Genomic DNA, 57671 nt, shown 5'->3' on the forward strand with positions numbered 1-57671 from the left:
ATGAAAATCGTAACGCTTGATGGCGGCACGCTGCCCGTCCCTCCTCCTCAACCTGACTGGTGCAGCGACTGGTGTTTTCGTGAGGAAACGCACGACAATGAGATTATTGAGGCGTTAAAGGGCGCAACGATTGCCATCACCAATAAAGTCCCGCTGCGTGCGGCGACTCTGGCACAGCTTCCTGACCTGCGCTATATCTGCGTCACCGCCACGGGCTTTGATTGCATTGATATTCCGGCGTGTCGGGAACGTGGAATCGTCGTGAGTAATATCCCCGGCTATTCAACGCAAAGCGTTTCAGAATGCGTGATTGCCTTTATTTTTGCGTTGCGTCGCCAGATAGTGGAATACGCGACGCTCACGCGTGAAGTATGGCCTGCGTCTTCTCATTTTTGTTTTCACCGTTCACCGATTCAGGATATTGCGGGGGCAACATTAGGCATTGTGGGAAAAGGAGACATTGGTATCGCCTTGGGCAGGCTGGCACAGGCGCTCGGCATGAAGGTGTGCTTTGCCGAACGCAGGGGCAGCACCAGGGTGCGTGAGGGCTATGTAAGTTTTGACGAGATGCTGGCCGCAAGCGATGTGATTTCGCTGCATTGTCCCCTGAGCGAACAAACCCGGCATCTGATTAACAGTGAAACCCTGAATAAGATGCAAACCCATGCGCTGTTGATCAACACAGCGCGTGGCGGTCTGATTCATGAAGCTGATTTGGCGGAGGCATTGCAACAGGGCACGATAGCCGGAGCGGCACTGGATGTGCTGAGCAGTGAGCCGCCGCCAGCCGATCATCCTCTGCTTCAGGCCGATGTGCCGAATCTGCTTGTCACGCCGCATATTGCCTGGGCAAGCAAAAGTGGTATGCAAAATTTGTTGCAAGGCATCATGGTCAATCTGGCTGGCTTTGAGCAAAACCGGCCTGTAAATGTTGTCAGCTGAGTCAGAATATTGAGCGGCCCAGCCTGTCAGTCAGGCACTCCAGCGCGGCAGTGCCTGCCAGCGAGTTGCCTGCACTGTCCAGCCCGGGTGACCATACCGCTATACTCATTTCGCCCGGGACCAGGGCAATAATACCGCCACCAACGCCCGATTTTGCGGGCATGCCGACGCGCCAGGCAAATTCACCCGCCCCATCGTACATGCCACTGGTGATCATCAAGGCATTGATTTGCCGGGCCTGACGGGAGGTGATGAGCACCGAGCCGTCAAGCGTTTTTCCCTGGTTTGCCAGGTAAATAAAACTGCGGGCCAGTTCAATACAGTTCATGGACAATGAGCAGTAGTGAAAGTAGGTCTGCATCACGTTGGTCACGTCGTTGTCAAAATTGCCAAATGACTTCATTAACCAGGCGATAGCCGCGTTGCGGGCTGAGTGTTCAAACTCTGAACGCGCGACATGACGATCGTACTGAATATCAGGTTGCTGGCTCAGTTGACGGATAATCTCAAGCATACGCTGGCGCGGTGCTGTAAGACGCGTTTCAAGCAAATCACAGATCACCAGCGCGCCGGCGTTAATAAAAGGATTACGCGGTTTTCCCTGCTCAAGTTCAAGCTGAACCAGTGAATTGAACGGCTGACCTGAGGGCTCTTTACCCACGCGTTGCCAGATCTCCGCATCCTCATAGCGCGTCAGTGCAACAGTTAAGGAGAGGACTTTAGAAATCGACTGGATGGAAAAGCGCGTTTCAGCATCACCCGCCTGAAAGACTGTGCCGTCACGCAGACAGACGGCAATACCTAAATGATCGGCAGCGACGTCGGCCAGTGCCGGAATATAATCGGCTACCTTACCGCGATGAATTAAGGGACGAACCTGTTCAAGAACCTTTTCCAGCAAGGCATTACTCAGCGTGGTCACACGTTTCACTCCAGAATAAGTGATGATGGCGCAGGATGATGAGCGCCCTTCAGGCGCAAATCAATGGTTTATGGATAAAATTGCCGTGCACATCCTGAAATCATGTTCTTCGCGGGTGGCGAGTGGCAGAACAGCAGACGTAGTAAAATCCAGAGATAAATAAAAGCGAGGAATAATGCTGCAAATACGCTAACCTCTCGATTTAATTTGGGTGGTCAGTTTTCAGCAGGATATTTGAGGTCAGGCATGCGCGCTTCTGTTTCAAACCGACACGGGATTTTTCGGCCTCGTCGGCTCCGTCTGTTGCAATATATTATACGTCGAGACAAAACACCGGCCGCGTTGCTGCTGATGGCCGCGCTGGTGGGTGTGCTGACTGGCCTGACCGCGGTGGCGTTTGATAAAGCCGTTGGCTGGGTGATTCATTCGCGGATCAACTGGCTGAGCCAGCATGAAAATAATGTCTTTCTTCTTGGCTGCTACGCTTTTATTTTTTCCGCCGTGCTGGCCGCGACAGGCTATTTTCTTGTCAGGCGCTTTGCGCCGGAAGCAGGCGGTTCGGGCATTCCTGAAATCGAAGGTGCGCTGGAAGAACTGAGGCCGGTGCGCTGGTGGCGCGTGTTGCCGGTTAAATTCTTTGGCGGACTTGGCGCAATTGGTTCTGGCATGGTGCTGGGTCGTGAAGGCCCGACGGTTCAGATTGGTGGTAACATCGGGCGTATGTGCCTCGATATCTTTCGCATGCGCTCCTCTGAATCCCGCCACACTATTTTGGCTACCGGGGCCGCATCAGGTCTGGCCGCAGCCTTTAATGCACCGCTGGCGGGCATTCTGTTTATCATTGAAGAAATGCGTCTGCAGTTCCGCTTTAGCCTTATCTCCATTAAAGCGGTGTTTGTAGGCGTCAGTACCTCAAGCATCGTTTTTCTTGCGCTGAACGGTAATCAGCCCATTATCAATATCGGTCAGTTAAAAGATGCTCCGATCCAGACGCTCTGGTTATATTTACTGCTGGGGATTTTATTTGGCGGTTGTGGCGTCGCTTTTAATCGCCTGATATTTACCCTTCAGGATCTGTTTCAAAGGCTGCATCAGGGACGGACATCACGCTGGGTCCTGGGTGGGGCGTTATTGGGCGGCTTATGTGGCTTACTGGGGCTGATATTGCCCCAGGGCGTAACCGGCGGGATTACGCTCATCCCCGACTTTACCGCAGGAAACTATACGTCGATTGCCTTACTGTCCTTATTTTTATTGCGGGCGGTCGTCACGCTACTGTGTTTTGCCTCTGGCGCCCCAGGGGGCATTTTCGCCCCCATGCTGACGCTGGGCACCTTACTGGGTACCTGCGTGGGGCAACTGTGCGTTAACCTCTTCCCAGCCTATCATCTTGAAGCCGCGACGTTTGCCGTAGCAGGCATGGGCGCCTTGTTTGCCGCTTCTGTTCGGGCACCGCTCACCGGAATTATTCTGGTACTGGAGATGACCAACAATTATCAGTTGATCCTGCCGATGATTATTACCTGTCTCGGTGCGACACTCTCTGCACAGTATTTCGGCGGTACACCGCTGTATTCAACGATACTGGCACGTACGCTGGCAAAACAACAACCTCAGGAGGAGGGGGCAACGGCGCGGTAAAAGCATCCCGATTACGGCAGGCAGGGCGCGCGCCATCTGTAAAATGATGGCGTCCGTATGTAAAGCAGACTGCGCGGAACAGGTGCGATATCACGCAGGCTTGTGCAGGGAAACGTCTGGCAGAGAGAAAAGCGATCAGGAAAAGCCAGCCGGCACGGGCAGGAGAAAGGCCTTAAAACAACGCGAACATAAGGGCGACGGGGAAACTCATCGGCCAGGTTGCACCCACCAGAAAGGCACTCAGTAATTTAATGCTGAGTTTGTCGCGGGCGATAAAAAACGTAATGAGCGCGGCAACAAAAGCAACCACGCCGTAGAAAACCAACATGTGTTGATAAAGTGTCATTTGAGCCCTTATCCCTGATTCATGATTTGTTACGATCATGCGGTTTTTTGTGACTTAGATCAAGTATCAGACCTTTTGTGTAAATAAAAAAACAATGCCTTTCTAAGAAGGTAAACCGTAGAGCAGCCAAGGTGAGCTGGCGATTTCATGCTGAAATCGTCGAAAGTTCAGGCGATTATGTAACAGCATGCTCGCGCTTACCGTAAGCCTTCAGGCTGACGACAGCCCTCGCTTTCATAGCCCCTCATGCGTCTGCACAGCCAGGCTTTGCGACATATACTGTTTACGGCAACGTGCCTCACGCTTACCCCCTCTTAATACGGTTTCGCACAGGAGTACCCGGTGAATAAACTGATTTCTCTGCTATTAATTTGTTTGAGTCCTGCGGCATTGGCTTTGACGCTGCAGTCAAAAGATTTTAGTGATAATGGCGTGCTGGATAAGAAGTTCGCGGGCGCAGATAAAAGTAAACCAGCCTGTACCGGGCAGAATGTTTCTCCTGAACTCAACTGGTCCGAAACACCGGCGGGCACAAAAAGCTTTGCCTTGCTGATGACCGATCCTGTTGGCGCAAAAGGGCTCGGGGTTACGCATATGGTGGCGTACAACATTGCCGCTGAACGCAGCGCATTTGCTCAGGGCGAACTGACGCAGGGGAAAGGCTATACCGGCGGTAAGAATTCACCGGGTACGGCGCACTATTATGGTCCTTGTCCCCCTGTGGGATCTGGGCTTCATCACTACAACTTTGTGCTTATTGCCACAGACCTGCCGCCGTCTGCGCTCAAAGCCGGTTTAACGCATGATCAACTGCTGAGTAAACTTAAAGGGCATGCGCTGGCTGCTGCAAGCACCGTCGCCCGTTTCGGCAATGACTAACGTGCTATGCGATCAAAAAAACACCCTGCATGTGCAGGGTGTTTTTCGTGAGTTTGCTTTATTTCGCGTCGGCTGGTGAGGGTGGCACTGGTTCTGCGCTTTTATCCAGTTTTCTAATCAGGCTATGCGCTTCAGCTTCAGTTGCCACAGCGGGGGATGAACCGCTTAACGGCTTACGGGCGGTTTCCCTGACCGTCAGAATCGTCAGTAATCCAATCACACCCGCCACCATCATATAGTACGCTGGCATCATGGTATTCTGCGTGGTATCGACCAGCCATGCTGTCAGTAACGGGGTTGTCCCGCCAAACAACGATACAGACAGATTAAAGCCGATGGCGAGCGCACTGTAACGAATATCCGTGGTAAACAGTGCCGGTAATGTCGAGGGCATTGTGCCGCTGAAGCAGGTATGGAGCACGCCCAGAATCAACAGTCCCGCAAAGACGGCCCACATATTATGTGTCCCGATCAACATAAAGCAGGGGATTGAGAGCAAAATCAGCCCTACCGCACCGAAACCAATCACCGGGCGGCGCCCAATGCGATCGGTCCAGCGGCCCCACATCAGCGTGAGCGGCATCATCACAAACATGACAACCATGACCAGTAACAGACCGCTCAGTTCAGGTAAACCCAGCACGCCGGTCAGATAGCTGGGCATATACGACGTCAGCATATAGTTCGACACGTTAAATAACAGGACCAGGCCGATACATTTCATCATCGGGACACGATGCTTACTTAGCATCTTAAACAGGCTCAGGCGCGGTTTGCTTTGCTCCAGTTCCTCCTGTTTTTGCATATGCTGTTTGAAGGCCGGCGTTTCTTCCAGTTTCAGACGCACATACAGGCCGAACAAGCCCAACGGTGCGGCGATAAAAAAGGGCACGCGCCAGCCCCACGACATCATCGCCTCGGACGAGATTACCGAAGTCATGACCGTCACCAGACACGCGCCCAGCAGGTAACCGCCAAGCGTTCCAAACTCCAGGAAGCTGCCCATGAAACCGCGACGTTTGTCTGTTGAATATTCTGCGATGAAGGTGGCTGCACCGCCATATTCACCGCCCGTTGAGAACCCCTGCACCAGGCGGGCGACCAACAAGAGGATAGGGGCCATGATCCCGATAGAGGCATAAGAAGGGATAATGCCGATACAAAATGTGCCAATCGACATCATGATCATCGTTATCGCCAACACCTTCTGGCGTCCAATCCGATCGCCAAGTGGACCAAATACCATCCCACCCAGTGGACGCACTAAAAAGGCGGCCGCAAAAGTACCAAAGGTGGCGATAAGCTGAATCGCGTTATTGGCATCGGGAAAGAAAACCTTACCGATGATCACCGCCAGATAGCTGTAAACCCCGAAGTCGAACCACTCCATGGCATTGCCTAATGCCGCGGCCCCTACTGCCCGCTTCAGCATGTCATTATCAATAACGGTAATATCATCAACAGTGAGTTTTTTTGGCCTTTTATTCCAGAAATGCTTTTTTGGCCTGGTTGACGATGAATGGTTAGTATCCATATTTTCCTCATACGACTTAAATGGGACGACCTATAGCTTTCGCAGCCAGTCAGCGAGGTTAACGGAAGAGAAGGAAGTGAAAGCTATAAGAGGCCAGTAACTTTAATGATAGAGCGTTCTTAACCGCAGCGTAGAAACATAGTCGATGAATGTCATTTTTTGCAAGTCTCTGGGAAAAAAGACTGTCTTATAAGTGAGATAGCAGAAAATGAGTTTTTACTTTTATTTACATTTTGCCATGTTTTCGAAAAGGCACTGAGAGTGACCCGGGAGCCCGTTAAAAGTGGTGCGCGAAGACTCTCTGCCAGCCAGGGCTGGCAGAGAAGGGCACATCAGGCAGGCTTCGCCTCGGGCGTCCGGCCCGAGAACCACCACAACATCAAGGCTACCAGGGCAATGCAGCCTAATGCGCTGAAGGCAATACTGTAAGAGTAACGGGCCACAATCAGGCCTGTCATGGCCGGGCTCATGGACGCCCCAACGCCTTGCATCAGCATTACCACACTCTGGCCAGCGTTCACGTGCCCACTGCCGCGCAACAGCGACACGATATAGCCCGGCACGGCGACGCCCAGTATCCCGGCCGCAATACCGTCCAGGATTTGTACGGGAACCACGAAAAAGGTCTCCGGAAATTCTGCTGCAATAACCGCGCGCAGCGGCATCATTAACAGTGCGGTCATGATTAAACGGCGATAGCCAATCTGATCGACACGTTTAGAGACAAAGATCGCGACAGGGATCATCACTAACTGGGAAATTACGACCGTTGCGGCAGCATACAGGCCGGGATCCACCGTATCAGGTCCGGTTGAGGAGGCCACACGCATGCTCAGCATGGGCAACAGCGCAGCGTTAGCCAGATGGAACAGCAGCAGCGTCAATCCGGCCACCAGCAACGCCGGTTTGCGCGCCAGTATCCACAGGCTGAGCGTAGGTTTATCCGACGATTTATCGTCCAGGCCGCGCGCCACATCATGGTCAATATCGTCTGCACGAATAGCCAGGGTGGCGATAGCCGCAAATACCGCCATGACCATCATCAGGATGAACACCGCACCCAGCCCCCATTTCCAGGCGGCAAAACCTGCAAGGACAGCCGCCAGCGTATTACCCGCATGGTTATAGGCTTCGTTGCGTCCCATCTGACGGTTGAACCCTTTTTGCCCGGTCAGGCCCAGCGTTATACCTGCCACCGTCGGACCGATGAAGGCGGCAGCGATGCCCGCGACGATTTGCGAAATAATCGCCGTCCATGACTGATTGCTGTACCAGAGCAGTAAGGTAGCGACCGTGATCACGACACAACCCGCCAGGATAATAAAGCGTTTGTAACGTGTGGCGTCGGCAACCACACCCGCCGGTAACGTTGAGAGCAGTCCGGCGATACCGCCTGAGGTCATCACCAGGCCTATTTCATCTGGGCTCCAGTGGCGTTCTGTCAAAAAAATGCCTAAAAAGGGCCCAAGGCCGTCTCTGACGTCGGCCAGAAAAAAACTCATCAGGCACAGCGCCTGAAGTGACCGTTGTGACATGTGCTTTTCCCTGTAGCTGATAAGAAGGTGTGGGTAACGACCACATTTCAATGCGTAACGCAATGCATCATGGCAGTAAAAATACTCAGTAACATAACGTTAAAGTTACAAAATGAAAAAATTCACGTTTTGTGTAATTTAGTCTAATGACTAGCTGACTGTGTGAGGGGCACTGAGGCTGCCAGCGGTCAGGCTTTATGCCATAGCGTGCCATCCCCTTATTGATGCGGCACTGTCTTCATCGTTGCCACTGGGGAGGCCTGCGTAGGGAGCAGTGTTGGGTCGTGCAGAATTTCACAATTTTTATCCAGAAGCGATTCGACGGATGCCCGGTTCCCTTTATCCCAGCCTCGTCGCGTCACCAGCAGGATAAAGCCGTTTTTTCCTGAAAACGTGGCAGGAACAACGGCAATCCCGTATTCCGCCAACTGAGGCGGAGACAGATGAAAATCGCGGGCAACGGATGCAACAGGATAAATGCCCATCACACTGGGCTGCAGGACGCGTCGCGCATAATAAGTGTGCGTTAACAATTTGTCTGGCAGGGGATGCCAGTCATCCTGAATATAAGGGCGTTCAGCCTGTAACTGGCGATAGACATCTTCCCGCAGGCAGGTGAGATGAATATGCAGTTGATTCTGGCTGCGCCCCCAGGCGGAATTGACAGCCATGCCCAGCCTGTCTTCCGGCACCGTTCCGCCATACGCCGCCATTACGCGATAACGCATCAGCCACGCATAACCGAAATAGTCTGTGCGGGTCGTATACGACAATAAGGGGCTTTCGATACCAGATAACAAAAGTGTGGGCACCAGAATAAAATGATACGGATAACGTGGATTTTGAATAACGCTGAAGCCCTGCTGTTCCCCTTTTGCAAGATAGACTTGCTGGCAGGGGGCAGCATAGCCAGTGTACGCGTAGTTCACCCTGCAAACGTCGTTCGTCACCATCCACAACGCATCCTGGCGCGCACAGCCTGACAGCGCAAAAGCTATCCCTGCCAGAATACTCAGGCGGCACAGAAGGGGCAGGAGAGGCATCAGACTGCCGCCGGTGTTAACGTGCCGCGTGGCGCCGTACTATGTGCATAATCCGAAGTGTTCGCGCTCTGAAATGCCATACCTTATTTGTCCTTACAGGCTTATCCGTTCCACCGGCTACACAATAAATTAGCGACACGCCACAATAAAGGCCACAGCGTGTGTGACAGAAGATCATCCCGCGCGTGTTTCTGCGCTGGCCGTGCCGAACGCCCGTCGGCCGCAGAGGTGAGATCTTTAATCACTTAGCGAATCACCAGCTGTGTCAGTGCGGATAACAAGGCATCTACCTTCGGCAGCAGTTGCTTACGGCGTGGCCAGATGACGCTCAGGGCCAGACCATCAGGCTGTAATTGTGGCAGGATAATCTCCAGTTCGCCTTTAGCTACGGCACTGTTTACCAGCCAGGAGGGCATTTGCGCTATGCCAAGTCCAGCTATGACCGCCTGGAGTTGCGCATCTACATCACCCAATGCCATCCGAAACGGCATATCTCGCCACTGGACATGTCCTTCTTCACGGGGGAATAACCAGGGTTTGGGCGTGTTATCCGCGCGTTCGTAAAGAATGGCCCGATGTTGCATCAGCGCCTGTTCGTCCTGTGGCCGGCCTTCGCGATCCAGCCAGGCTGGCGATGCACAAAACACCATTCTCTCTCGTCCCAGGTAGCGACTGCCCATTGAGGCTGGTAAATCGGCGGATCCGCCAATCCTGACCGCGACATCAATACCTTCGTCGAAGAGATCAATAAAACGATCTGAAAAGCTCACTCTGAGCTCAAGCTCGGGATGCTGCTGGCAAAACGGAATCAGCAACGGCATCACATTCAGGCGACCATACGTATGCGGCACAGCGAGTCGCAGGCGTCCTGACGGAATAATACGTTGTGCTGCCAGAACTGACTCAGCTTCAGCAAGCTCCTCCATGATGCGTATGCAGGTTTGGTAATAGGCGTTACCGGCATCGGTGAGCTGCAGCCTGCGTGTTGTGCGCTCCAGCAGGCGCGAGCCCAGCCGCGCTTCCAGCCGACTGACGCTTTTACTCACGGCGGAGCCGGTGACATGCAGACGTGCTGCCGCAGCAGTAAAACTGCCGCTTTCAACACTGGCAACAAAGGGAACAATATCCTTAAGACGTTGATCGTGCATGATTGATGAACTCAGGTTGAGAATGCTGTGAATAATTACCAATAATAGGAATTAAATTCTCTATTACGCTTAGCATTACGCAAAACGAGGAGAATTAACATGCAAAAACAGGCTTTGATTGTCGGAATCAGCGGGGTTATCGGGCGAGCGCTGGCTGAAAGGTTAATGAAAGACGGATGGCAGGTCAGCGGATTATCCCGCGGTCGCGGCGCTGTTCCGCAAGGCTGCCACAGTCTGACGGCCGATTTGACCGATCCCGATGCGGTGCGCGCTACCCTGAAAGATACGAAACCCGATGCGGTATTCTTCAGCGTGTGGGCGCGTCAGGACAGCGAAAAAGAGAATATCCGCGTCAATGGCGGGATGATCCGTAATGTTATTGAGGCACTCGGCGAGCGCTTACAGGGGGCGCATGTTGCCCTTGTCACCGGGCTGAAGCACTATCTGGGGCCGTTCGAGGCTTACGGTAAAGGTGAGGTGCCGGTTACGCCTTTCCGTGAAGAACAAGGTCGTCAGCCCGTTGATAACTTTTATTACGCGCAGGAAGATGAGGTTTTTGCAGGCGCTGACAAGTACGGTTACCGCTGGAGTGTCCATCGTCCCCATACCATCATTGGCTATGCGCTCGGCAATGCCATGAACATGGGGCAGACGCTGGCCGTTTACGCGACCTTGTGTAAAGAAAAAGGCTGGCCGTTTATCTTCCCGGGCTCACCTGAACAGTGGAACGGCGTTGTGGATATGACCGATGCGGATCTCCTGGCCGAACAACTTGAGTGGGCGGCAACCAGTCCAGACGCGGCCAATCAGGATTTTAACGCTGTCAATGGTGATGTGTTCCGCTGGAACTGGATGTGGCCGAAACTGGCTGAATATTTTGGTATTGAAGCCGCTGCTTATCCGGCAAAAATGATGCCGCTCGATGGCCGTATGCAGGACGCTGCCAGCGTATGGCAGGCCATTGCCGGGCGCGAAAACCTGCGTGAGAGCGACGTCACCCGACTGGCGTCATGGTGGCACACTGACGCCGATCTGGGCCGTCCAATGGAAGCCTTTACCGATATGAGTAAAAGCCGTAAAGCGGGGTTTACCGGCTACCGCAGCACGCTGGATTCATTCATCCAGCTGTTCGATAAGCTGAAGCAGGAAAAAATCATCCCGCAGTAACGGGATTCGGCCCTGTCAGCGCAAGGCCATCGCCGCTGCGCTAAGGGTTATACTTGTAGTCTGACTGACGTGAAATAAGGATCAGGACGATGGCAACGTGTTTTATCATTGGCGCGGCGGGAAAAGTGGGCACTCACCTGACGAAACAGCTCTGCGCCAGACAGCATGCGGTCTCGGCGCTGCACCGTAAACCGGAGCAGGCCGAAGCCATCACCGCTGTGGGCGCGACACCGATCATGGGCGATCTTCAAAAACTCAGTGTTGAGACGCTGGCGCAGAAAATGACCGGTCATGAGGTGGTGATTTTCAGCGCAGGGGCGGGTGGTGCTGGCATTGAACTCACCAATGCTATTGATGGTCAGGGTCTGGCGCTGGCGGTTGCTGCAGCAGAGAAGGCGGGGGTTAACCGTTTTTTGCTGGTGTCGGTTTTTCCGGATGCGGCGCGGGGCGAAAAAACGTCTGAAGGCTTCGAGAACTACATGCATGTGAAGCGGCTGGCGGATGTTCGCCTGGTGGAAAGTCAGCTTGACTGGGTAATCCTGCGTCCCGGGACGTTAACGGATACGGCGGGCAGTGGCACCGTACGAGCCGGTTACGCCATCCCATACGGAGCGGTTCCACGTGAAGACGTTGCCGCCACGCTGGTGGCGCTCGTTGAAACACCGCAACTGAATCACAAAATCATTGAACTGACCGCAGGTGATGAAAGCATCAGTCACGCTCTGCAACGTTTGCAGCGCTAAATAAACGGCCCCTGTCAGGGGGCCGTTTTCTGTTACTGCCAGCTTATTTTACACAGCGCGAGCAGTGTTCACGTTCGATATGCTGGAAAAAGTCATTTCCTTTGTCATCGACCAGAATGAAGGCCGGGAAATTTTCTACTTCGATTTTCCAGATTGCTTCCATTCCTAACTCAGCGTATTCCACACACTCCAGGCTCTTGATGCTCTGTTGCGCCAGAACCGCCGCGGGTCCGCCAATACTGCCCAGGTAAAACCCGCCGTGTTTATGACAGGCATCAGTAACCTGCTGGCTGCGGTTGCCTTTTGCCAGCATCACTTTGCTGCCGCCATTTGCCTGCAGAAGGTCAACATAGGAATCCATACGTCCTGCTGTTGTCGGGCCCAGTGAACCCGATGCATAGCCTTCAGGCGTTTTTGCCGGTCCGGCATAGTATACCGGGTGATCCTTGATGTACTGCGGCAGGCCTTCGCCGTTATCAATACGTTCTTTCAATTTCGCATGCGCAATATCGCGGGCCACGATAATGGTGCCGGTCAGGGACAGACGGGTGGACACCGGATACTCAGAAAGCTGTGCAAGAATCTCATTCATTGGGCGATTCAGGTCAATATGCACCACCTCGCCCTCACCCTGTTTGCGCAGCGCTTCAGGAATATAGCGTCCAGGATTGGCTTCCAGCTTCTCAATCCAGATACCGTCGCGGTTGATTTTGGCTTTTATATTGCGGTCAGCGGAGCAGGAGACGCCCATACCGACGGGGCAGGATGCGCCGTGGCGTGGCAGACGGATAACGCGTATATCGTGGGCGAAATATTTTCCGCCAAACTGTGCGCCCAGCCCTAACTGCTGTGCGGCTTCCAGTAATTCCTGTTCCAGCTGAACATCGCGGAATGCTTGGCCATGCTCGTTGCCTTCTGTTGGCAAGCCATCGTAGTAGTGCGTTGACGCCAGCTTCACGGTTTTCAGCGTGCTTTCAGCGGAGGTACCGCCAATGACAAAGGCGATATGGTAAGGCGGACAGGCTGCGGTGCCCAGGGTGCGCATTTTATCGACAAGATAATTCTTCAGCTTACCCGGGCTGAGCAGAGCTTTGGTTTCCTGGTACAGATAGGTTTTGTTGGCTGAACCGCCCCCTTTGGCGATGCAGAGAAACTTGTACTCGTCACCATCCACGCTGTAGAGATCGATCTGGGCGGGCAGGTTAGTCCCGGTGTTGACCTCTTTATACATGTCCAGCGCCGCGTTCTGTGAGTAACGCAGATTGTCTTCGATATAGGTATTGTAGATCCCCTTTGACAGGGCGGCCTCATCACCTCCACCTGTCCACACGCGCTGACCTTTTTTCCCCATAATGATGGCTGTACCGGTGTCCTGGCAGGTTGGCAGTACACCTTTGGCCGCGATTTCTGAATTGCGCAGGAACTGGAGTGCCACATATTTGTCGTTATCGCTGGCTTCAGGATCATCAAGAATAGAGGCCACCTGCTGCTGGTGGGCCGGGCGCAACATAAAGGAAGCATCATGAAAAGCCTGTTGCGCGAGTAAGGTTAACGCCTGAGGTTCTACTTTCAGCACCTCCTGCCCGTCAAATTCAGCAACGGAAACATAGTCAGGGCTGAGCAGGTAGTATTCGGTATCCTCGTGGGTAAGAGGGAAGGGGTTCTGATAATAAAAAGGTTTGTTCGACATGGTATCTCACTTAATGACGTGCTGGCTCCTTTTGAGACAGGCTGACAGGAGCAACATCACAGGCGAATTCGTTGTTTATTATGCTTGCCAGCCGTAAGCGCAGGCTGGCAAGTAGTGGCATGTTATCGTATGACGCGCTGGATTGCACAGGGCGCGGTCAGAACATCCACACCATCCAGGGATAAGCAATCAGCATCATTGCAATCAGGAAGATAGCGCCGAAGATAGTTCCCAGTCGCCAGTAATCCTTAGTAGGTAAGTAGCCGCTGCCGTAATAAATAGGGCTCGGACCTGTACCGTAAGGTGTGATGATGCCCATCACGCCCAGAGAGGTACACAGCATCAGACAGAACACGGGCATATTGATGCCAGGAATCGAGGCGGCAATCGTCAACATGGCAGGCAGTAACGCCGTTGTGTGCGCGGTGGTACTGGCGAACAGGTAATGCAGCAGGAAAAAGGCAATTAACAACACGACCGCCGAGATCTGTGGATCATAGCCTTGCAGTAATATTCCTCCTTCTTTACCCAGCCAGGCGATAAAGCCCACTCTGGCCAGACCGTCAGCCAGGGCTACCAGCGTGGCAAACCAGGCAAAAGTGTTCCAGGCCGCTTTGTTGCTGGTGATATCATTCCAGTTAAGCACACCAGTCCACAGCATCAGGATGATGACTAACAGTGCCGCCATGGCCGGTTCGATCCAGGCAGTAGCAAAAATCCACATCAACAGCGCACAGACCACAAACACCAGTAACAGGATTTCATTGCGGGTCAGTTTACCTAGTTTTTCAAGCTCTGCCATCGCCCAGCGTGGCACCTCATCATTCACTTTGACTTCAGGTGGATAGAACCAGTAAGCCAGCAGCGGCATGGTCAGAATCAGCAGCAGACCTAAAGGAATAAAGGCAAGAAACCACATTCCCCAGGAAATATCGAAGCCAATGACGCTTTTGACTAAAGCAAGGGCTAACAGATTCGGCGCCAGTGCAGACAGGAACATGGAGCTGGTAATACAGGCCGCCGTGATGGCAACCCACATTAAGTAGGATCCGATTTTGCGCGCGCTGGGATCGTTGGGTTTAGATCCATACAGCGGTGGCAGGTTGGCGATAATCGGGTAGATGGTACCGCCACTGCGCGCGGTGTTAGACGGAGTAAAGGGTGCTAACAGCAGGTCAGCAAAAGTGATGGCATAACCTAATGTTAAGCTGCGGCGGCCCAGATATTTCACCAGAATCAGGGCCAGACGACGACCAAACTGCGTTTTATCGTAGCCAGCAGCAAACATGAATGCGCCAAAGATCAGCCACACGGTTGAATTACCAAAGCCGCTGACGGCCCATTTAAAGGACTCCGTTGCGAGTTTAAATGTCGGATTGGCCAGTTCTGTCGGACTAAACAGCAAAAACTGACTGAAGAGGGCGATGACTACGACGCCTGTCAGACCAATTACGGCACCGGGCAGCGGCTCAAAAATCAAGCCTACAATCACCCCAACAAAGATGGCGAAGAAATGCCATGCATAAGGTTCAAGACCGGACGGTACGGGGACGAGTAATAAAAGCACTGCGACGATGACAGGCAGGGCTAGCATCAGTGCTTTATTTTTTTTGCCCGCAGCTGCAGGGGCTGCTTTAGGGGGCTCTTTCATGTTTGAGAGTGTTTTCATAGTGTTTTTCTACGAGTTAAGGATAATACGATTAACGCCCCGGCGAATTCTTCAAGACATTTTATTTATTCTACATTATAAGAATAACCCGTGGTGTTTTATATTCTTTTAACGTTTCTACTCGTGCGATGCAGAAAATTTAAGAAACCATGTGAATATGATGCAACTTCTGAGAAATAAAATTTTGATCTGGATCAAATAAGTTAAATTGTATTTTTTATGTTTTAACAAATTAAACAATAATCAATGAGGAACAGGTGAGTAAGATAGCATCGAATACTTTTTGCAACCACATCAGGAAGAAAAAACACAGAACGTTAATTTTAAATTATTGTTTTTAGTGTGTTTATTTTACTGCTGTTTCACTATTTCTTTTTGGTAACTATTGATTAACAATAACCATACATCACGAAATCACTCCAATAAAACAAAAAGTCTAAAGATATTTAAAAGTTAAATAATTAAAATTATATCTTATGAAACTAAATTAACTGATATATTAGAGGCATGACATCGGACCACTTAAATTAAATTAAAAACGTCCAGAAAGAATTCCCGGCTTTTGATATTTTGGAGTTAATCGCAATGAATACACTCACCCCAATTCTTAATCCCCTCACCTTGCCGCGTGGTGCAGTTTTAAAAAATCGTCTGATCATGGCACCAATGACAACCTGTACCGGATTTTATGATGGTACGGTGACCAGCGAGTTGGTTGAATATTACCGTGCACGTGCGGGCAGTATCGGAACAGTGATTGTTGAGTGCTGCTTTATCGATCCAAAAGGCCCGGCTTTTCCGGGTGCGATCGCCATCGACAGCGACAACAAAATACCCGGCTTAAAACGCATCGCTGACGCCATCAAGGAAAAAGGATCCACCGCGATTCTTCAAATCTATCACGGCGGACGCATGGTTGAGCCTGAACTGATTGGCGGTAAAACCCCTGTCGCGCCCAGCGCAATTGCGGCACCCCGTGAAGGGGCAACGACGCCCCGCGCCTTAACGGCAGAAGAAGTGGATACAATGATCACCAAATTTGGTGATGCCGTTAACCGCGCCATCAAAGCGGGTTTCGATGGCGTAGAAATCCATGGCGCTAACACCTATCTTATTCAGCAATTCTACTCACCTAACTCAAATCAGCGTGAAGACAAATGGGGCGGCAGTCGTGATAACCGCGCCCGCTTCCCGCTGGAAGTGCTGGATATCACGCATAAGATGGCCGAGCGCTTTGCGCATAGCTCGTTCATCATCGGTTATCGTTTTTCGCCTGAAGAACTCGAAGTGCCCGGCATCCACTTTGACGACACAATGTACTTACTGGAGAAACTTGCAGCACGGGGCCTGGATTATGTGCACTTCTCTGTCGGGCAGTTGATGCGCCCATCCATCGTGGATACCACCGATCCTACACCGCTTATTGAGAAGTTTATTGCCATGCGGTCAGAAACCCTGGCGAAGGTCCCGGTAATAGGTGTCGGCGGCGTGGTTAACAAAGAGGATGCAGAAAAGGCACTGGAAAAAGGCTATGACCTGGTCGCCGTCGGTAAAGCCTGCATCGCTTATCCAGACTGGACTGACCGCATCATCAATAACGAGCACCTTGAACTCTATATCGACAGCAACAAACGTGAAGCTTTACTCATCCCCGAGCCTCTGTGGCGTTTCTCACTGGTTGACGCCATGATTCGTGACATGAGCGAAACCGGTCGTAAATACAAAGCGGGCGTTTATCAGGAGAAAGTTGAGGCTGAAGCGCTGAAGCTGAAAATCAACGTTACGCTGGATACCGATCGTATTACCGATATTTCCCTGGTTTTTGATGACACGCTGGATGTGGACTTCACCACCACGTTTGAAAGTCTGCGTAATCGTATTCTGGTGGCAAACAGCCCACATGTTGACGCGATTACCGGTGCGACGACACAGAGTGAAGCGCTGAAAAAAGCGGTCTCACGCGCAATGACCACATCGAACAAAGCACACGTCATTGAAGAGGGCGGCAATCCCAACGCGCCACAGCAGTATGACGTTGTGGTTGTTGGCAGTGGTGGTGCAGGGCTGGCCGCCGCCATTCAGGCCCACGATGAAGGCGCTAAAGTGGTGGTCATTGAGAAGATGCCGACCATTGGCGGCAACACCATCAAAGCCTCTGTCGGGATGAACGCCGCAGAAACGCGTTTTCAGAAGCTGAAAGGGATTCAGGACAGCAAGGAGCTGTTTTATGAAGAAACCCTCAAAGGCGGTAAATTTAAAAATAATCCCGCGCTGTTGCGTGAGTTTGTTGACTTAGCGCCGGAAGCCATCGACTGGCTGGCAGATCACGGCATTGAGCTTAACGATATCACTATCACAGGCGGTATGAGTATCGACCGTACGCATCGCCCTGCAGACCGCTCCGCTGTCGGCGGCTTCCTGATTAGTGGTCTGGTGAAAAATATCAACAGCCGTAATATCGACGTGCTGCTTGAAACCGCAGTTGAAGAGATCCTGTTTGAAAACGGCGCGGTCAGCGGCGTGAAGGTGGTGGATGAATACAATGACAGCCGTATTCTGAACGCAAAAAGCGTGATTGTGGCGACAGGCGGTTTCAGTGCTAACCGGGAAATGGTGGTGAAATATCGCCCGGAACTGGATGGTTTTGTCACCACCAACCATAAAGGCGCTACCGGTGCAGGCATCGCAATGCTGCAAAAAATTGGGGCGGATACAGTCGATATGGGCGAGATTCAGATTCACCCGACCGTCGAGCAGACGACATCTTACCTGGTCTCAGAATCAATTCGCGGTGGCGGGGCGATCCTGGTCAGCCAGGCAGGCCAGCGCTTCTACAACGAAATGGAAACTCGCGATAAAGTTTCGGCACAGATTATTGCGCTGCCAGAAAAAAGTGCCTGGATTATCTTTGACGAGCAGGTCCGTATGAACAACAAGGCCGCTGATGAATATATTGCGAAAGGCTTTGTGATCAGCGCCCCGAGCGTAGCGGAGCTGGCGGTTAAGCTGAATATGGAACACCGTACGCTGGAAGAGACACTGCAACGCTACAACGGTTTTGTGATTAAACAGAAAGACGAGGATTTTGGCCGTCAAACCGCGCTGCGTCATCCGTTAAGCGAAGGGCCTTTCTATGCCATTCGCATCGCGCCCGGCGTCCATCACACAATGGGCGGCGTGACTATCAACACGGCGACTGCAGTACTGGACACCAATAAGCAGGTTATTAACGGTGCCTGGGCTTGTGGTGAGGTCGTCGGTGGTATCCACGGTGCAAACCGTATCGGTGGAAACGCGGTTGCCGATATCATCATCTTTGGTATTCTTGCTGGCGCAAACGCAGCGGCTTTTGCCAAACGCTAAGTCGTGATATCCGGCATCCGTATAACATCGGATGCCGGTTCTTCTTTCTCACCGAGTCCTGTCGCTTATGCAAACTGATTCGCACGTGTACGCCTATTCCGCCGTCCTGATGGGCTCGCCCATTCTGCTTAAGCTGTATGAGCATAATGAGGCGCTGGCAGGTCAGGTTTTTCGCTTGATCAAACAGTATGAGAATGTGCTTACCGTCAATCGCGAGCACTCCGAAGTGATGGCGATTAATCATGCGGCCGGTCAGCATCCCGTCAGCGTCAGCCAGCCCGTGTTTAGGTTAATCGAGCGTGCACTTGCGGTCAGCCTGCTGCCTGAAAGTAGTTTTAATCTGGCCATCGGACCGCTGGTCAAATGCTGGAAGATCGGCTTTCAGGGGAAAAGCGTGCCGGCGCGGGCAGAGATACAGGCAAAACTCGCTTTAACCCATCCTGAGAACATTGAACTTGATGCGGCGAACCGTTCGGTCTTTCTGAAGCAAGCGGGCATGGAGATTGATCTGGGTGCGATTGCCAAGGGCTATATTGCCGATCGGGTGCAGGCATTTTTACATGAGCAGGGTGTGGACAGCGCGCTCATCAATCTTGGCGGCAATGTGCAAACGCTCGGCGCGCCGCCTGATGCACCGCAGGAAGGCTGGGCAATTGGTTTAAAAAAACCCTTTGCCGCTTCGGACGCGCTGCTTGGGGTGATTAACGTAACGAATAAATCCGTAGTGACTTCCGGGATTTACGAACGTTACTTTGAACAGGAAGGGGTCTGCTACCACCATATCCTGGACAGGCATACCGGCTATCCGCTGGATAACGCGCTACTCAGCGTAACCATCGTTTCAGATCACTCAATTGATGGGGATATTTTTACCACGCTGATCTATGGCATGGGCATTGAAAAGGGGAGCGACTATCTGAAAGCCTATCCCGGCATAGAGGCTATCTTCGTGACGCGCGACAAACGCATCATCTGCTCGTCACAACGTCACTTTGATTTTACATTGCTGGATCACAGCTTCCGCTACATCACTGGCAGTACTGACGTAAAAGTGCGTGATACTCAGGCTGGAGACGGTAACGATAAACCGGACGACCTGTCACACCGTAATGAATGCTCGTAAATAAAATATTGCTTTGTGCCAGCCAAATCAGGTATTTGCGGCAAGATACACGAGAAATATTGACCTCCGTTGCCAGCTCATCGGTGGAAAATTCCGTTCCGGGATGCGCATCAATCCACAGGCAAAGCGTACGCAGTGTTTGCGGTGTCAGTCCTTTAGGCAGACGTTTTGTCTCGTTGGCGTTCGCCGGGTTGCCGTGCAGCAACTGGTCGACATCAGATTGTTGATAAAACTGATGATTATCCATGAGCAGTTTTTTTTGTCGCCAGCCGGTCAATGCTTCTTCAAAGCGCGAAAACTGAAACGGTTTAATCAGGTAATCCACAACACCATAATTCAGCGAGGTTTTGATGGTTGCCGCATCCGCTGCTGACGAGATGATAATCACGTCAATCGGACGACCGGCGCTGCGCAGCTCCGGCAGCAAATCCAGTCCGTTTTCCTGCTGCATATAGATATCCAGCAAAATAAGATCAACGGCCGGATCGGTCTGCAACAGGCGTTCTTTGGCTTGCAGTAACGTGGACGCAGTGCCACAACAGGTAAAACCGTCTATCTGACCGATGTAGCATCGGTTCAGCTCGGCCACCATGGCATCATCGTCTACAACTAACACATTGATCATTCGTTAATATTTCCTCTTTCCCACGGAAGCTGTACTAAAAACTGCGTGTACACGCCTGGCTCGGATTCGACGCTGACGTTACCGCCCAGACTTTCCGTTTGTTGCTTGAGTAAAAACAGTCCAACGCCACGATCTTCACCTTTGGTGGAAACGCCACGTTCGAAAATGGTTGCCAGTTGATCGGCAGGAATGCCGGGACCATCGTCGCTGACCTCACATGACAACCAGCCGTTTTGGTAGTGCAGCATGACGTGAATTTCACCGTCCATATCCGGGTCAAGCGCCTCAAGGGCGTTTTCGATCAGGTTACCCAGCACCGTTATTAATGCGGCAATTTGCTGTTCACTGCCGCTGTCTGGCAGGTAGCTGGCTTCGCTCAGGATTAGCTGATGGCCTTCATCCGTCACACGATTAATTTTGCTTAACAGGAAACCCGCAATGACCGGTGATTTAATCTTCTGCAACAGCGAACCGATTTCGGTCTGGTAGTTATTGGCCGTTTTAAGGATGTACTCTTCCATCTGCGCATAGTTTTTCATGTGCAGCAGCCCAAGAATCACGTGCAGTTTGTTCATGAATTCATGGGAACGTTCACGCAGCGCATCCACATAGTTTACCATGCCGTCGAGACGCTGCATTAGCTGACTGATCTCTGTCTTGTCCCTGAAGGTGCTCACTGCGCCAATGATACTGCTGCGACTACGCACGGGTACGGTGTTGCTGATCAGTATTTTGCCGCGCACATTAAGTTCTTCATCATATGCGGCTTTGCCTTCATGCAACGCATCACGCAGATGGGTCAGCATTTGCGCATTTTCCGGTACGCGATCGCCACTCAGAAAGGCTTCACGCGTTGTCTCTTTCAATAATTGTGACGCTGCCTGATTGATCAGGCTGACGCGGGACTGATCGTCGACGGCAATGACGCCTTCCTTAATCGAATCCAGGATAGCCTGACGCTCTTCAAACAAACTGGAGATTTCGTACGGCTCTAACCCCAGCAAAATGTGCTTCAGGCGTTTTACTAAAATGAAAATGCCCAGCATGCCGACCAACGCGCCTAATAATACCGTCCAGAAGATATTCCAGCGGCTTTTTGTGACTTGTGCGGCAACGTCATTCACTGAGATGCCAATAGCCACAACGCCGATTTGCTGGTGTCTGGCATTAAACACGGGTGTAAACACTCGGAGTGCTTCGACCAGAACGCCATGATTAACCGCAACGTTCTCATGACCCTGTAAAGCAGGGTTAATATCCTCACCGACAAAATGTTGGTTAACCACATCAGGATTCGGATGCGAAAACCGAATACCGCGCATATCTGTTACCACGACAAACAGCAAATCATTACGTTTACGCGTTGCCTGGGCGATAGGCTGAATGATTTTGCTGCCATTAGGCTGGGTCAGCGCCTGCTGGATTTCCGGGCTGTCAGCCAGCGTTCGCGCCACGGCCAGGGCCTTATCTTTCACATGCGCACGTGTGAAGTTATCAATCTGCACATAGTAAAGCAGATGTACGCTTAACAAGACGGTCATCAACACAGCAGCCATCATCAGAGACGAGAGCGTGCTGAGTTTCATGGGGCGTTTTTTAGACGAACGGTGGGGCCGGGAGTCATTCATAGTGAGTATCAGCAATAGTAAGGTTCGCGATGCAACATACGCGAAGTCGTACCACCAGTACAGTTTCATGGCCAGCGATCATCTGTTTAAAAAAACTCACCACACAGGCAGGACTGATTCAGGTCAATGCTGCTACCCAAAAGTAAAGCTATCGTGCGTCATTGCGCGTGTTTTCCGTGCTTATCCCCCAGAGGCATCTTATTGCCACAATGAAATGTCAGCTTGTTATTCTGGAGTCAGGGTTGATGAAGAAGAAGAACGGCACGCTAATGCCTCACGATGCAACGTTTCGACAATTTCTCTCGCAGCCCGAGATTGCACGTGACTTTATGGAATTGCATCTTCCCGCCGAATTACGCGCTATTTGTGATCTGAATACATTGAAACTGGAATCCGGCTCTTTTGTGGAAGACGACCTTCGCCAGTATTTCAGTGATGTTCTCTACAGTCTGAAAACGACACGAGACGAGGAGGGCTATATCCATGTACTGATCGAACATCAGTCCTCCCCGGATAAACTGATGGCTTTCAGATTACTGCGGTACGCGGTGGCGGCCATGCAACGTCACCTTGAAGCCGGCCACAAAAGTCTGCCGCTGGTGATTCCTGTCCTCTTCTATACCGGGAAACGTAGTCCCTATCCCTACTCGACCCGTTGGCTCGATGCATTCAGCGATCCCGTACTGGCTGCCCGACTCTATGCCGAACCCTTCCCGCTGGTGGATGTCACCGTGATTCCTGATGAAGAAATTGCGGGTCATCGCAGTATGGCCGCGCTGACACTGCTCCAGAAGCATATCCATCAGCGTGATTTTGCGGAGCTGATGGATACGCTTGTCCCGGTATTGCTGGCAGGCTATCTTTCTTCATCACAAGTCATATCATTGATACACTACATTGTGCAGACAGGGGAAACTTCGGATGCCGAAGCCCTGGTCAGAGAACTGGCACAACGTGTGCCGCAACATGGAGACGAACTAATGACCATCGCGCAGCAGCTCGAACAAAAAGGCATCGAAAAGGGCATGGAGAAAGGTATCGAAAAGGGCATTCAGTTGGGACGTGAAGCGGGTCGTTCTGAAGGGGAACGTGAAGCTACCCTGAAAATTGCCCGTACTATGCTGCAAAACGGCCTGGATAACGAGACGGTAATGAAAATGACGGGTCTTAATGCGGATGATCTGGCGCAGATCCGTCACTGAGAATCCCCTTGACCGGTCAGTGATAAAGAGCCGCTTTTATCACCATTGAGAGACTCACTATCCGTAATATCTTATCTGGAACGGCGCGCTTTCCTCTTTGTGTTTTAGCCTTCCTGCGACTAAAAGCTGTCGCATCATTTCTCATCACCGCGCGCTGAAAATATTTGCCTTAGGGCATTGTATATTGCAAAACGCCCCTTTATTGTGTGGTTAAAATATATCGATAATGAAGTTAACCTTTTGTAACTAAATTAATCGAAATAATGAAGCTTTTAATTTTTTAACTATTTTCACATTAACTACGCAATAACAATATTTTAAACTTTCGGGACTTTTTTTAACTACTTCTCCACGTTAATTGTAGATTCCGAATGATTAAATCAACTAAATTCGTACCTGCACTTTCGCTTGCAGCGTTACTCGTTTCTTCAGTCACCCATGCTGAAAATTCACCAGAAAAAACAGACGTTCTGCTGATCGGCGGCGGTATCATGAGTGCTTCTCTGGGCACCCTGCTGGAAGAGCTACAACCGGGCTGGAAACAGATCATGGTTGAGAAGCTTGATGGTGTGGCACTTGAATCCTCGAATGGCTGGAATAATGCCGGTACCGGCCACTCCGCCAATATGGAACTGAACTACACGCCTGAGCGTGCTGATGGTTCTATTGACGTGACCAAAGCGCTGGAAATTAACGAAGCCTTTATGATCTCCCGCCAGTTCTGGAGTTCTCAGGTGAAAGACGGCGTGTTAAATAACCCGCGTTCATTTATCAACTCTACGCCGCATATGAGTTTTGTATGGGGCGATAATGTGGATTATCTGACTAAGCGCTACGCGGCATTGCAGAAAACCGTCCTGTTCCAGGGTATGCAGTTCTCTACCGATCACAAACAGATTGCGCAGTGGGCACCTCTGGTGATGGAAGGTCGCGACCCTCAACAAAAAGTGGCGGCAACCTGGACGCCTGTCGGGACCGACGTTAACTACGGTGAAATTACCCGTCAGTTGATTGGTAGCCTGAAGAAACATGATAATTTCCGTCTGGAAACGTCTTCTGAAGTCACTGACTTCAAACGTAACAGCGATAACTCCTGGCACGTGACCATCAAAGATGCCAAAAATGGCGGCGAACGCACGGTAGACGCAAAATATGTGTTCATCGGCGCGGGCGGCGGTGCGCTGAAGTTACTGCAAAAAACCGGCATTCCCGAAGCGGATAATTATGCAGGTTTCCCGGTTGGCGGCTCATTCCTGGTCACCAAAAACCCGCAGATTGCTGAGCGTCATTTAGCCAAAGTTTACGGTCAGGCTTCTGTGGGTGCGCCACCGATGTCCGTTCCACATCTTGATACACGCTACTTCGATGGCAAACGTGTCGTGTTGTTTGGACCTTTTGCCACGTTCTCAACCAAGTTCCTGAAAAACGGTTCGCTGTTTGACTTGCTGAGCTCGACGACGACTCACAACTTTATGCCAATGACCCATGTGGGCCTGGATAACTTCGATCTGGTGAAATACCTGATTGGTCAGGTCATGTTGAGCGATGATGACCGCTTTGCTGCGCTGAGAGAATACTATCCTGATGCGAAGAAAGAAGACTGGACGCTGATCCAGGCCGGTCAACGTGTACAGATCATCAAGAAAGATGCAGAGAAAGGTGGCGTGCTGAAACTCGGTACAGAAATCGTGACCGATCAGCAGAAAACCGTTGCTGCACTGCTGGGCGCATCGCCAGGCGCATCAACCGCTGCACCTATTGCGATTAACGTTATGCAGAAACTGTTCCCGGAGCAATTCAAGTCTGCGGAATGGCAGGAAAAAATCCGTAAAATTGTTCCTGCTTACGGTCAGAAACTGAACGACAATCCTGCACTGACACAGCAGGTGTGGGATGAAACGGCTGCAACGCTGCAGCTGACGAAGCCACCGGTTATTAACATGGGCACTAAGCCTGCTGAAGCTCCCGCGGCGAAAAGTGATAAAACACCTGAACCAGCGAAGCACGATATGGCGCTGTAATGCCATAATCTGAAAAAGCCCGCGTCAGTGATGACGCGGGCTTTTTTACGTCTGAAGCATGCGCGCAATCTTCATCAGGTTTTATCACGGCGCCAACTGGACCACGGATCTTCATCGGATGACGGTGCGGAATCCAGTTGCGCGTCATCCCGTGAAGCCAGGTACAGGGCTTCCACTTCAGCACGCGCCCAGGGCGTCCGGCGAAGAAACTTCAGGCTGGACTTCACACTGGGATCGTTTTTAAAACAGTTAATATTGATACGCTTGCTCAGTTCAGCCCAGCCATATCGTGCCACCAGGCTGTTGACCTGCATTTCAAGTGTAATACCGTGCAGGGGATCGTTAGAGACGTGAGCGGTCATAGTCTTTCCGGTAAATGCTGTAAAAGTCTTATCCTGCAGCACGATGCTGCGTGGCGCAAGTCAGTTCAGTCAGGGGCGCTGTGGGGCGACATTGTCCACCGGCACGCTAAGCCTTGCGGACAGTCTTCACAAATAAATAAGGCCGGTAAAAATTACCGGCCTGAGTCAGGCAGAATAAGAAAGGCTTACAGCAATGACTGTGCTGTTTTCTCCAGGAGTGCCAGCAGGACAGTAATGTCCTCCAGGGTCACCGTTGGGTTCAACAACGTCATTTTCAGGCAGGTCATACCGTTATGCTCGGTCACGCCGACATTGGCCCGGCCGGATTCCAGCAATGTATCGCCGATGCGCTGGTTGAACAGCGCAATGTCAGCATCGCTCCAGCCCGCGGACTGATGTGGGCGATAACGGAACAGGACGCTCGCCAGCTGAGGTTTCATTACCAGCTCCAGCGCATCCTGCTGTTCAATAAACTGCGCAACCTGCTGTGCCAGCGTGACGCCGTGATCGATAATTTCGGCATACTGTTTCTGGCCCAGCGCTTCCAGTCCCATCCACAGCTTCAGCGCATCGAAACGACGCGTGGTTTGCAGAGATTTTGATACCAGGTTTGGTACGCCCTGTGCCTCATCAAATTCAGAGTTCAGGTAAGCGGCCTGATAGCGCATCAGCTCATAGTGACGGGCTTCTTTTAACAGGAAAGCGCCACAGCTGATTGTCTGGAAGAATTGTTTATGGAAATCCAGCGTAACGGAATCCACCAGATCCAGACCATCCAGGTAATGACGATATTTCTCGGACAGCAGCAGCGCGCCGCCCCAGGCCGCATCAACGTGAACCCAGATGTGCTGCTCAGCCGCCAGCCTGACGATCTCACGTAACGGATCGATAGCACCCGCATCCGTTGTGCCCGCCGTCGCGACAATCGCCAGCACCTGCTCGTTGTTGGCTTTGGCCTGTGCCAGTTTCTGAGCCAGGTCCGTCATATCCATGCGCGCAAACTCGTCGCATTTCACCAACGTGACCGACTGGTAGCCTAAGCCGAGCAGGGCCATATTTTTCTGCACTGAGAAGTGCGCGTTTTCCGAACAGAAAACTTTGATTTTTTTCAGATCGCCAGTCAGGCCGTCCTGCTGCACGGAATGACCCTGACGGGCAAAGAAGGCATCGCGTGCCAGCATCAGCCCCATCAGATTGCTCTGCGTGCCGCCACTGGTAAAGACGCCTGCATCACCCGCCTGATAACCAACCTGCTCGCGCAACCACTCGATCAGCTTCATTTCGATAAGCGTGGCAGAAGGTGCCTGATCCCACGAGTCCATACTCTGGTTCGTGGCGTTGATCAGTACTTCAGCGGCCTGGCTGATAACCAGACTTGGGCAATGTAAATGCGCAACACACTGTGGATGATGAACAGACAGGCTGTCTTTCAGGAAATACTCAATCGCGCGCTCAATGGCGGCCTGGTTACCCAGGCCTTCTGGATTAAAGTCCAGCTTGATGCGTTCGCGGAGTTCTGCAACCGTTTTGCCCTGATACATTTCAGGCTGTTCCAGCCACTTAACAACGGCCGCGCTGCTTTGAGCGATAGCCTGCTGATAAGCCTCGGTGCTTTGCACCGAGGACGCCAGAATAGGATTTGACCGTGACATCGAACTTACTCCACTTAAACTGCTTCGACGCCTGCGGCAAGCAGGGCGTTTTCAAACTTATCCAGGAAAACCTGAAGCTCATCATGGTTGATCAGCAGAGAAGGCAGCAGACGTAATACGCTGCCGTGGCGGCCGCCACGCTCCAGAATCAGACCATTTTCGAAGCATTTTTTCTGCACCAGCGCAGACAGATCGCCGTCAGCCGGGTAGCAGCCCATGTGATCCTGTGCTTCGTTTGGTTTGACCATTTCGATACCGATCATCAAACCCAGACCACGGACGTTGCCAATCGCCGGATAACGTTTTTGCAGCTCGGCCAGTTTGCCTTTCAGCCACTCACCTTTTTCTGCCACGCTGTCAGCGATGTTGTTTTCTTTCAGCAATTTCAACGTTGTCAGACCGGTTGCCATGGCCAGTTGGTTGCCACGGAATGTACCGGTATGGTGGCCAGGCGACCAGGCATCAAATTGCTTTTTAATACCCAGTACGGCTAATGGCAAACCGCCACCGACGGCTTTTGACATAACGATAATGTCGGGTTCAATGCCGGCGTGTTCAAAGGCAAAGAATTTACCGGTACGGGCAAATCCGGCCTGAACCTCATCCAGGATCAGCAGAATGCCGTGCTCCTGGGTGACTTTACGGATACGTTGCAGCCACTCTGCTGGCGCAGGATTGACGCCGCCTTCACCCTGAACGGCTTCCAGGATGACCGCAGCCGGTTTACGTACGCCACTTTCAACGTCGTTGATCAGGTTTTCGAAGTAGTAGGTCAGCGCTTTAACACCGGCTTCGCCGCCAATGCCCAGCGGGCAACGGTAAAGGTGCGGATAAGGCATGAACTGCACTTCCGGCATCATGCCGTCCACGGCTTCTTTCGGTGACAGATTACCTGTCACTGAAAGCGCACCGTGGGTCATGCCATGATAACCGCCGGAGAAGCTGATCACGCCTGAACGGCCCGTGTGTTTTTTCGCCAGTTTCAGCGCGGCTTCAACTGCGTCCGCACCAGAAGGACCAGTGAACTGCAGGCAGTACTCTTTGCCCTGACCCGGTAACAGAGAGAGCAAATATTCTGAGAACGCGTCTTTTAATGGCGTGGTCAGATCGAGAGTATGTAACGGCAAGCCGCTGGTAATGACATTTTGGATGCTTTGCAGTACGTCAGGATGATTATGACCCAACGCAAGCGTTCCGGCACCGGCAAGACAGTCAAGATACTGTTTGTTCTCAACGTCTGTGATCCAGACACCATTAGCTTTTGCGATCGCTAACGGCAATTTACGCGGATAACTTCGAACATTTGATTCAAACTCGGCCTGGCGGGCCAGATAAGACTCATTGTTACCGTTTAATGTATTCGCATTCAAACTATCAATACGGACTTTATCCGTCATCATATCTCTCCTACAACCGGGCGTGGCATCACGCTGCAGTTGGATAAGTGAATAAAATTTAGAACTCATGTTAAAAACGCGGCCAATATATTGTTTTTTAACACAGGACTCAATGATTAATTTTATGTCTTTTTATTAATTCATTTGTTATATAAAACAGTTGCTTACCGTTAATTTCGTCACTAAGTAAGCAACTTTTCTTAAAACAGATAATCAATAAAGTGCCAAAAAACACGCGCTTATCGGATCACGCATGCGTTTTACTAAGTAAAAATAAAGTGTGTTAGCAACCGTTTCGGTGCGGATAAGCGATAAAATTTGAGATTAATCAACCATCAAAATGTAAAACGTGCGCCATAGAGATGAAACAATATAAGGATAAGAGTAAATATAATTATAACTTCTATTTAACATTCCTTTAATGTCGGTGGGCGTCAACGCCACGCTGTTGTTGCGGATGCGGTTAACGCAGCAGTTTTACAAAGTGATGAATATCAGACATCACCTGCTCGACTCTCTCAGGCGAAGACTTAATACTGAGCAGATCGGCATAGCCATTCAGCATGGCGTTGAGCTGACGCGCGCTGCGCGCAACATCCTCAATCCGAAAGTATCCCTGTGCGACGCCAGCCTCAAGAATGCGACACAGCAGGGCATCCCAGCCGGCCGTAATTTTTTCGGCCAGTCCGGCATAATCATCGTGATGCCCAGCCATCTGCCACACTGAAGCATAAAGTTGCCAGCCGGAATCCGCCGCATCAGGAATATGTCCTTCGATTAAACAGTATAGTTGCTGCTCAGGATCCAGCGCGGTCAGTTCACGGGCGAAGTCGTCGAGTTCGCCCTGCATAAAGCGCTCCAGCGCCGTTAAGGTCAGCGTGTGCCAGTCAGGAAAATAGTGATAGATATGACTGCGTGAAATGCCCAGCGTCGCGGTGAGCTCGCGTGTGGTGGCCTTTTCGAGCCCCTTTTCAAGAAAAAGCGCGACGGCGCCCGCCAGAATTTTTTCTTTCAGTGTTTCCCCGGCGGTTTGTGTTGATGCGTGCATCCTGACTCCTGAATTAACTTTGAGCAATCACGCAATTATGATGCGCTGGTACTTGAGCGACCGCTCAGTTTTAACAGTTTACGAAAAGAAAATCATGTGTTCTTCCAGAGCGACACTACCGAATACCGCGCCACATACCGCCATTGCAACCCTGAAAACGCTGGGGCGACGTCACAGTAAAAAGTTGACTCTCACCCTGTTGCGGGTCATGGCGGAAAATGTCTCCTGTTTGCTTTACCCGCTGTTAGCCGGGTTCGCGATTAGTGCCATTATCACCGGACATGCGCTCCAGGCCATGCTTCATGCGGTAATGGCCTTTACAATGTGGGAAACGGTGCGGCAAGGCGTAGCGTGGAAACCCGAATTTTTGCACGGATCTATGTAGAGTTGGCGGTGCCGGTGGTCGTGGCGCAACGCGAAGCGTAATGCCTCAACGATTGCTATCCGTGTGACGCTGTCACGTGAGTTTGTCGACTTTTTTGAGCTGCATTTGCCTGTCTTAATAACATCCGTCGTCCCATCAGCGGTGCCGCCATCGTGTTGCTGGCAATTGCGTTCTGGACGGGCGTCGGTTGCCCGATCATTTTGCTAAGCCTGGCATGTTTCCTGCCGGGATTCTCACACAAAAATAAAGCCTTGTCTGGCCGGCTAAATAACCGACTGGAAAAAGAGATCAGCTTGCCGCCGGCACAACGCGCAGGACAGCCTGACGTAACAGGTTCACACACCTCACCCGTCTCAACGGTCAGTACCGCTTCGTATCAAATTTGTTTACTATCCATTTAATATATTCATAACCCAAATAACCATCTGGTTTAACTACTGCCAACAGGATAACGCTGTCCAGGCGCTGTTGAAGGATCACAAAGCATCATGCTGGGTTTGCCGCTAACAGGAAAAAGATTTCTTGCATGCGTAACGTAAAGGACAGTGGCTGGCTTGTCGATAGAGTTAATCAGAGCAGGTCGTCGCAGTCATCACTTCGTCAAGTTTAGCGATGACGTAAGGCAAAGCATCCAGGACGCATTGCATTCTGGCAACACACTATTCGTATGCCAAAGAAGGATTTGCTGCCAGAGAAAGGCAGCTTTTTGACTGGATAATATGATGAATCACTATTCACGCCGACGCGTGCTGAAGATGGTTGGGCTTGTCGTTGTGGCCAGCGCGACCGGCCATCTGTTCCCTTTGGCGCCTCTCAACGCCGCGCAACCGAACATGCAGGCAGATGCCCTTGATGTGTTTATGCTGGTTTCACAGCAACTGACACAACAGAACGAGCTCAATGACACGGTAGGCAGTGCGCTGTTTGATGCGTTCAGTCAGACGCAGAAAAACTTCAGCGCGGCACTTTTTCATCTCAGCAACCTGTTAACGCATCAGCCCGACCTGTTACAACAGGCACGCCTGCAGTTTGCTGAAACTGAGGCGGCGAGCGCCAGACTGGCCGGGGCGATTCTGAGCAGCTGGTATACCGGCATTGTCGGCAAAGGCAAAAATGCGCGCTATATCACCTATATCAACACGCTTGCGAATCGGGTCGTTAACGACAAACTGGTTCCACCGAGCTTCTCCTATGGCGTCTGTGGCAGTTGGGCGAGCCAACCGTGACCCTTTTCAAGAGTAATGTTATCCATGAAGAAGAATAATTCGGCTGATGTGGTCGTTATCGGTGCAGGCGTGAATGGCGCGTTGCTGGCGACGCGTCTGGCGAAAGCCGGAAAGTCCGTTATCCTGCTTGAATCCGGACCTAAGGTCAGCCGTGGAGAACTGGTGGAGCGCTTCCGCAGTTCTGCCTTTAAGTCTGACTTTATGTCACCGTACCCCTTTTCACCGATGGCACCCCAACCGCGCTATACCCCAGAACCCAATGATTATCTGCAGCAACTGGGTCCTCAGGCATTTAATGCGCAATATATTCGTATTTTTGGCGGCACCAGCTGGCACTGGGCGGCTCAGTTGTGGCGCTTTGTCCCGAATGATTTTCAGCAACATTCGCTGTATGGCGTGGGAAAAGACTGGCCGATTAGCTATCAGGATCTGGAACCTTATTACTATGAAGCCGAAGTCATCGCTGGCGTCGGCGGATCGCCGGACAACGGCTCGCCTCGCAGTAAGCCGTTTCCGATGGAACGGGTGCCAGCCTCCTGGTTGCAGCAACGTGTCACAGCCCGACTCGCGCCAGACTTCACCGTACTGGATGACAGTACCGGTCGCAACAGCCGAAGTTACGATGGCCGACCGGCCTGCTGTGGAAACAATAACTGCATGCCCGTGTGCCCCATTGACGCGCAGTATCACGGTGGCCTGGCCGCTCAGCAGGCGGAAGACAGCGGCGTACAGGTAATCACTGAAGCTGTCGTTTATCAACTTGAGCACGATGCGCAGGGGCGGATTGTGGCCGCAAACTATTATGACTGGAATAAAACCCGCCATCGCGTGACGGCGCAGACATTTGTTCTGGCGGCCAATGCGATTGAAACGCCTAAGCTGCTGCTGATGTCCACCAGCGAGAGATTCCCACAGGGCATCGGCAATGCCCGGGACACTGTGGGCCGTAACCTCTGCGATCACCCCGCGATTGGCGTGACGTTTGATGTGGATGAAGAAATCTGGCCCGGACGCGGCCCCGTCAGCCCGTGCTCAATCGGGCAGTTCAGGGACGGTAAGTTCCGTCGTGAACACGCGCCATTCCGTCTGGATATTTCCAATGCCTCGCAGGTCGCCGCGGTGACGAAAGAAGTGCTGGAGGAAGGCTATTTTGGCAAAAAACTTCAGGAACAGATTCGCTTCCGTGCGGCACGTCGTCTCAGCATAAAGAATGCCCTGGAACAGCTCCCGGATCCCACCAACCGCGTCACGTTAAGCAGTAACAAAGATGCTCTGGGGCTGCCTACCCCGGCACTGTACTGGAATGTGGACGAGTATGTGCAAAAGGGCACGGCGAAAACCCGTGAATGTTATGACGCGATTGCCGCAAAGCTGGGCGCGACCAATATTCGCCACAGTAAAAGCGGCAAATTTTCTAATCGCCAACATATTACTGGCACGTTGTCGATGGGCCTGGATCCCGCTATCAGCGTCACGGATGCCTGGGGACGGGCGCACGATCATGAAAACCTGTTTATGGTGGGCACTGGCGTGATGCCCACGGTCGGAACCTGTAATGTCACACTGACCGCCATGGCGCTTGCGTTGCGCACGGCTGATAAAATTTTGCAGGAGACGCAGCATGGATAAGTTACTGAGGCGCCTGGTGCCGCCGATTGCCCTTATGCTCAGCCTCATGCAGACCACTGCGCATGCCGAAAGCCAGGGCGATCTTATTAAGCGGGGAGAATACCTTGCCGTAGCCGGGGACTGCGCGGCCTGCCATACAGAAGAGGGCAAAGCACCGTTTACCGGTGGCCATGCGATTGGCAGCCCGTTAGGGATCATCTTCAGTACCAACATTACGCCTTCAAAAACGGCAGGCATTGGTCACTACAGTGAGAAGCAGTTTGCCGATGCCTTACGCAAGGGCATTCGCGCGGATGGCAGCCATCTTTATCCGGCCATGCCGTATACCGCCTATGCCCGGATTAACGACAGCGATATCTCCGCGCTTTATGCCTATTTTATGTACGGTGTAAAAGCAGATGATACACAGCCAGAAAAAACGGCGTTGCCGTTTCCGTTTAATCTCCGCTTCAGCATGGCGGCGTGGAATCTTCTGTTCCTTGACGACAAGCCTTTTACTCCCGATCCCAGCCAGTCTGCTGAATGGAATCGCGGCGCGTATCTGGTGGAAGGGTTAACCCACTGCAGCACCTGCCATACGCCACGTAATTTCCTGATGGCGGAGGAGTCGGATAAATCGTTACAGGGCGCTTCTCTCGGGACCTGGTATGCGCCAGCGATTACGTCTGCTGCGTTACAAAGTGACGATCAGTGGTCACGCGAGTCTCTGGCAGCTTATCTTGCCAGCGGTCACGCCGATAATGGTGCAACGGCGGCCGGCCCGATGCTGGAAGCCATCGACAAAAGTTTTTCGCGGATGACGCCGGACGATCGGGCCGCTATCGCGACCTACCTGTTGCCTGCAGTCGATCACGAAGACGACACGGATGCCGATGCCGACAGTGAGGAGCCCACCGTCGGTCTGACGCCCGTCACCGGGGACGATACACCTGATATGTTATCGGATATGACGGACGGCGAGCAGATTTACCGTAATAACTGCGCATCCTGCCATAACCTGGAAGGACAGGGACTTAACGGCCTGCCTGCCTTAACCAAACATCCGGTACTGGAGAAACCCAATGCGGATAACGTGGCGATGGTCATACTGGACGGTGTCTGGCCTGCAAAAGGGCAGGGCATGCTCAGTTTTGCCAAGACCTTAAATGACACACAAATTGCCGATGTCACGAACTACGTGATGCAGGACATCGGCAACAGTGCAGTGCGCATCACTCCGGCGCGCGTGAAAGCATTGCGTCAGGGCGGTGAGCCTTCACTGCTGCTGCCGTTGGTCCGGGGGGCGATGGTCGCAGGCGTGCTGGTGGTCATTGGGGGGCTGTTTTGGTGGTGGCGTCGTCGACGTTAAGGCATCTTCCCCTCTGTCTCTGAGGGCAGAGGGGAAACCTGATAATCAGCTCACTCGCCCTGCCGCATTATGCTTCCACCGCCGGAGAAGATTCTCTTTCCTCTCGCTGACATGCACAGCATGCGCGTGAAAGCGTAACCGTCATCTACACTAAACACAGTTGGCAGAAATGGCCTGTGTGGTTGTCATTGTTAACATGTTATTTCTGATATGTTGCGGTATCCCATAGCGAAAAAACGGTAAACCGGCATGGAATTACGTCGTAAAAAAGATGCTGCAATGATGCGCCTTTCCCCGCTGCTCAGAAGCATAACACTGGCCTGTAGTTTACTGACGCTGGGCGTGATTGTGGTTAATGCCTGGACGCTGCACATGGACTGGCAGAGAACCGTCCGGTCAACCGAGGAGCGTGCGATTGATCTCTCTGTCGCACAGGCCCGTCAGGCAGAAGATACCTTTTTGCAAATCGAACTTTCTCTGCGCGAGGTACAGCGCGTTATTCAGTCCCAGCCCGGAACGGATATTGACGTGGCGGAAGTCAATAACATCATGCGCACCTTACAAAGTCGTCTTCCTCAACTGGAGGACATGTTTTACTTTGACTCACAAGGGCGATGGATAGCCAGTTCGCTTACTGAGATGCCCAAAGGAAATAACAATGCTGACCGGGAGTATTTTATTTTCCATCAACATAATCTTCGTAGCAGCGTGCATGTCGGTCCGGCGCTCCGCAGCCGCAGCTCGGGACGCTATGTCATCCCGGTATCCTTACGGATTAATGACGACTATGGCGGCTTCAAAGGTGTGCTGCTCGCCACGATTAGCATTGATTATTTCCGCCATTATTACGATTACTTTGTTATCGGCCCGCAGGATTTACTGGTGCTTATGCTGGCAGACAGTACGGTGCTGTATGCGCGCCCTTTGCCAGACAGCTATATCGGCAAAAACCTCTCCTCCAGTCCACTTTTCCATCAGTTATTAGCCAATGCCGAGCGCGGAAGCGGCCAGTGGAAAGCCGAACTGGATGGCGAAAAGCGAATATTTGGTTTTGTCAGCTCCAGCCGTTATCCGGTAGTTGTGACCGCGGGATTTGATACCAAACGGCTTTTTTTAGAGTGGATGCAAAGCCGCGTGCAGGGGGTTTTACTGAGCCTTGTATTGCTGGTGGGCATTATTCTGCTCTGGATATTTATCCGGAATGAAGCCAGGCGCAGCCTGCGTTATCAACTTGAACTGACGCATCTTCGCGATGAGCTCACCGCCGCGAATCAGTCGCTGAAGAGTCTGGCAAACGCGGACGGGCTTACAGGGCTGGCAAATCGTCGCTATTTCGATCAATTCCTGAAAAAAAGCCTGCTCCATGCGCGCAGCAGCGGCGGGCCGGTGTCGCTGATCCTTTTCGATATCGACTATTTTAAACGCTACAACGATACTTATGGCCATGTGTCAGGTGACGAATGCTTACAGCAGGTCGCCCAGATACTGAAAACGTTTGCCCAACGTCGCACGGATATCGCGGCCCGTTATGGCGGCGAAGAATTTGCGATTGTGTTGGCCGATACGTCGGCCCGGGATGCGCTGACCGTTGCCTTAAGTGTGGTCGAGACCGTCAGACAACGGGCCATACCTCATGTCTCAACGGGGCTCACAACGGGTTGCGTTACGCTCAGTGCGGGGGTGGCGGCTACGGAGGCTGGCGAAGGGCCAGAGCATGCAGAATCACTGATCAAGCGTGCGGATGATGCCTTGTACCGGACAAAACACGAAGGGCGAAACGGTGCTAGTCTGTAACGTCGCGCCATTCAGTGCCGCTGCCCGGATTAGCTCCGGGCAGTGGTGTCTTACTTGTCGCTACCGAAGCCTTGCTTATGCAGTGCGGGCAGGACTTTGGGGAAATAGATGTGTTGGTAATAGCCACTCACGCTGTCACTCCAGCTTTCGCCGTCGGCGCGGCCTGTATCTTTCCAGTGCTGCACCATCTCGGCGTTATAGTGGGCAATCTGTTGTTCCAGGCCTTCGGTATGGTAGCTTTCCTCATGACGGAAAGTCTGCATTGGCAGGCGTGGCTTCTGAAACGCGGGTTGATCAACATAGCCGATAACCACACCTGCGACCGGGAAGGTATATTCTGGCAGGTTAAGCAGTTCGATCATGGCGTAAGGATCGCGGCGGATACCACCAATCGGCACAATGCCCAGCCCTTCTGAACGGGCTGCAGCCATGATGCTTCCCAGGGCAATACCCACATCCGTCGAGCCAGAAACAATACTTTCAATGCTCTGCTGGGCAATTTGCTCTTTGCCTACGGCGGCCATCGCCATCCGTGATTTATGCATATCCAGCACCACAGTGATAAAGACAGGGGCTTTAGCGATCCACGGTTGGCCGCCCGCGATTTGCGAGATAGCCTGGCGTTTAGCCGGATCGCGTGTCACCACCAGAGAAACCTGCTGTGAGTTTACGGAGGTAGGCGCGCGATAAGCAGTGCTGATTATGCGATCCAGAATGGCATCATCGACCGGCTGATCGGTGAAGCTGCGTTCGCTTTTGTGACGGGTAAACAGGTTAATTATCTCGCTCATCATCTCTCCTGACATCATCCTTTAAAAATCGTGTCGTGAGGATAACAAAAGAGTGCGCTGTGCTCTTTAACCGTACTGGCTTTCACCCGCCAAAACAGGTTAACTGCCTTCAAACGAATCAGATCAGGTCCTGTCAGCAGCACGACACGAAGGGCGTCGATAGCCTGTCGGCACAACGCTTAACCGTCTCTGCACCTTGCAGAACCGTTAGCCGCCATAATCACATCACGTTCTGTCATTCTGCTGACACTTTTCAGCCATAAATCTTTCATTTTGCTCCGCTAGCTTACTGCCATTCTCATTGGCAGAGCGGCGAAGCTATGAGCCATTTGGCGCTTCACAACATCACTAAACGCTGGGGCGAAAAAACTGCTCTGGATAACATTTGTTTCGAAGCGGAAGAAGGAACCTTTGTAGCGCTGTTAGGTCCGTCAGGCTGCGGTAAGTCGACGCTGCTTCGGACGATCGCCGGACTGGAAACCGCGGATGAGGGAACGGTCAGTTTCAGTCATCGCGATATCACGCACCTGCCGCCATCAGAGCGCAAACTTTCGATGGTTTTTCAGTCGTATGCGCTGTTTCCGCATCTCAGCGTTCGCGAAAATTTGCTGTTTGGTTTAAAAGCGCGCGGCGAGAACAGGCAGACATTTGCTGGCCGCCTGAGCCGCGTCAGCAAATTAATGGAACTGGAGACGTTGCTGGATCGGTTACCTGCACAGCTTTCGGGCGGCCAACAACAGCGCGTTGCACTCGGACGTGCCGTGATTGCCAACAACACCTTATGCCTGATGGATGAACCCCTTTCTAACCTGGACGCGAAACTGCGCCAAAGTATGCGTCGCGAAATTCGTGCGCTGCAGAGAGCGCTGGGCCTGACGATGCTCTATGTCACCCACGATCAGACGGAAGCGATGAGCATGGCTGACCGCATCATTCTGCTGAATGATGGCCGGATTGAGCAGCATGATACGCCAGACAACCTGTATAACAATCCGGCCAGTATTTTTGCGGCGCAGTTTATCGGTGCGCCGCCCATGAATATTCTGCCGCTGACCTCTGTCAACGGCAGGCACTTTTTGAGCCAGCCCACTCAGCCTGTGGTCAGCGAGTCGTCTGAGACGGCGCTCAGTCTGGGGATCAGGGCGGAAGATATCCAGTTCATTGATCCTCACAGTGCGGGGTTGACTGCCAACGTCGTGAACTACGAATACATGGGCGCAGATACGTTAGTAGTCTGTCAGCTAACAGGCAGCCAGGCCGTTTTAACCGTTACCGTGCCGGGCATGAAACGTTTTAACGAAGGTCATCTGACCGGGCTGCAATGGCCTGTCGATAAGCAATACCTGTTTTCCACTGCGAGCGGTAAACGCTGTTTACACGCTGAACAGCAGATGTCTGCCTCTTTCAAACAATACGCCGTTTAACTTTTACCTAAGGGAAAATCATGCCAGCCATTCGTCTGTCACGTTTGCTTTCAGCCTTACTTATCGCGACGAGCACGGCAGTCTTTGCCGCCGAGCCGGTCAAACTGCAAATGTATTACCCTATCGCGGTCGGTGGGGCGATCAGCCATACCGTGGAAGCGCTGGTGGCCGATTTCGAAAAAATTCATCCTGAGGTCAGCATTCAGCCTGTTTATACCGGTGACTACGCCACAACGGTTACGAAAGCCTTAACCGCCTTTCGTGGCGGGAATGCGCCGCAAATGGCGGTCATTGGTGATATCGAAGCCTACTCTCTGATGGATGCAGGGGCTATTGTGGCGGCCAGCGATCTGGCTCAGGATGACGCCGGTAAAAAATGGATCGACAGCTTTTACCCCGCTTTTTTGCGCCACATCAACGGCAAAGTCTGGGGCGTGCCTTTTCAGCGCTCGACGGTGGTGCTGTACTGGAATAAACAGGCGTTTGAAAAAGCGGGTCTGGCTGCTGATACAGCGCCTGCGAACTGGCAGCAGGTGGTGGATTTCGGTAAAAAACTGGTCGTGAAAGACGGCGATAACGTCAGTCAGTGGGGCATCGAAATCCCGACGACGCCCAATGGTTACTGGGTTTTCCAGGGCTTTGCGGCCACGAACGGCGCGCATCTGGATAACGGCAAGGGCACGGCGGTCTATTTTAATACGCCCAACAATGTCGAAACGGTGCAATGGCTGACCGATTTAGGCCAGAAGGCGGGCGTTTCCCCGAAAGGCGCGATTGCCTGGGGCACGACGCCACAGGATTTCCTCAGTGGCAAAACGGCCATGATGGTTACCACCACCGGCAACCTGAGTGTGGTGCGCAAAAATGCCAAATTCCCGTTTGGTGTTGCCATGTTGCCTGAAAAAACACAGCGCGGCAGCCCAACGGGCGGCGGTAATCTCTACGTTTTCAAAAGTGCTTCACCAGAACAGCAAAAAGCCGCCATGGAATTTATCCGTTGGGTCACCGCGCCAGAGCAGGCGGCGCGCTGGAGTATTGCGACAGGCTATGTCGCTACCTCCCCGGCAGCATGGGAAACGCCAGCGATGCAAGACTATGTGAAGCAGGTTCCTCAGGCGCTGGTCGCTCGTGAACAACTGAAATATGCCCAGCCTGAACTCTCTACCTACAACAGTGTGCAGATACAGGAAGCCCTGAACCATGCCATTGAGGCGGCGGTGACGCAGTCTAAAACCCCGGCTGAGGCACTGGAAGCGGCACAGAAGCAGGCCGATCGTTTACTGAAGGCCTATCAGTAAGGGGATGGCGATGAACATGGCGGCAACAGCAACGCCCGCACCGCGTGTGCGGCGCGGTTCACTTCAGCTGTGTGGCTATTTGCTGATTTTACCGGCGCTGGGTTTTCTGCTGCTGTTTACCCATTATCCTGCGCTGGCAACGGTGTGGGAAAGCCTGTTCAGCGCTGCCCGTGCAGGTCATCCGGCCTACTTTGTTGGGCTGGATAACTACGCTGCGCTGCTGGATGATGATGTGTTTATCCGGTCGCTGTGGAATAACCTGTTGTATGCCTTGATCACTATACCGCTTGCGGTTTCCCTGGCGTTACTGATGGCCCTGGCCGTTAACCGACGGCTGGCGGGTAACGCCGCTGTGCGTGCAGCCTTCTTTATTCCCTCTCTGCTGCCGATGATAGCCATCGCCAATCTGTGGCTGTTTTTCTACACACCACAGCTGGGACTTCTGAATAAGCTGCTTGCGCTGTTTTCTGTCGCACCGGTTAACTGGCTCGGCGAACCCGGCACGACGCTCGGGTGCCTGATGGCCGTTTCTGTCTGGCGCGAGGCTGGTTTTTTTATGATTTTTTATCTGGCTGCGTTACAGCAGCTCGATCCGCGCCTCAGCGAAGCAGCACAAATCGAAGGGGCGTCAAAGGGGTATTTTTTTCGCCGCGTCCAGTGGCCGTTACTGATGCCGACGACGTTGTTCGTGCTGATTAATGCCTCAATGAATGCATTTCGTATCGTCGATCAGGTGATTGCGATGACCAACGGTGGCCCGGACAACAGCAGCAGTCTGTTGCTGTTTTATATCTACCGTACGGCATTCAGCTACTGGGATCTCCCTGCGGCAGCGGCGATGACCGTCGTATTGCTGCTGATTTTAGCCCTGATTGCGGTGCTGAAATTTTCCCTGTTGGATAAGCGAGCGCACTATCAATGAAGCCTGAATTCTCTGCGGGCCGACTGTGCCTGAATATGGTTATCTGGCTGGCGGCGCTGCTGTGGTTGTTACCGATACTGGTGGCGTTGTGGGTAGCGGTTCACCCGGCGGCCGATCAGGGAAGCTTCTCGCTGTGGGCACCCCTGACGCTACAAAATTTCACGGATGCCTGGCACGCCGCGCCCTTTGGCCGCTATTTCCTGAATACCATATTGCTGGTGGTCATGATTGTGGTGTGTCAGCTTATCCTGGCCACGATGGCGGCGTACGCGCTGGTCAGGTTTCGCCTGAAATATTCGGGTTTTCTGTTCGCGCTTATCCTGTTACAGCTGATGATAAGCCCGGATGTCCTGATCCTGAATAATTACAAAACCATTGGTGCGCTGGGCTTGCGCGATACGTTGACCGGCATTGCCTTGCCGTATTTTGCTTCAGCATTTGCGATTTTCTTGCTGCGCCAGACCTTTAAAAGCATCCCTGTGGTGCTGGAAGAAGCGGCCATTGTAGAGGGCGCCAGTCGGTTTTATATCCTGCGCGAAATCTATATTCCGCTGGCCAGGCCAATCTATATCGCTTTTGCACTGGTCTCCATTAGTTTCCACTGGAATGATTTTCTGTGGCCGCTGGTTATTACGGATTCTGTAAAAGTCCGTCCGTTGACGGTAGGACTGCAGTTATTTTCGGCACCGGAGCAGGGCGTGCAATGGGCACTGATTGGGGCGGCAACGATCATGACAACGCTGCCGCTGTTGCTGTTGTTTCTGGTGTTCCAGCGCCAGTTTATCCAGTCATTTATGCGCGCAGGCATTCGGTAAGGAAAATAACATGTTAACGCCGCACACTCTCAGCCCGTCACAACGTACCTTGCTGGCGGATATTGCGTCGCTGTATCAGCCGCCATCGTTACGTGCGTTGCCCGTCAGAGATAATGGCATCCGTTTTGGTCTGCTTGCCGATCCTCAGTATGCTGATGTGGACCCGGATATCAGCAATAATCTTTACTACCGCAATGGCCTTAATAAACTCAGCCAGGCCATCAAGGCATTCAACGCGGAGCCGCTGGATTTTGTGGTGACGCTGGGCGATCTGGTGGATCGCCACTGGCAAAGCTATGCCGCCATACTGCCGGTGTTTGCCCGGTTACAGCATCCGCATGCCGTGGTACTGGGCAACCATGATGCGCAGACCATCGCTGAACGACTAGATAATCAGGCTCCCTTACCCAAAGGCTATTACGCTTTTCGTTTTAACGGTTGGCGCTTTGTTGTTTACGATGGCAACGATATGAGCCTGTACTGTAATACCCTCAACGGCCGCGATCGTGAAGAGGCCGCAGCCTTGTTAGCGCAACTGCAACATGACCAACAGCCTCAGGCGCAGCCCTGGAACGGTGCCGTTGGCAGGCAACAATTCAACTGGATTGAACAGCAGCTACAGGCTGCCCAACAGTCACGGGAAAGCGTGATTGTTTTTGGCCACTATCCGCTGGCACCCGTAACCACGCACCGCCTGATGAATGCCCCCGCGCTGGTGGCGTTATTCACACGTTATCGCGTACGCGCCTGTTTTGCCGGGCACGATCATCGTGGAGGTTATGCCTGTATCGACGGGACGGAATTTTTCACCCTGAAAGGCATGCTGGATGGCCCCACAGCGGTGCCCTTTGCGTGGGTTGATATCACGGGTGACCAACTCAGGGTGTCCGGTTTTGGTGGAGAAATCAGCCGGGGCTAGCGTTTTGTGGGTGCGGGTTCAGCGTGTCTGATGCAGGGGAAACGCGAACAGCGCTGTGTTATGCATTTTAGTTACATCATACTTTAACGATTTCCTGCCAGGGTGCCGGCATCAACTTTCGCGGCAAAATAGCGTTAGCAGCAGATAATCTGCGAACATACCTTTTCGCGGAAAACCCGCTTTCATCGGCCCGCCAGAAGTGTGTGCTATCCGTGACAGCGTAACGAGAAGCGGCAGCAGGGCAGAGATTAACGTGCAGTCTAATAAGGAAAACCCCCAGTTTCTTCACCACTATCACCTTGTTCATTCATCTGGCGGGGTGAATTCGTCGCACTGATTAGCGACTCACACCAGTGATGCCGCGCCTGAGGTAAAGCGTTCCGGTCCGTCACAGGCCAGCAAAGTGCGCTTTGATCGACTCGCAGAGTGATGCGGCTGCAGGGGATAACGGTTTTTCAGCACAGTGCAGGCTGACGCCAATCGTGCCCATCTCCGGCAGAGCTGATGTCAGCAACGTTAGCGAAGATGGTAAGCCCATCTGTGTCCGCAAGGTAATACCCAGCCCCGCCTCTGCGGCGGCCCATATTCCGCTCAGACTGCGGCTGGTGAACGCAATGCGCCAGGGAATATTTGCCCTGTCTAACGCCGCAGTGGCGGCGCTACGCATAAGGCAGGGCGCGTCAAAGACCAGCAAGGGTAGTGGTTGTTTAGCCTCCAGCAGACTCTGGACATCAAAACCCTTTGCGCTGATCCAGTTGAGCGGCAACGCGCCAAGTGACTGACTGTGCGCTGTCGACTCCTCGCCTTGCCAGCAGAGGGCGACGTCAATCTCGTGCTGGCGTATTGCGGTCAGTAAGCGCTGATTGCGGCTTACGGATGCTGAAATTTGCACGTCGGGATGCGCACGTGAAAACTGACCCAGAACGGCAGGCAGCAATGTTTCGCCAAAATCTTCCTGCAAACCCAGCCGCACTTCTCCGCCAATCCCGCTGGCCTTGATGGCGGCACAGGCTTCGTCATTCAGGCTCATCAGCCTGCGCGCATAGGCAAGCATAATCTCGCCCTGCGCGGTAAGCGTCAGATGCCGTCCTGACTTCTGCACCAGCGCTGCTCCCGCCTGGTATTCCAGTTTCTTTAGCTGAGCGCTCACCGCCGAGGTTGATCGGCCCAGGCGCTGCGCGGCAGACGCAAAGCTCCCCAGTTCAATACCGGTCACAAACGTACGCAGGCTTTCTGCATCAAACGTCACGGGCCTTTTCGCCATTCTTATTCATCCCATAAAACGGGACTGTTTGTCCCAATATTTCTGATTTTATAAATCATCGCCGCCTTTTATCTTTTTATCACACCCCCAGAAGGAAAGAGAAATGAACCCCATACCGTTAACGCGCGAAAATCTGGCTGAGATCGCGCCCAGGCTGGCAGAGTTGAGTGAAGACATTTTATTTGGCGATATCTGGCAGCGCGACGGGCTTTCATCGCGAGACAGAAGTCTGATTACTGTCAGTGCGCTTATTGCGTTAAACCGACCCGAACAACTGAGCTGGCATCTGAAACTGGCTCGCAAGAATGGCCTCTCTGAGGCTGAGCTCACGGAAATGATGACCCACCTGGCCTTTTATTGCGGCTGGCCGGCGGCTGTTTCCGCCCTCACGGTTTTTAAAAACACGCTCTCAGAGTAAGGAATATCTATGCCCGTCAGTCGTATTGCGATATCTGAACACCGTATTGAACAGTGGCGTGAGGCTATCTCCACAGCGTTACAGGACGCACTCGAGACCTCTTTTTCTGTGCCGCACGGGGATTGTTTTCAGTTCTTTGACAGTTATCACCGGCATACACGTATTTTTGATCGGCGCTATTTGTGCAGCGCGCAGACGGGCCGAAGTGATGACTTTCTTCTGTTTCACATTACGGCAGGGAAAGCGCGTAGCCTCGCACAAAAGCAGGCTTTTTATGCAGATTTGAATGCGCGTCTGGTAAAGGCGATTGGCATTAATCCTGCTGACGTCATGGTTGTCGTGAATTTCAGTGACCCCGAGGACTGGTCATTTGGCAACGGCAAGGTGTTTAGTCTGGCCGATATCTCATCACGCTGAGGAGAAAAAATATGCTGGCGATGCAGTACCGTTTTGTTCTTCCCGCTGACTACGATATGACAATCATTCAGCGCAGGATTGCTGACAACGGCAAAAAAATGGATGGCTTTCCAGGCCTGCTGTTTAAAGCTTTTCTTTACGCCTGGCAGAAGGGCGCCGATATGAACGGCCAGGAAAACAGTTATGCCCCGTTTTATCTCTGGCAGGATGCGGACAGTATGCACCGCTTTTTAGCCAGCGAGGGGTTCAAAAGGTTGACGCAGGCCTTTGGCTGGCCGCGTATTGATACCTTTCCGGTGCTGTCTGCCGACATATCGACGGCTATCAGCCAGGCGAGTTGGGCCGTCTGTGAAATCAGCCCCGTACAACCTTACAGCGATCTCGCGCTACTGACTCACCATCGGCCGCTGGACAACGCGCTGGCACGGGTGTCCGCACTGGACGCCTGCGGCTGGCGGCGCCTGACATTCACCTTATGGCGAACGCCGCAGGCCGTCACTTGTCCGGCTCGCGCTTATCAGGTCGGATATATAGCGCGGGCGTGACCGACGGACCGTTACGCTCTGTCACACATTTATATTACTAACCGCATATCTATTAGAACGGTTATATGACTATCTTATTTTATCTGCCGGGTACGTGTGCATGACCTTTCTGTCCGCCCGGCCATGCGGCTAAATATTTCCATTTTTTGCCAGTGAATCTAGTATTAATGTGCATAAGGCACTGTTGCCTGTTTGCCGATGGAGAGAAAAAGAATGCATCAAATGAAGCGCCTGAAAATGCTGACGGCAGCGACGCTGCTGGCGTTAAGCCTGCCTGTGACTTCTGCGTTTGCTGCGCTGGCCGCAGGAGAAACCGCACCGGACTTTAAACTGGAAGCGGCTCTGGCAGGTAAAGAAACGACCTTCTCCTTACAGCAGGCACTGAAAAAAGGACCGGTTGTACTTTATTTCTTCCCGGCGGCGTTCAGCGCCGGCTGTACGCTGGAAGCGCATGCTTTTGCGGAAGCAACCGATGAGTTTAAAAAGCAGGGCGCAACGGTAATTGGCGTGACCGCAGGTAATACCGATCAGATTGCGAAATTCTCTCAGCTTGAGTGTCGCGATAAGTTCACCGTCGCCGCCGATCCGGGTGCCAAAGTGGCGGCCGAATACAAAAGTACGATGGAAATGAAAGGCAAAACTCTGTCTGACCGCACATCGTATGTTATTGCGCCGGATGGCAAAATTTTGCTGAGTTACACCGATAAAAATCCAGAGGCCCATATTCAGAAGACCCTGGATGCCGTGAAAAAATACCGTCAGGCTAATCCGGCTTAATCTCACATCTGGACAGCGCCATCATGTTGACTGCTATCGCCGCCGCGTTTCTGGGCGGCATTATTCTTAATCTCATGCCCTGTGTATTCCCGGTGATCTCGCTGAAGGCCCTGAGTCTGCTGCGCCACAATGCCCAACCCGCACATGCGCGAGCCGAAGGGCTGGCTTTTCTGGTGGGTGTGGTTGTCACGATGGTGCTGCTGGTCAGTGTGCTGTTACTGGCAAGAATGGGGGGCGCTTCCGTCGGCTGGGGTTTTCAGTTGCAATCGCCGCTGGTGATAGCCTTACTGGTGCTAATCATGGTGGCATCGGCCCTCAACCTGTTCGGCCTGTTTGAGGTTGGCTTATCCCTTCAGCGGGCGGGTGAAGTCGGAGGCGAGCGGGGAGGGCTAACCGGATCGGCACTCACCGGCGCGCTGGCCATCGTCGTCGCCACGCCCTGTAGCGCGCCGTTTATGGCCAGCGCCATCGGCTATGCCTTTACGCAACCTCCCGTTATCAGTGTGGTTATTTTCCTTTCACTGGCGCTGGGGTTTGCAGCACCGTTCACACTAATTTCCTTTTTCCCTGTGTTTGCCCGCCTGCTACCTGCGCCGGGTGCCTGGATGATCACGCTCAAACACGGGCTCGCCTTTCCCATGCTGGGGGCGGCGGGGTGGTTGATTTGGGTACTGGAGCGTCAGGCGGGTTCGACAGCCCTGGCAGCCATTCTGACATGCTGCCTGGTGCTGAGTTTTGCCGCCTGGCTGTATGGTATGGCGCAAAAGCGACAGATGATGGGAAGGCGGCACTGGGCATTACACATCGCTACAGCCGCCATGGTCGTTCTGTTAATTCCGCCGTTGTTAACATTGAAAACCGCCACGACAACGCCGGATTCGCCCGATACCGTTGCCGCGGCCGCGGTGGCATGGACACCTCAAAATGTTGAGGCGATAAAAGGTCAGGGCAAACCCGTTCTGGTCAATTTTACGGCCTCATGGTGCATTACCTGTCAGGTTAACGAGCGCACTTCCCTGTCGACGCAGGCGGTTAAGCAAGCTATGGCGCGCACTGACACCATCTATATGATTGCGGACTCTACGAAGTACAATCCTGATGTCGAACAGGCGCTCAGCGACTTTGGTCGCGGCGGATTGCCGCTGTATGTCGTTTACCCTGCGGATGGCGGAAAACCTGTCGTTCTGCCGCAGGTGTTAACCCCGGGCATCGTCATCACGGCACTGCAGCAGGCCAGCGAAAAAGGTAAAAAAACCTGATGGCCTTATTGCTGCGGCAGACCATTAAACCTGCATTCAGGCCTGCGCACGCATAAGGCGGGCCTGAACCTGCACGGCATGCACACAGGATGAACATGAAAACAATCGGACTGATCGGTGGGATGAGCTGGGAATCCACGCTGCCTTATTACCGCTTCATCAATGAAGGTATTCGGGAAAGACTGGGCGGATTACACTCGGCACGACTGCTGTTACACAGCGTCGATTTTCACGATATTGAAGTCTGTCAGCGTGAGGGCAACTGGGCACAGGCAGGCAAGCAGTTGGGTGAAGCCGCCCGGGGACTGGCACTTGCCGGGGCCGAAGCCATCGTGCTGTGTACCAATACGATGCACAAGGTTGCCGACGATATAGAAGCCCACTGCAATCTTCCCTTTTTACACATTGCCGATGCCACGGGCAGGGCGATAACAGCCAGAGGGATGACGCGAGTCGCCTTGCTGGGCACCCGCTATACGATGGAGCAGGATTTTTATCTGGGGCGGTTACAGCAACGGTTTTCGATTAACACGATCGTGCCGGAGGCGGAGCAGCGCGCCACCCTCAATCACATCATTTTTGATGAACTCTGCATGGGAAAATTTACCGAAAGCGCACGCCAGTATTATCTTGATGTGATCACGCAGCTGCGCGATCAGGGCGCGCAAGCGGTGATTTTCGGCTGCACGGAAATCGGCCTGCTGGTTCCCGAGGCGCAAAGCGCTCTGCCTGTCTTTGATACCACCAGCCTTCATGCCCGTGATGCCGTAGACTTTATGTTGTCCTGATTGTCCGTTATACGGGCAACCAAAAAGTCTGTTCGTTGGCGTCATTAAGGGGTTTCAAATATCACGTAGAGCTTACGCATGGTCGTGTCCATAACCCATGTGCCTTCCGTATTTGCTTCAAAAAACAACGTATCGCCGGGTTTGAAATGCTGTGGTGTTTCGCCATCAGCAGTAAAAGATCCCGTTCCGGAAAGGAAGTGCATCATCTCCGCTTGCTTTACGCCGCGACGATAGCTGCCCGGCGAACATTCAAAAATGCCCATATCAATACTCTCATGACCCGGGATGACTTTCTGCAGCCCGGCGATCACGATTTCAGGTGAACCAGGTAATCCCTCAACGGTACCCCAGGGTTCGAGAGTGCTGATCGAAGCAGGTTGTTCAAGTTTTTGTACTTTCATTTTTTCTTCCTGAGCGATTGTCACGGTTATGGCAGGCATTGCACGTTGCCCTTAGCGTAAACAAAACCAGAAAAACAAAGCGCGTTTTAATTTCCTGCGTATGAAACTTCTGCTCATTCACCGTCGTCTTTAAAGCAGAATATGCCTGGCAAGGTCACGGCGCGTTCGGTACAGAGGCTAAGGGCGCAGTGTGCGGTTTTCCCGACACTTTGCGACTTAATGCCACACGACATCGTCGGACTGAAACTGGCGTAGGGCTATCAACAAAAAAGAAGGATCACGTTTAACGGTATCCGGCGATAGTTAACGGGTTCGTTTATCTGTTCTGCAATAAACAAAATCGCGGGATGGATTTGAAGAAGGCACTGGTGATGAATTAACCCTTTTAGTCATGACAGCCCTTTAGCGGATATCACTCTATTTGACGCAATCACGATGATTAAGGATTTACCAAAAAACGGTATCGAACATACCTGTAATTGCACGAGGCGAAAGCTTAAGGCGCTATTATTTGCGGTATGTCATTCTCCTGAATTAAACACCAGCAAGCCAGGTTATCCAGAGCGGGCGGCGCATCCGGCGTTTTTTCTTGTGAATGCAGGCAGTTACGATGTCATCTCACCTGCCAGACGCCGTGGGATCGCAGCCTGATTTAAGTCACGTATTCTGAGCATGCTTTGACTGTTTTTTAAAGCAAAACAGACAGGCTTATTTCGCAACAGGTAGCGTTGAGATGGGTTTCGATCCCGGTTAATCGCTTTTTCCGCCAGGCTTAACCATGCCCGTTCTCGCCGACTTTATCCGTCTGTTGATTTTTTCGCCTTGCGGCGAAATAAGATTTTTAATGAAAGTTAAACGTCGCATAAACGTAACAGAACCTGAACGGCAAAAACGTACAACATCGCTACGCTCAATAAAGGTAAATCATTTTCATAATCGTTACGGAGTCAAATTGATGCATAAACTTTCGATTGTTGTTATTACCGCAGGTCTGCTCATGGCAATGAGTACTCAGGTCGAAGCGAAAGGGTGCCTGAAAGGTGCAGCCGTCGGTGGCGTTGCCGGGCATATGAAAAACCACGGTGCAGCGGGTGCGGCGGCTGGCTGTGCGGTTGGGCATCATATGGCGAAGAAAAAACAAAAAGAGGCGGATGCTAAGCAGCAAGGGCAGCAGTAAATCTCGCCTCCCTACACCGTCCGTCAGCGGACAGGTGTAGGGCAGATCAGGCTTTCACCGCAGGTAATCTCTTCTCTCCCTTTCGTGACGCACGTTAGCTCAGCAGGCTGGCGGCCACGTTTACAGATAACCCCAGAATCGTCAGATTAAAGATAAAAGAGATGACCGACTGCAGCAGGGCGAGTTTTCGCATTTCTGTTGTGCCCGTTGCCACATCGGCGGTCTGAGAAGCCACCGCGATGGTAAAAGAGAAATAGAGAAAATCCCAGTAAGCCGGGTGCGCAGGTTTCTCTGGAAAGATCATCGGGGTAACGCTGCTGCTACGATGCAAATAGTGCTGGTGTGCATAATGCATGGCAAACGCGCTGGGCAGTAAAGCCCAGGAGGCGATGAGCGTTATGGCGGTCAGAAGCAAATGCAGGGCCCGCGGTGTGCCCGTCAGGCTTTTCAGCGTGGGAAGCTCACTCATAATGGCCACCATACTGATCGTACAGGCTACAATCACCAGCCCCAGTACCAGTGCGGCACTTTGATCCTGCATCCGGGCGATTCGTTTAATCTGATCAGGCGCAGTGCGTAACATACGAAACCAGATAAACCAAAGATAGAGCCACGCCAGCACGTTCCAGCTTATCAACAGTCGCTGCATTTGCCCCAACTGTTCGGGCAGTAAAAAATAGCAGACGATACCCGCAACGACAGAGATGAGCAGGCGCAACCGGGCGAAAAGATTTGAGCCAAAGGAAGAGTGCATGGTCATGGGTTTTTACTGGTAATTGAATCAGTTAACTCTAGTGTATTCCGGATTATCCTGCCGTAAAAAAAGCACGAGATTTACCCTGCGTTGTGGATGGGATGATGATGACATTCAACTCTGAGTCAAATGCCCCAGCTACCGAACCTAACAGATGCGGTTATGTGCAATGTCATCCCATTTCGTCTTTCTGTTCTGTACCGGCACCGAGAATGTGCAACGCACATTCATTACTCATCATTCTGGTGCTTAGCGGCCTGAAAATCGGGTAATTGCCTGATTTCTGGCAATATGATTTCTGGCACGTCAATTGCAAAACTGTGAACAGTACGCAGCGCAACACATAATCTGATAGCAATAGCTGGCTAGGGTTCCGGTTCACGCAGGTGAATGTCTGGTCCGAGAGCTGGCGACCTCTGCGAGGTTACACGGCGGGACAAAAGCCCGGGAGACAGCAGCACCCTGAGGTGTCGCGCTGCTCCTTTTTTGTGCCAACCAGAGGTTAACCATGAAAACAACGTCGTTCATCCGCACGCTTTTGCTGTCACTGATCTTGCTGATTAGCTTTCCTTCCTTCGCCGCGGTCAAAAAAGAATTCAACATCTGCTGGACGATCTATGCGGGCTGGATGCCCTGGGGCACCATCAGTAATGAAAAAATTATTGATAAATGGGCCAGCAAATACGGCATCAAAATCAATATCGTTCAACTCAACGACTACATCGAATCCATTAACCAGTATACAGCGGGGCAGTTTGACGGCTGCACCATGACTAATATGGATGCGCTGACTATCCCGGCGGCAGGCGGCGTGGATTCGACTGCGCTGATCACCGGCAGCTATTCCGATGGCAACGACGGTATAGTCCTGAAAGGGGTGAATAAAAAACTCAGCGACCTGAAGGGCATGTCGGTCTATTTACCTGAGTTGTCGGTATCGCACTATCTTCTGGTTCGCGGACTGGAAAAAGCCGGACTGCAGGAAAAGGACGTGAAGGTCGTCAATACCTCGGATGCGGATATCGTCTCGGCCTTTGGCACCAGCAACGTGCGGGCGGTGGTCGCCTGGAACCCGCAACTGTCCGTCATCAAAAAGACACCACAAACCACTGAAGTGTTCAGCTCCTCCCAGGTCCCCGGTGAACTCATCGACATGATGGTGGTGAACACCCAGACGCTGAAAGATAACCCGGCTCTCGGCAAAGCGCTGACCGGAGCCTGGTTTGAAATGATGGCAAAAATGCACGCAGGCGATACAAAAGTGCTGAGTGAGATGGCTGCTGATTCCGGTACCGACCTTGCGGGCTATCAGGCCCAGCTGAAAACGACCCACCTGTTCTGGACACCTGCCGAAACGCTGGCCTTTATTTCTTCCCCGGAATTACCAAAAACCATGCAGCGCGTGGCGACATTCTCCTTTGATAAAGGGCTGCTGGGTCAGGGCGCACAGAGCGCTGACTTTATCGGCATGACGTTCCCGGGCAACGTCACCATTGGCGACAGGGCTAACAGCAAGCTGCGCTTCGACGACAGCTATCTGAAACTGGCCGCCGCGGGCAAGTTGTAACCACTGACCACGGGAGTTCGTGCCATGCGCCTCATCAACCGCTATCCCCGCCAGGGCATGCGCCTGACGCTAATGCTGTTGCCCTTCGTGCTGATTATCGCCGCCTGGTTTATCGGGTCCGCGGTGCGGCTCGAAGCCAATCCGCAGGACAAACTGCTGCCCGGCCTGTCGCAGATGATTGATGCCATTGACCGGATGGCTTTCACGCCGGATAAGCGCAGTGGTGAATACCTGCTGTGGACCGATACGTTTACCAGCCTGAGCCGCCTGCTGCTGGGGCTGGCGCTCTCCTCGTTGATCGGCCTGTGTCTGGGTATCGCCGCAGGGGTGTTCCCGCTGTCCCGCGCCGCCCTGTCACCCCTGCTGACGGTTGTCTCGATGATTCCGCCGCTGGCGATTCTGCCCGTGCTGTTTATTGTTTTCGGCCTGGATGAGTTGTCAAAAGTGATGCTTATCGTCATTGGCATTACGCCGATGCTCGCGCGCGATCTTGAACACCGGGCGCGGGAAATCCCGGCAGAACTCTTTATCAAAGCGCAAACCCTGGGGGCGAATAGCTGGACGGTTGTGCTGCGGGTTGTCCTGCCGCAGCTGTTATCGCGGCTTATTACCTCGCTACGTCTGCTGCTGGGATCGGCCTGGCTGTTTTTAATCTCTTCTGAAGCGATTTCGGCGACCGCCGGGCTCGGCTATCGCATTTTCCTCGTACGGCGTTACATGGCGATGGATGTGATTATTCCTTATGTCATCTGGATCACGCTGCTGGCATGGCTGATGGATCTGGGCCTGCGCAGGTTGCACAACGCCTGTTTCCCCTGGGCGGAAGGAGGCCGGAAATGAGTTTTATCAGCATCAGGAATATCTGGCAGGAGTACGGCGATCATGTGGTGCTGGAGCGTATCAATTTACAGGTTAAAGAGGGTGAATTCTGCTCCCTGGTCGGTGCATCGGGCTGCGGAAAGTCGACATTTTTACGCCTGCTGCTGGGTCAGGAGAAACCTACCCGGGGAGAGATCACGCTGGATGGCCAGGCTCTGGCAACAGAACCAGACCGTAGCCGCGGCGTCGTGTTTCAGCGCTACTCCGTGTTTCCCCATCTCAACGTCCTGGATAACGTCGCGACGGGACTTGAGTTACCTGCTTCCCCGCTGTTTGGCCGCCTGTTTGGTGCCCGGAAACGCGAGGCCCGCCAGCAGGCGCGCGCGATGCTGGAGAAGGTGGGGCTGGGAAATGCGCTGGATAAATATCCGGCGCAGCTCTCCGGCGGCATGCAGCAAAGGCTGGCGATTGCCCAGGCATTCATCATGCAACCGCGCGTGCTGTTGCTTGATGAACCTTTTGGCGCACTGGATCCCGGCATTCGCAAAGATATGCATGCGCTGTTGCTTCAACTATGGAGTGAAACCCGTATGACGGTGTTTATGGTCACTCACGATCTTGCCGAAGGCTTCAACCTGGGCACCCGGCTACTGGTATTCGACAAAGTCCGTCACGATCCCCAGGCCCCTGATGCCTGGGGCGCACGTATTACTTACGATATTCCGCTTAATGAGGCGCGAATGGCACAACTGATGGCAGACAGTAAAGACAACGTTTATGCATTAAGGAGACAGCAATGACCGCACGTTTTCACTCGGCTCCCAGCCTGCGCGAAGAGCGGCTTCCCGGCGGGGCGCATACCTCACTCATTCTGCGTAAAGGACAGATCCTGCGCCTTACCGATCTCGACGGCGGCGCTAACGTCAGCATGATGATGCTCAATCCCCACGAAAAAAGTGAACGCCTGAATCTGCCGGATACGCTAAAGGGTCAGCATACTGCCCGGCTCACCACCGGGCACTGTTTCTACTCCGATATGGGCCGCGTACTCGCCGGAATCGTGGCGGACAGCTGTGGCTGGCACGACCCGTTTGGTGGCGTACTGAACGCGGCAGAAACGCACGAAAAATATGGCACGGGGCGCTATCAGGAGCTGCGGAATGGCTTCCATCGTAACGGCGTCGATAATCTGTTGGTCGAAATGGGCAAATGGGATTTGGGTCTGGAAGATCTGCTCATGGTCGTTAACTTCTTCAGCAAAGTCACTGTAGATGAAGATGGCCACTTTCACTTCATCACAGCGAACAGTCGCGCAGGGGATTTTGTTGAGTTGTTTGCCCCTATGGACGTTCTGATCGTTTTGACCGTGCTGCCGCATCCGATGGATCCTGCCCCGGACTATGCCCCGCGCCCCATTCAGCTGAGCTGGTATCAGGCGGATGACGAACAGGCCGCTACCGAAGCGTTGTTTATCCGCGATGAAAACCAGCGCGCGATTCGCAATACCCAACTTTTTGCCCTGTAAGGAGGCAGTGATGACCATGATTTCCAGCGACCGCCGCCCTGAAGATGCCGTGTACCGTCACGTGATCCCGGCGGGAGAGCCCTGGCTGTTTGAGGTTAAAAAAGGGCAAACACTGCGTCTGCTCGATTTGGAAGGGAATCAGGCGATCGATACGCTGTTTTACAACGCGGATAACCCGCGTGAACGTTACGATCCTCAACGTACACTACGCCGTCAGGGTAAGGCTTACCTGACCACCGGCAGCGTACTCTATTCCAATCTGGGCAATCCGTTGCTGACTATTGTCGCCGATACCTGCGGCCGTCACGATACGTTGGGTGGGGCTTGTGCGCAGGAAAGTAATACTGTGCGCTATGCCCATGACAAGCGCTATATGCACAGTTGCCGGGATAATTTTCTCTGTGCCTGTCTGCACGATGGCCGTCTGCATAAACGCGATATCGGTGCCAACATCAACTTTTTTATGAATGTCCCTGTTACCCCGCAAGGGGGACTGACCTTTGAGGACGGCATCTCTGCGGCCGGTAAATACGTTGAACTGCGTGCTGAGTGTAATGCGGTGGTTTTGATCTCTAACTGTCCGCAGTTAAACAACCCCTGCAACGGCTGGAACCCTACACCCGCCGAGGTACTGGTGTGGAACTGAGTCCGGCGCGGCTGAGCGTTACGCGCGCCTGAACAACATCAGCCCCGGGGACGGCCCCAGGGGACATATCGACTTTGTGCGGGACGGCCCGCTTCCCTGAGAGTTCCGCTTATGTTTGATACCTTACTGATTGCCAACCGTGGCGCGATTGCCTGCCGCATTTTGCGCACCCTACGTGCCATGCAGGTGAAGGGTGTGGCTGTGTACGCCGAAGCCGATCTCGGTAGCCTGCATATTCGCGACGCGGATGAAGCGTTAAGCCTTGGCGACGGCCCGGCGGCGCAAACCTATCTGGTCGCCGAAAAAATTATCGCCGCAGCGCAGCAAAGTGGCGCACAGGCCATTCATCCGGGCTACGGTTTTCTCTCTGAAAATGCCGCGTTCGCGGAAGCCTGTGAGGCCGCAGGACTGATTTTTGTCGGCCCAACGCCGCAGCAGTTGCGAACCTTTGGCCTGAAGCACACGGCCCGGGCCCTGGCGAAAGCCGAAGGTGTGCCCTTACTGGAAGGCAGCGAATTACTGGCCGATGCCGCCGAAGCCTGCCGTGTCGCCGGGACAGTCGGTTATCCGGTGATGCTGAAAAGCACCGCGGGCGGCGGCGGAATTGGCATGCGCGTTTGCCGCGATGCGCACGAGCTGGCCGACGCGTTCGATACGGTACAGCGGCTGGGGCAAAACAACTTCAGCGACGCCGGCGTGTTTCTCGAAAACTATATCGAACGGGCGCGCCACCTTGAGGTGCAGATTTTCGGCGACGGGCAGGGTGAGGTTATCGCGCTGGGCGTGCGTGACTGCTCGGTGCAGCGGCGTAATCAAAAGGTCATCGAAGAAACCCCCGCGCCCAATCTGCCCGAAGGAATGGCGCAGGCGCTGTGCGAGGCGGCGGTTGCGCTGGGTAAAGCGGTAAACTATCGCAGTGCGGGCACGGTGGAGTTTGTTTATGACAGCGTCGCCCGCCAGTTTTACTTCCTGGAGGTCAATACCCGCCTTCAGGTAGAGCATGGCGTAACGGAACAGGTCTGGGGCGTTGACCTGGTGAAATGGATGATTGAACTGGCGGCGGGCACCTTGCCGCCGCTGCGTGAGCTGGCCTCGGGGCTTCAACCACAGGGCCATGCTGTTCAGGCACGGATTTATGCGGAAGATCCGGGACGGCAGTTTCAGCCCTCCCCCGGACTGCTCACGGAGGTGGCCTTTCCCGAAACCGAGAATGCCAGCCTGCGCATTGATCACTGGGTTGAAGCCGGTTGTGAAGTGCCGCCGTTTTTTGATCCGCTACTGGCAAAAATGATCGCCTGGCGGCCCAGCCGCGATGAGGCCATTGCCACGCTTTCGCAGGCGCTGGGGGAGACGCGTTTGTACGGTGTTGAAACCAATCGCCTCTATCTGCAGCAAATCCTGGCGTTTGCGCCCTTTGTCCACGGAGAACCCTGGACCCGTTGTCTTGAGCAGCTGTGTTATCAGGCGGCGACAGTTGAGGTGCTGAGTGCCGGTACGCAAACCAGCGTTCAGGATTACCCAGGCCGTCTGGGGTACTGGGCAGTCGGCGTACCGCCATCCGGGCCGATGGATGATCGCGCCCTGCGTTCAGGCAACCGGCTGCTGGGGAATGAGGAGGGCGAAGCCGCGCTGGAAATCACCCTCACCGGACCCATCCTAAAATTTAACACCGCCATTGAGGCGGTGATTTGCGGTGCATCGCTGAGCGCTACCCTGGATGGCCAGCCCGCGCCGATGGATTGTGTGTTTACGATATCCGCCGGAGCAACGCTGAAGCTGGGTGCCGTAAACGGTGCGGGCGTGCGAAGCTATCTTTGCCTGAGCGGCGGTATTCAGGTGCCAACATATTTAGGCAGCAAAAGCACCTTTACGCTCGGCCAGTTTGGTGGTCATGCCGGACGCGCCCTGCGCAGCGGTGATATCCTGCACCTGGCACCGCAGACGGCGCAGGCGGGCACGAAACTTCCTCTGGCTTTGCGTACGAATCTTCCGCAGGTCCGCACCTTGCGGGTGATTTATGGCCCCCATGGCGCGCCGGAGTTTTTTACGCCGGACTATATCGCCACCTTTTTTGCCACGGACTGGGAAGTGCATTTCAACTCCAGTCGCACGGGCGTTCGTCTGATTGGACCTAAGCCTGACTGGAGCCGCGACAGCGGCGGCGAAGCCGGACTGCACCCGTCGAATATTCACGATAACCCCTACGCTATTGGCGCGGTTGATTTTACCGGCGATATGCCGGTAATTCTGGGCCCGGATGGACCCAGTCTGGGAGGCTTCGTTTGTCCGGTCACGGTTATAGAAGCCGACCTCTGGCAACTGGGGCAACTGAAAGCCGGTGATAACGTGCGCTTTACCGCAGTGGATTTGCCCACCGCGCGTCAGCTGGCCCGGGAGCAACGCCAGGCGCTGGCAACGCTCTGCGCGCAGGAGACGGCCTGGCAACCTGCGCCGCTGACCTCGCCGATTGTTATGACCTGCGGCGAGGCCGATAAGCGCCTGGTGGCGCGGCTTTCGGGCGATACGCATCTGCTCCTCGAAGCCGGGGAGCCGGAACTGGACCTGGTTCTGCGTTTTCGCATTCATGCCCTGATGCAGGCGCTGGAAGCGCATGCAAAAGACGGGGTGATTGATATCACGCCGGGGATCCGTTCGCTGCAAATCCATTTTCAGCCTGAAATTCTCATCCATGACGCGCTGTTGGCATGGGTGCGCGGCGAGTGGCTCGCAGTTTGTATGCATGATGATCTGCAGGTGCCGACGCGCGTGGTGCATCTGCCGCTTTCCTGGGACGATCCCGCCTGCCGTCAGGCGATTGAAAAATACATGACTACGGTACGTCCTGATGCGCCGTGGTGCCCCAGCAACCTGGAGTTTATTCGTCGGATTAACGATCTGCCTGACGAGCAGGCGGTCTGGAAAACGGTATTTGAAGCCAGCTACCTGGTTATGGGGCTGGGCGATGTCTATCTTGGCGCGCCGGTAGCGACACCGCTGGATCCGCGCCATCGTCTTGTCACCACAAAATATAATCCGGCGCGTACCTGGACGGCTGAAAATTCGGTCGGTATCGGTGGGGCTTA

Annotated in this window: 49 protein-coding genes, 1 pseudogene and 1 riboswitch (1 of these 51 running past the window's edge); of the genes and pseudogenes, 32 read left to right on the forward strand and 18 right to left on the reverse strand. The window is 53.1% G+C overall.

Annotated features, from left to right (window positions below; translation table 11 throughout):
- The gene (locus tag C1N58_RS20660) at window positions 1-942 is read left to right on the forward strand and encodes a D-2-hydroxyacid dehydrogenase (RefSeq protein ID WP_394564931.1); all 942 of its coding nucleotides are present in this window, start codon (window positions 1-3) and stop codon (window positions 940-942) included.
- A gap of 1 nt (window position 943) precedes the next feature.
- Here C1N58_RS20660 and glsB read toward each other — a convergent pair whose 3' ends face one another.
- Complete coding sequence (gene glsB / locus C1N58_RS20665; RefSeq protein WP_394564932.1) at window positions 944-1864, reverse strand: glutaminase B; 921 nt, start codon at window positions 1862-1864, stop codon at window positions 944-946.
- Between the two features lie 246 nt (window positions 1865-2110).
- On the opposite strand from glsB, the gene clcA reads away from it, so the two are divergent.
- On the forward strand, window positions 2111-3505 hold the full coding sequence (gene clcA / locus C1N58_RS20670) for a H(+)/Cl(-) exchange transporter ClcA (protein ID WP_394551268.1): 1395 nt from the start codon (window positions 2111-2113) through the stop codon (window positions 3503-3505).
- Window positions 3506-3677: 172 nt separating this feature from the next.
- On the opposite strand, the gene C1N58_RS20675 is transcribed toward clcA, so the two are convergent.
- The gene (locus tag C1N58_RS20675) at window positions 3678-3851 is read right to left on the reverse strand and encodes a GhoT/OrtT family toxin (protein WP_006122059.1); all 174 of its coding nucleotides are present in this window, start codon (window positions 3849-3851) and stop codon (window positions 3678-3680) included.
- 342 nt (window positions 3852-4193) lie between these two features.
- Between C1N58_RS20675 and C1N58_RS20680 the strand changes: the two genes are divergently transcribed.
- On the forward strand, window positions 4194-4730 hold the full coding sequence (locus C1N58_RS20680; RefSeq protein ID WP_054687876.1) for a YbhB/YbcL family Raf kinase inhibitor-like protein: 537 nt from the start codon (window positions 4194-4196) through the stop codon (window positions 4728-4730).
- A gap of 58 nt (window positions 4731-4788) precedes the next feature.
- Here C1N58_RS20680 and proP read toward each other — a convergent pair whose 3' ends face one another.
- From proP to C1N58_RS20700, 4 genes are all read right to left on the reverse strand, one after another.
- A complete protein-coding gene (gene proP, locus C1N58_RS20685) occupies window positions 4789-6264 on the reverse strand; it encodes a glycine betaine/L-proline transporter ProP (RefSeq protein ID WP_054687877.1) in 1476 nt (491 codons plus the stop codon).
- A gap of 332 nt (window positions 6265-6596) precedes the next feature.
- Window positions 6597-7799 (reverse strand): MFS transporter, encoded by a 1203-nt coding sequence (locus C1N58_RS20690; RefSeq protein WP_054687878.1) that lies wholly within the window; start codon window positions 7797-7799, stop codon window positions 6597-6599.
- Between the two features lie 218 nt (window positions 7800-8017).
- Window positions 8018-8842, reverse strand: coding sequence for a CDP-diacylglycerol diphosphatase (locus C1N58_RS20695; RefSeq protein WP_282499120.1), 825 nt, complete (start codon window positions 8840-8842; stop codon window positions 8018-8020).
- Between the two features lie 245 nt (window positions 8843-9087).
- A complete protein-coding gene (locus C1N58_RS20700; protein ID WP_006122064.1) occupies window positions 9088-9990 on the reverse strand; it encodes a LysR family transcriptional regulator in 903 nt (300 codons plus the stop codon).
- A gap of 99 nt (window positions 9991-10089) precedes the next feature.
- On the opposite strand from C1N58_RS20700, the gene C1N58_RS20705 reads away from it, so the two are divergent.
- Both C1N58_RS20705 and C1N58_RS20710 read left to right on the forward strand, forming a co-directional pair.
- Window positions 10090-11157 (forward strand): SDR family oxidoreductase, encoded by a 1068-nt coding sequence (locus C1N58_RS20705; protein WP_054687880.1) that lies wholly within the window; start codon window positions 10090-10092, stop codon window positions 11155-11157.
- Between the two features lie 89 nt (window positions 11158-11246).
- A complete protein-coding gene (locus C1N58_RS20710) occupies window positions 11247-11900 on the forward strand; it encodes an SDR family oxidoreductase (protein ID WP_039339312.1) in 654 nt (217 codons plus the stop codon).
- A gap of 43 nt (window positions 11901-11943) precedes the next feature.
- On the opposite strand, the gene fumA is transcribed toward C1N58_RS20710, so the two are convergent.
- Window positions 11944-13590, reverse strand: a complete 1647-nt coding sequence (gene fumA / locus C1N58_RS20715; protein ID WP_006122067.1) for a class I fumarate hydratase FumA — start codon at window positions 13588-13590, stop codon at window positions 11944-11946.
- A gap of 157 nt (window positions 13591-13747) precedes the next feature.
- Window positions 13748-15259 (reverse strand): DASS family sodium-coupled anion symporter, encoded by a 1512-nt coding sequence (locus tag C1N58_RS20720; protein ID WP_039339314.1) that lies wholly within the window; start codon window positions 15257-15259, stop codon window positions 13748-13750.
- 585 nt (window positions 15260-15844) lie between these two features.
- Here C1N58_RS20720 and C1N58_RS20725 point away from each other — a divergent pair.
- Together C1N58_RS20725 and C1N58_RS20730 are read left to right on the forward strand one after the other, a co-directional pair.
- On the forward strand, window positions 15845-18622 hold the full coding sequence (locus C1N58_RS20725) for a flavocytochrome c (protein ID WP_394564933.1): 2778 nt from the start codon (window positions 15845-15847) through the stop codon (window positions 18620-18622).
- 67 nt (window positions 18623-18689) lie between these two features.
- On the forward strand, window positions 18690-19745 hold the full coding sequence (locus C1N58_RS20730) for an FAD:protein FMN transferase (protein ID WP_006122070.1): 1056 nt from the start codon (window positions 18690-18692) through the stop codon (window positions 19743-19745).
- Here C1N58_RS20730 and dcuR read toward each other — a convergent pair.
- Window positions 19651-20370, reverse strand: coding sequence for a two-component system response regulator DcuR (gene dcuR, locus C1N58_RS20735; RefSeq protein WP_394551254.1), 720 nt, complete (start codon window positions 20368-20370; stop codon window positions 19651-19653). The genes C1N58_RS20730 and dcuR overlap by 95 nt on opposite strands.
- Window positions 20367-21956, reverse strand: coding sequence for a sensor histidine kinase (locus tag C1N58_RS20740; protein WP_394551252.1), 1590 nt, complete (start codon window positions 21954-21956; stop codon window positions 20367-20369). Before C1N58_RS20740 ends, dcuR begins: the two co-directional genes overlap by 4 nt.
- 287 nt (window positions 21957-22243) lie before the next feature.
- Here C1N58_RS20740 and C1N58_RS20745 point away from each other — a divergent pair, with 287 nt between their 5' ends.
- Together C1N58_RS20745 and mqo are read left to right on the forward strand one after the other, a co-directional pair.
- Complete coding sequence (locus tag C1N58_RS20745) at window positions 22244-23200, forward strand: Rpn family recombination-promoting nuclease/putative transposase (RefSeq protein ID WP_394551250.1); 957 nt, start codon at window positions 22244-22246, stop codon at window positions 23198-23200.
- Window positions 23201-23571: 371 nt separating this feature from the next.
- Window positions 23572-25221 carry a malate dehydrogenase (quinone) gene (mqo, locus tag C1N58_RS20750; RefSeq protein WP_006122074.1) on the forward strand — a complete coding sequence of 550 codons (1650 nt, stop codon included), beginning with the start codon at window positions 23572-23574 and terminating at the stop codon, window positions 25219-25221.
- A 74-nt stretch (window positions 25222-25295) separates the two neighbouring features.
- Here the strand turns inward: mqo and C1N58_RS20755 are convergent, their stop codons facing one another.
- From C1N58_RS20755 to C1N58_RS20770, 4 genes are all read right to left on the reverse strand, one after another.
- Window positions 25296-25583 carry a VF530 family protein gene (locus C1N58_RS20755; protein ID WP_205951454.1) on the reverse strand — a complete coding sequence of 96 codons (288 nt, stop codon included), beginning with the start codon at window positions 25581-25583 and terminating at the stop codon, window positions 25296-25298.
- 185 nt (window positions 25584-25768) lie between these two features.
- Window positions 25769-27235, reverse strand: coding sequence for a pyridoxal phosphate-dependent decarboxylase family protein (locus C1N58_RS20760; protein ID WP_205952995.1), 1467 nt, complete (start codon window positions 27233-27235; stop codon window positions 25769-25771).
- Window positions 27236-27249: 14 nt separating this feature from the next.
- Window positions 27250-28632 (reverse strand): diaminobutyrate--2-oxoglutarate transaminase, encoded by a 1383-nt coding sequence (locus C1N58_RS20765; RefSeq protein ID WP_039339318.1) that lies wholly within the window; start codon window positions 28630-28632, stop codon window positions 27250-27252.
- A gap of 463 nt (window positions 28633-29095) precedes the next feature.
- The gene (locus tag C1N58_RS20770) at window positions 29096-29680 is read right to left on the reverse strand and encodes a TetR/AcrR family transcriptional regulator (RefSeq protein ID WP_394551247.1); all 585 of its coding nucleotides are present in this window, start codon (window positions 29678-29680) and stop codon (window positions 29096-29098) included.
- A gap of 94 nt (window positions 29681-29774) precedes the next feature.
- Between C1N58_RS20770 and C1N58_RS20775 the strand changes: the two are divergent.
- The 5 genes and pseudogenes from C1N58_RS20775 to C1N58_RS20795 form a co-directional block, all read left to right on the forward strand.
- Window positions 29775-30358, forward strand: a pseudogene (locus C1N58_RS20775) (ABC transporter six-transmembrane domain-containing protein); the annotation flags it as partial.
- Window positions 30359-30787: 429 nt separating this feature from the next.
- On the forward strand, window positions 30788-31291 hold the full coding sequence (locus C1N58_RS20780) for a sugar dehydrogenase complex small subunit (protein ID WP_394551293.1): 504 nt from the start codon (window positions 30788-30790) through the stop codon (window positions 31289-31291).
- A gap of 24 nt (window positions 31292-31315) precedes the next feature.
- The gene (locus tag C1N58_RS20785; RefSeq protein ID WP_394551245.1) at window positions 31316-32920 is read left to right on the forward strand and encodes a GMC family oxidoreductase; all 1605 of its coding nucleotides are present in this window, start codon (window positions 31316-31318) and stop codon (window positions 32918-32920) included.
- Entirely contained in the window at window positions 32913-34268 is a 1356-nt protein-coding gene (locus C1N58_RS20790; RefSeq protein WP_394564934.1) for a cytochrome c, read from the forward strand. Before C1N58_RS20785 ends, C1N58_RS20790 begins: the two co-directional genes overlap by 8 nt.
- Window positions 34269-34517: 249 nt before the next feature.
- Window positions 34518-36062, forward strand: coding sequence for a sensor domain-containing diguanylate cyclase (locus tag C1N58_RS20795; protein ID WP_205952999.1), 1545 nt, complete (start codon window positions 34518-34520; stop codon window positions 36060-36062).
- Window positions 36063-36112: 50 nt separating this feature from the next.
- Here the strand turns inward: C1N58_RS20795 and C1N58_RS20800 are convergent, their stop codons facing one another.
- A complete protein-coding gene (locus C1N58_RS20800; RefSeq protein ID WP_394564981.1) occupies window positions 36113-36853 on the reverse strand; it encodes a nitroreductase family protein in 741 nt (246 codons plus the stop codon).
- A 320-nt stretch (window positions 36854-37173) separates the two neighbouring features.
- Here C1N58_RS20800 and C1N58_RS20805 point away from each other — a divergent pair, with 320 nt between their 5' ends.
- Genes C1N58_RS20805 through C1N58_RS20825 form a run of 5 tightly spaced genes read left to right on the forward strand, consistent with a single transcriptional unit; the run spans window position 37174 to window position 42231 of the window.
- Window positions 37174-38277, forward strand: coding sequence for an ABC transporter ATP-binding protein (locus tag C1N58_RS20805; RefSeq protein ID WP_394551239.1), 1104 nt, complete (start codon window positions 37174-37176; stop codon window positions 38275-38277).
- A gap of 20 nt (window positions 38278-38297) precedes the next feature.
- Entirely contained in the window at window positions 38298-39575 is a 1278-nt protein-coding gene (locus C1N58_RS20810) for an ABC transporter substrate-binding protein (protein WP_394564935.1), read from the forward strand.
- A gap of 4 nt (window positions 39576-39579) precedes the next feature.
- Window positions 39580-40497 carry a carbohydrate ABC transporter permease gene (locus C1N58_RS20815; protein ID WP_394551235.1) on the forward strand — a complete coding sequence of 306 codons (918 nt, stop codon included), beginning with the start codon at window positions 39580-39582 and terminating at the stop codon, window positions 40495-40497.
- Window positions 40494-41312, forward strand: coding sequence for a carbohydrate ABC transporter permease (locus C1N58_RS20820; RefSeq protein WP_394564936.1), 819 nt, complete (start codon window positions 40494-40496; stop codon window positions 41310-41312). Before C1N58_RS20815 ends, C1N58_RS20820 begins: the two co-directional genes overlap by 4 nt.
- A 10-nt stretch (window positions 41313-41322) precedes the next feature.
- On the forward strand, window positions 41323-42231 hold the full coding sequence (locus tag C1N58_RS20825; protein WP_033742271.1) for a metallophosphoesterase: 909 nt from the start codon (window positions 41323-41325) through the stop codon (window positions 42229-42231).
- Between the two features lie 388 nt (window positions 42232-42619).
- Here the strand turns inward: C1N58_RS20825 and C1N58_RS20830 are convergent, their stop codons facing one another.
- Window positions 42620-43495 (reverse strand): LysR substrate-binding domain-containing protein, encoded by an 876-nt coding sequence (locus C1N58_RS20830; protein WP_394564937.1) that lies wholly within the window; start codon window positions 43493-43495, stop codon window positions 42620-42622.
- 103 nt (window positions 43496-43598) lie between these two features.
- Between C1N58_RS20830 and C1N58_RS20835 the strand changes: the two genes are divergently transcribed.
- The 6 genes from C1N58_RS20835 to C1N58_RS20860 all read left to right on the forward strand — a co-directional run bounded on the left by C1N58_RS20835 (window position 43599) and on the right by C1N58_RS20860 (window position 47699).
- Window positions 43599-43913 (forward strand): carboxymuconolactone decarboxylase family protein, encoded by a 315-nt coding sequence (locus C1N58_RS20835; RefSeq protein WP_394551229.1) that lies wholly within the window; start codon window positions 43599-43601, stop codon window positions 43911-43913.
- Between the two features lie 9 nt (window positions 43914-43922).
- Window positions 43923-44330, forward strand: a complete 408-nt coding sequence (locus tag C1N58_RS20840) for a tautomerase family protein (protein ID WP_277284808.1) — start codon at window positions 43923-43925, stop codon at window positions 44328-44330.
- Window positions 44331-44341: 11 nt separating this feature from the next.
- Window positions 44342-44875: a DUF4865 family protein gene (locus tag C1N58_RS20845; protein ID WP_033742267.1), complete on the forward strand. Its 534-nt coding sequence runs from the start codon at window positions 44342-44344 to the stop codon at window positions 44873-44875.
- Between the two features lie 213 nt (window positions 44876-45088).
- Window positions 45089-45652: a peroxiredoxin gene (locus C1N58_RS20850; RefSeq protein ID WP_033742266.1), complete on the forward strand. Its 564-nt coding sequence runs from the start codon at window positions 45089-45091 to the stop codon at window positions 45650-45652.
- Between the two features lie 23 nt (window positions 45653-45675).
- On the forward strand, window positions 45676-46911 hold the full coding sequence (locus C1N58_RS20855; protein WP_006122090.1) for a protein-disulfide reductase DsbD family protein: 1236 nt from the start codon (window positions 45676-45678) through the stop codon (window positions 46909-46911).
- A 95-nt stretch (window positions 46912-47006) separates the two neighbouring features.
- Complete coding sequence (locus C1N58_RS20860) at window positions 47007-47699, forward strand: aspartate/glutamate racemase (protein WP_006122091.1); 693 nt, start codon at window positions 47007-47009, stop codon at window positions 47697-47699.
- 44 nt (window positions 47700-47743) lie between these two features.
- Here C1N58_RS20860 and C1N58_RS20865 read toward each other — a convergent pair whose 3' ends face one another.
- Window positions 47744-48100, reverse strand: coding sequence for a cupin domain-containing protein (locus tag C1N58_RS20865; RefSeq protein WP_164483355.1), 357 nt, complete (start codon window positions 48098-48100; stop codon window positions 47744-47746).
- A 955-nt stretch (window positions 48101-49055) separates the two neighbouring features.
- On the opposite strand from C1N58_RS20865, the gene C1N58_RS20870 reads away from it, so the two are divergent.
- Window positions 49056-49277 (forward strand): hypothetical protein, encoded by a 222-nt coding sequence (locus C1N58_RS20870; protein ID WP_033742263.1) that lies wholly within the window; start codon window positions 49056-49058, stop codon window positions 49275-49277.
- 94 nt (window positions 49278-49371) lie between these two features.
- Here the strand turns inward: C1N58_RS20870 and C1N58_RS20875 are convergent, their stop codons facing one another.
- On the reverse strand, window positions 49372-50031 hold the full coding sequence (locus C1N58_RS20875) for a DUF1345 domain-containing protein (protein WP_058708927.1): 660 nt from the start codon (window positions 50029-50031) through the stop codon (window positions 49372-49374).
- 354 nt (window positions 50032-50385) lie between these two features.
- Window positions 50386-50484, forward strand: a riboswitch (guanidine-I (ykkC/yxkD leader).
- Window positions 50485-50539: 55 nt separating this feature from the next.
- Between C1N58_RS20875 and C1N58_RS20880 the strand changes: the two genes are divergently transcribed.
- From C1N58_RS20880 to uca, 6 genes are all read left to right on the forward strand, one after another.
- A complete protein-coding gene (locus C1N58_RS20880; RefSeq protein ID WP_058708848.1) occupies window positions 50540-51598 on the forward strand; it encodes a putative urea ABC transporter substrate-binding protein in 1059 nt (352 codons plus the stop codon).
- 24 nt (window positions 51599-51622) lie between these two features.
- Window positions 51623-52438, forward strand: coding sequence for an ABC transporter permease (locus tag C1N58_RS20885; protein ID WP_110268551.1), 816 nt, complete (start codon window positions 51623-51625; stop codon window positions 52436-52438).
- Complete coding sequence (locus tag C1N58_RS20890) at window positions 52435-53217, forward strand: ABC transporter ATP-binding protein (RefSeq protein ID WP_205954640.1); 783 nt, start codon at window positions 52435-52437, stop codon at window positions 53215-53217. Before C1N58_RS20885 ends, C1N58_RS20890 begins: the two co-directional genes overlap by 4 nt.
- Entirely contained in the window at window positions 53214-53942 is a 729-nt protein-coding gene (locus C1N58_RS20895; protein ID WP_164483357.1) for an urea amidolyase associated protein UAAP1, read from the forward strand. The genes C1N58_RS20890 and C1N58_RS20895 overlap by 4 nt, the downstream gene beginning before the upstream one ends.
- Before the next feature lie 10 nt (window positions 53943-53952).
- Window positions 53953-54588 carry an urea amidolyase associated protein UAAP2 gene (locus C1N58_RS20900; RefSeq protein ID WP_039339340.1) on the forward strand — a complete coding sequence of 212 codons (636 nt, stop codon included), beginning with the start codon at window positions 53953-53955 and terminating at the stop codon, window positions 54586-54588.
- 111 nt (window positions 54589-54699) lie between these two features.
- Window positions 54700-57671, forward strand: the 5' portion of a protein-coding gene (uca, locus tag C1N58_RS20905; protein WP_394564938.1) for an urea carboxylase. Its footprint extends 631 nt past the window's final position; the window shows 2972 of its 3603 coding nt (coding positions 1-2972); the start codon lies at window positions 54700-54702; the stop codon falls past the right edge of the window.

It is taken from the genome of Pantoea sp. SGAir0180 (assembly GCF_043546245.1).

Coding starts and splice junctions, on each gene's coding strand:
- C1N58_RS20660 (WP_394564931.1), top strand. CDS start 1: ATGAAAATCGTAACGCTTGATGGCGGCACGCTGCCCGTCCCTCCTCCT.
- clcA (WP_394551268.1), top strand. CDS start 2,111: ATGCGCGCTTCTGTTTCAAACCGACACGGGATTTTTCGGCCTCGTCGG.
- C1N58_RS20675 (WP_006122059.1), bottom strand. CDS start 3,851: ATGACACTTTATCAACACATGTTGGTTTTCTACGGCGTGGTTGCTTTT.
- proP (WP_054687877.1), bottom strand. CDS start 6,264: ATGGATACTAACCATTCATCGTCAACCAGGCCAAAAAAGCATTTCTGG.
- C1N58_RS20690 (WP_054687878.1), bottom strand. CDS start 7,799: ATGTCACAACGGTCACTTCAGGCGCTGTGCCTGATGAGTTTTTTTCTG.
- C1N58_RS20695 (WP_282499120.1), bottom strand. CDS start 8,842: ATGCCTCTCCTGCCCCTTCTGTGCCGCCTGAGTATTCTGGCAGGGATA.
- C1N58_RS20700 (WP_006122064.1), bottom strand. CDS start 9,990: ATGCACGATCAACGTCTTAAGGATATTGTTCCCTTTGTTGCCAGTGTT.
- C1N58_RS20705 (WP_054687880.1), top strand. CDS start 10,090: ATGCAAAAACAGGCTTTGATTGTCGGAATCAGCGGGGTTATCGGGCGA.
- C1N58_RS20710 (WP_039339312.1), top strand. CDS start 11,247: ATGGCAACGTGTTTTATCATTGGCGCGGCGGGAAAAGTGGGCACTCAC.
- fumA (WP_006122067.1), bottom strand. CDS start 13,590: ATGTCGAACAAACCTTTTTATTATCAGAACCCCTTCCCTCTTACCCAC.
- C1N58_RS20720 (WP_039339314.1), bottom strand. CDS start 15,259: ATGAAAACACTCTCAAACATGAAAGAGCCCCCTAAAGCAGCCCCTGCA.
- C1N58_RS20725 (WP_394564933.1), top strand. CDS start 15,845: ATGAATACACTCACCCCAATTCTTAATCCCCTCACCTTGCCGCGTGGT.
- C1N58_RS20730 (WP_006122070.1), top strand. CDS start 18,690: ATGCAAACTGATTCGCACGTGTACGCCTATTCCGCCGTCCTGATGGGC.
- dcuR (WP_394551254.1), bottom strand. CDS start 20,370: ATGATCAATGTGTTAGTTGTAGACGATGATGCCATGGTGGCCGAGCTG.
- C1N58_RS20740 (WP_394551252.1), bottom strand. CDS start 21,956: ATGAAACTCAGCACGCTCTCGTCTCTGATGATGGCTGCTGTGTTGATG.
- C1N58_RS20745 (WP_394551250.1), top strand. CDS start 22,244: ATGAAGAAGAAGAACGGCACGCTAATGCCTCACGATGCAACGTTTCGA.
- mqo (WP_006122074.1), top strand. CDS start 23,572: ATGATTAAATCAACTAAATTCGTACCTGCACTTTCGCTTGCAGCGTTA.
- C1N58_RS20755 (WP_205951454.1), bottom strand. CDS start 25,583: ATGACCGCTCACGTCTCTAACGATCCCCTGCACGGTATTACACTTGAA.
- C1N58_RS20760 (WP_205952995.1), bottom strand. CDS start 27,235: ATGTCACGGTCAAATCCTATTCTGGCGTCCTCGGTGCAAAGCACCGAG.
- C1N58_RS20765 (WP_039339318.1), bottom strand. CDS start 28,632: ATGACGGATAAAGTCCGTATTGATAGTTTGAATGCGAATACATTAAAC.
- C1N58_RS20770 (WP_394551247.1), bottom strand. CDS start 29,680: ATGCACGCATCAACACAAACCGCCGGGGAAACACTGAAAGAAAAAATT.
- C1N58_RS20780 (WP_394551293.1), top strand. CDS start 30,788: ATGAATCACTATTCACGCCGACGCGTGCTGAAGATGGTTGGGCTTGTC.
- C1N58_RS20785 (WP_394551245.1), top strand. CDS start 31,316: ATGAAGAAGAATAATTCGGCTGATGTGGTCGTTATCGGTGCAGGCGTG.
- C1N58_RS20790 (WP_394564934.1), top strand. CDS start 32,913: ATGGATAAGTTACTGAGGCGCCTGGTGCCGCCGATTGCCCTTATGCTC.
- C1N58_RS20795 (WP_205952999.1), top strand. CDS start 34,518: ATGGAATTACGTCGTAAAAAAGATGCTGCAATGATGCGCCTTTCCCCG.
- C1N58_RS20800 (WP_394564981.1), bottom strand. CDS start 36,853: ATGAGCGAGATAATTAACCTGTTTACCCGTCACAAAAGCGAACGCAGC.
- C1N58_RS20805 (WP_394551239.1), top strand. CDS start 37,174: ATGAGCCATTTGGCGCTTCACAACATCACTAAACGCTGGGGCGAAAAA.
- C1N58_RS20810 (WP_394564935.1), top strand. CDS start 38,298: ATGCCAGCCATTCGTCTGTCACGTTTGCTTTCAGCCTTACTTATCGCG.
- C1N58_RS20815 (WP_394551235.1), top strand. CDS start 39,580: ATGGCGATGAACATGGCGGCAACAGCAACGCCCGCACCGCGTGTGCGG.
- C1N58_RS20820 (WP_394564936.1), top strand. CDS start 40,494: ATGAAGCCTGAATTCTCTGCGGGCCGACTGTGCCTGAATATGGTTATC.
- C1N58_RS20825 (WP_033742271.1), top strand. CDS start 41,323: ATGTTAACGCCGCACACTCTCAGCCCGTCACAACGTACCTTGCTGGCG.
- C1N58_RS20830 (WP_394564937.1), bottom strand. CDS start 43,495: ATGGCGAAAAGGCCCGTGACGTTTGATGCAGAAAGCCTGCGTACGTTT.
- C1N58_RS20835 (WP_394551229.1), top strand. CDS start 43,599: ATGAACCCCATACCGTTAACGCGCGAAAATCTGGCTGAGATCGCGCCC.
- C1N58_RS20840 (WP_277284808.1), top strand. CDS start 43,923: ATGCCCGTCAGTCGTATTGCGATATCTGAACACCGTATTGAACAGTGG.
- C1N58_RS20845 (WP_033742267.1), top strand. CDS start 44,342: ATGCTGGCGATGCAGTACCGTTTTGTTCTTCCCGCTGACTACGATATG.
- C1N58_RS20850 (WP_033742266.1), top strand. CDS start 45,089: ATGCATCAAATGAAGCGCCTGAAAATGCTGACGGCAGCGACGCTGCTG.
- C1N58_RS20855 (WP_006122090.1), top strand. CDS start 45,676: ATGTTGACTGCTATCGCCGCCGCGTTTCTGGGCGGCATTATTCTTAAT.
- C1N58_RS20860 (WP_006122091.1), top strand. CDS start 47,007: ATGAAAACAATCGGACTGATCGGTGGGATGAGCTGGGAATCCACGCTG.
- C1N58_RS20865 (WP_164483355.1), bottom strand. CDS start 48,100: ATGAAAGTACAAAAACTTGAACAACCTGCTTCGATCAGCACTCTCGAA.
- C1N58_RS20870 (WP_033742263.1), top strand. CDS start 49,056: ATGCATAAACTTTCGATTGTTGTTATTACCGCAGGTCTGCTCATGGCA.
- C1N58_RS20875 (WP_058708927.1), bottom strand. CDS start 50,031: ATGCACTCTTCCTTTGGCTCAAATCTTTTCGCCCGGTTGCGCCTGCTC.
- C1N58_RS20880 (WP_058708848.1), top strand. CDS start 50,540: ATGAAAACAACGTCGTTCATCCGCACGCTTTTGCTGTCACTGATCTTG.
- C1N58_RS20885 (WP_110268551.1), top strand. CDS start 51,623: ATGCGCCTCATCAACCGCTATCCCCGCCAGGGCATGCGCCTGACGCTA.
- C1N58_RS20890 (WP_205954640.1), top strand. CDS start 52,435: ATGAGTTTTATCAGCATCAGGAATATCTGGCAGGAGTACGGCGATCAT.
- C1N58_RS20895 (WP_164483357.1), top strand. CDS start 53,214: ATGACCGCACGTTTTCACTCGGCTCCCAGCCTGCGCGAAGAGCGGCTT.
- C1N58_RS20900 (WP_039339340.1), top strand. CDS start 53,953: ATGACCATGATTTCCAGCGACCGCCGCCCTGAAGATGCCGTGTACCGT.